This window comes from Hathewaya histolytica, from assembly GCF_901482605.1.
GTDB lineage: Bacteria > Bacillota > Clostridia > Clostridiales > Clostridiaceae > Hathewaya > Hathewaya histolytica.
The window spans coordinates 461372-519042 of sequence record NZ_LR590481.1 but is presented as its reverse complement, the minus strand read 5'-3'; the positions used below and the strand labels follow the sequence as shown (position 1 = coordinate 519042).

Here is a 57671-nt window from a genome sequence, read left to right as displayed (position 1 = left end):
TCTGTTACCTTTTCGTCATTTATCTTCACTCCACCTTGTGATGCAAGTCTTCTTACTTCACTTTTACTTTTTACTATATTATTTTGAACTAGGATATCTAGAAGGTTAAAGTTTTCTTTAGAAGCTTCTATGGTATTTATATCTTCTGGAATTTGGTTTTCGCTAAATACTTTTATAAATCTCTCTTCTGCCTTTTTAGCTTGCTCAATTCCATGGTATAAGCTAACTATTTCTCTAGCTAAGTTCATCTTAATATCTCTTGGATTTTTTCCACTTTCTAATTCACTGTTTATTTTCTTAACTTCATCTGGATGAACATCTGTCACAAGATTGTAGTATTTAATAATTAATTCGTCTGGAATAGTCATGGATTTTTCGTACATTACCTCTGGTGATTCATCTATACCAATGTAGTTTCCAAGGCTTTTACTCATTTTATCCACGCCATCAGTTCCTTCTAATAGTGGCATAAATATGATTGCTTGACTATCTTGACCGTATTCTTTTTGGAGCATTCTTCCCATAAGCACATTAAATCTTTGGTCTGTCCCTCCAAGTTCGATGTCTGCTTTAATTTCTATGGAATCATAGCCTTGCATTAATGGGTAGAAGAATTCGTGAATTGCTATTGGCTGATGATTTTCATATCTCTTTTTAAAATCTTCCCTCTCGAGCATTCTAGCAACAGTCATGGTAGATGCTAAACTAATTACATTCTGGAGATTAAGGGCAGATAGCCATTGGCTATTAAATTTAACTTCTGTTTTATCTCTATCTAAAACCTTAAAAATCTGTGTTTCATAAGTTTTGGCATTTTCTATAACCTGTTCTCTAGTAAGAGGCTTTCTAGCCTTTGATTTCCCTGTAGGGTCTCCAATCATTCCTGTGAAATCACCTATAATAATTACTGCCTTGTGTCCTAAGTCTTGTAGTTGTTTTATCTTTCTTAAGACTACTGTATGGCCTAGATGAATGTCTGGTGCACTTGGATCTAGTCCTAATTTTACTATTAGTTGTCTATTTTCTTTTTCAGCATTTATAAGCTTTTCTTTTAAATCCTCAAGACCTATAATTTCATCTGCACCTTTTTGAATAATTTTAATTTGTTCCTCCATGGTTTTCATTAGTATTCCTCCTTTAAATTTTAATATAATTTAAATATTTAACTTTAAAATTATAAAGTTCTATGACTTAATAAAACTTTTATATAAAATAAAAAACTCTCGTCCTAATAAAAGGACGAGAGTAATATTCTCGTGTTACCACCTTAATTCATTGATATTTCACAATAACAACCTTATCAAGTACTCTAGAAATATTCTAGGTATACTCTAGCACTATAACGTGTGCAGGAACCGACATCTGCCTACTGGTTGTTATCTTTCGGAGTGCTGCTCAGAGATGTATTCAAATTAACTTATCTTTGCCCCTCTCACCCACCGGGAACTCTCTGTAAAGTCTTTAGCTAATTCTACTTCTTCTCTTCAAAGCTTTATTTATCTCTTTTACGATATTTTAGAATATTAATTCTATTTTGTCAAGCTTCAATTAAAATTATTATGTTTTTTAAAATGAACTATTAATTTAGTATTTAATAAAAGAAAATCTCTCATCCTAATAAAAGGACGAGAGAAATATTCTCTATTACTAATTTATTTTATTTTGTAAAGTTTCAAATGTAAGTAATATCTATAATTTTTGCAATATATATTCTAATATTAAGTTCTTTTTTTGCTGAAAACTTAATTTAATTTAACTTTTACCCTTTTCCATTTTTCTTCAGGCATATCACTTTTATAAGGATATTGTATTTCAACTTCATTTTCATTTATCCAATTTACTTTATAGTGATTATCTTCAAATGGTTTCGAAACATCCTCTGTATTCAATTCTTCTGTAGCTATCCTCTTCTTAAAAATTAATAACTTTCTCTCATATACTTTTATAGAAGTAGGTATTGTTAATACCTGTCTTTCTGATATTATTAGTGTCTTACCACTTTTAGGTGATTTAACATATGTCCTAGCTGCCTCGCCAATGAACATATAAATATTAGCATTTATAACAAATATAAACGCTACTCCAACCCACAATATTCCACTAAATATCTTTGATTTAAATTCGAAAGATAATTTTAAAAATACTAAAATCACTAAATTTAGTATAGCTACATTCCAAATATCAATAAAGTAACAATTATGAAATCTAGCAAAATAAAACACCAAAGCTTTTATGATTGATAATACTATAAAAATAAAGAAACATTGTTTTTTAAACTTCATTTAAAATCCCCCTGAATTTCCCCTTTACATGTTGAAACTTTACTTATTTAATATTGCCTACTATTACTACGCCTCAACTAACTCTCTCTCACTTGTATACCATTTACTTTGTGCTTCGTACATCTCAGAATATTTTCCTTCTGCTTTTATTAGTTCTTCATGTGTTCCTATTTCCACCATTTTACCCTTGTCCATAACAACTATTCTATCTGCTATTTTGGCAGAGCCTAATCTATGAGTAACAATTATAGCTGTTTTTCCTTTTGACATTTCGCTAAACTTTTTATATATTTTGCTTTCTTCTACTGGATCTATGGCTGCTGTTGGCTCATCAAGAACTATCATATTATGAGCTCGATAGAATCCTCTTGCAATAGCCAAACGTTGCCATTGTCCACCTGATAAATCTATGCCATCAAATTCACGAGAAAGCATAGTTTCATACCCTTTAGGAAACTTTTCTTCATTTATTTCTAAGTCTGCTTTACAAATTGCCATTTGCAATTTTTCCTTAACATCTTCATGATTTTGTGATTCAATTTCTTCCGTAGAGCTTATAGATATATTTTCTTGAAGAGTCATTTTGTATCTTTGGTATTTTTGGAATACTCCTGATATACCTTTATATAGAGCCTTAGGAGAAATCTTCGCTGTATCAACTCTACCTATTAGCACATTTCCCTCTGTTGGCAAATATAATCCTGTCATAATTTTAACTAAGGAAGTTTTTCCTGCTCCATTTTCACCAACAATTGCAATGGTCTCTCCACTATTAACCTTTAAAGATAAATTTGAAATTGAACTTTTATCAGCTCCAGGGTAATTAAATGTAACGTCCTTTATAAGAATTTCTGGAACTCCTGTAATCTCATACTCTTCCCCTTCTCTTTCTGGAATATCAAGAAATCTTACAAAGTTTACTATAGCGCCAAGCTCTTTAGTAAGTTTCCCTATATGAACACATATTATTTCTTCCATTAAAGAAAACATCATGTCAATAGATGCAAACACTGCCTCGAAGGCTCCTACAGATATATCACCCTTCATTAGGGCATCAACCAATAAATAAAGAACTCCCATATATCCAAGCAAGGTTACTATTTTCATTCCTAGTTCCATAAGTCCTGACTTCTTTTCTGCACGCCATATTTTTTTATTAAGCAAACTTAAAGAAGATAGATATAAATCTCTAAAATATCCAAATGCCCCTAAAAGTCTTGTCTCTTTAAAATATTCTCTATCCACTATACATCTTTCGTAATACTCGTATTCCCTTCTTATAGGAGCTGATTCATCTGCAAGTTTTGCGAAAACCTTAACTCTAATAAATTGTGTTAGTGCTAATGGTATAAATATTAACACTAGTGATATAGCAAGCATTGGTTTTAACTTATAAAGGTAGGTTCCCATAAATATAAAATACGGAAGATAAAATGTAAATAATATTGAAAGTATAATTAATAATCTTACACTATTTTGCATTCCTTCATTTGCCTTATTAATATCATCTAAAAACTGAGGATTTTCAAAATTAATGGGATCTATTTTAGCAGATTTTTCGTTTATTACTTTTCCCAAATATCCAATTTGAATTTTAGAAATATTATTAGTCATAAAATTACTAACACCATTTAATATCTCTGATGCTATAAATGCTCCCCCTAAAACACATGCCTTTACTAATAATTCTTTTGTATGCTCACTTTTCCCTATTCCATTTGTAATAGTATCAAAGAATTTCTGAGTCATAAAAGTATTAAATCCAATAGATAATCCATGAAATATGGCTATTATAGTTAATGCTACGGTATATATAGGACAAGCTTTAATAACTATAGGAGCTATTTTTCTTACTACTTCAAAAAGAGAAATATCTTTCTTCTTATGATTATTTATCATACATACCAGCTCCTTTGACTTTCATACATTTTTTCATAACTTCCCTTAATATTCATAAGCTCTTCATGGGAACCTTTTTCTATAATGGTTCCATTGCCTATTACAAAGATCTCATCTGCTAACTTCGTTGAACCAAGACGATGACTTATAAAAATAGTTGTCCCACCCCTACTTATCTCTTTAAACTTTTCATATACGTTACTTTCACTTATAGGGTCTAATGCTGCTGTTGGCTCATCTAATATTCTAAGTGGAGCTTTACTTATAATAGATCTAGCCATGGCTATACGTTGCCACTCTCCTCCAGATATATCTACCCCATCGCTTTTAATCTTACCTAAGGAAGTTTCTACTCCTTTAGGTAATTCTCTTACCACATTATCTAGTTCTATGGTTTTTATAGCTTTATCTATATTCTCTTCATTAATTTCATTTCCCATATCTAAAATATTACCAAGAGCGATATTATCTTTAAATGAAATAAAATATTTTGCAAAATCCTGATATACGACGGAGCATAAAGCCTTAAAATCACTATGACTATATTCTTTTATATTTATTCCGTTTATTAAGATATCACCTTCGAAGTCCTCATATAGTCCTGTTATAAGCTTAGTTATGGTTGTCTTTCCAGCGCCATTAATACCTACAAAAGAATAATGTTTCCCCTCTTCTATAGTAAAGGAAAGATTTTTTAGTATATAATTATTTGTATTAGGATATTTAAATGAAACATTTTTAAACTCTAAAGATTTTAATTCTGAAATATTTTTAGAAGGCTTATCTATTGCCTCCTCTGTTTCCTCTAATATAATAAATTTACTTAAATCCTTTAAGTACTCCTTACTTTCAGCAAGTTTATATAGGTAATAAGTTATTTGCCAAGATGTAAGACTAATAAGGTTAAAGGTTCCATTAACAATGGAAATAAACATACCTATAGTAATCAATCCTGATTGTAATGGTTTTATAAGAACTAATACTGTTAATGTAGATATAATTGTAGTAATTATTCCACTTGCCTTCATCCTTATAAAATATTTTAAAAGAACTTTATATTCACTTTTTCTTGCTGTTTCATACTGCTCCCACCACTTTTTATTTACTTTACTTGTATATCCAAAAAGACTTCTTTCATCTACAGCTTCTCTTCCTAAAAGAACCTCCGATAAATATTGAGCCTTTCTCTGATGTTTTGATACTTGTCTCCCTGCTTCATATCCAGCTTTACCACCTTTTAATGATAAATAGAATAAGGGTATGGAAATCAATAAGATAACTATTGGTGTCCACCATACCTTAGTAGCTAGTACAAAAAGCAGTCCTATGATTCTAAGTATAATAGAAAGTATAGCTAAAACTTCTTTATACGCGTCTTTACATTTAGTTTCAGGATTCTCAGAAACTCTAGATATTAAATCCCATGAATCCTGATTTTCCACATAACTATACTTAAGTTTTGCTCTTTTTTCTGTAATAGCAACCCTCAATTTTCCCCTAAGTTTAAGTTCTAATCTTACTTCAGTAAACTTTACAACTTGCTTTGATATCCAGTTATATGCAATAAATATTATTATTATAGATAATGGCATAAATATATCTCTAAGATTGCCTTTACCACTAACTACTAAAATTGCAGTATCCAAAAACTTAGCCGTTACTAGTATCTGCAAGCTAGGAACTATACTTTCAATGATTACTTGAAGTGCCATAATCATTGCATTCAGTGGTGAATACTTAAATTGAATGAGTATTATATCTTTTATTGTGTAATCTTTCCCCTGTAACTCCATATGCATCCTCCCCATTTATTTTTCAAAGTTAAGTACATTTTAGTTTATATGCATTATAACTTACATTTCCAGTATCTAACTTCCCATAAATACATTCTATCCCACAATTTTCTACTTATCAATATAAAAGAGCATAGACATATGAAAATAATCCATATATCTATGCTCTTATTAATTAAGCTTTTATAATTTAAAATACATATCTTAAAATTAATATGCTCTTCCCCAATAAACCATTTTATCTGCACTCTTTCCGCAGCATACACAAGTATCTCCAAGTTTTTCTTGCTCAAATGGTATACATCTTGAAGTTATGCCTGTTTCTTCTTTAATCTTATCTTCGCAAGCTCTATCTCCACACCACATTGCTTTTATAAATCCTGGCTTATTATCTGCAATATCAACCATTTCTTCTATGGTATGTGCAATATTAGTGTTCTCATCTCTGTGTGCTCTTGCTTTTTCTAGCATACTATTTTGAACATCTTCTAATAATTCTAGAACTTTATTTTCTAATTCATCTAAAGATATTACTATCTTTTCTCTTGTATCTCTTCTAACTAGTACTGCTTGATTTGCTTCTATATCTTTTGGTCCTATTTCAACACGTACTGGAATACCCTTCATTTCACACTCTGCAAATTTCCAGCCTGGCATTTTATCACTACTATCTAATTTAACTCTAACACTCTTTGCAAGTCTTTCTTTTAACTCACTTGCTTTATCTAAAACGCCTTCTTTATGTTGCGCTATTGGCACTATCATAACTTGAGTTGGTGCAATTCTTGGTGGTAATACAAGCCCATCGTCATCACCATGAACCATTATGATTGCTCCAATTAATCTTGTTGTAACTCCCCAAGATGTTTCATGAACATATTGAAGTTTTCCTTCTTTATCTGAATATCTAATATTAAATGCTTTAGCAAAGTTATCACTAAAATTGTGTGAAGTACCAGCTTGGAGAGCTTTACCATCATGCATTAAACTCTCTATTGCATAAGTTGCTTCTGCTCCTGCAAACTTTTCTTTTTCAGTTTTTTGACCCTTAATTACTGGAATTGCAAGTACATTCTCACAGAAATCTGCATAAAGATTTAGCATATCTATAGTTTCTTTTCTAGATTCCTCTAATGTTGCGTGAACTGTATGACCTTCTTGCCATAAGAATTCAGTTGTTCTTAAGAATGGACGAGTTGTTTTTTCCCATCTTACAACAGAACACCATTGGTTATATAGCTTTGGAAGGTCTTTATGAGATTGAATAATCTTAGCATAATGCTCGCAGAATAAAGTTTCAGATGTTGGGCGAACGCATAATCTTTCTGCTAATTCTTCCTCTCCACCATGAGTTACCCATGCAACTTCTGGAGCGAACCCTTCTATATGATCCTTTTCCTTTTGAAGTAAACTCTCTGGTATAAACATTGGCATATACACGTTCTCATGACCTGTTGCTTTGAATCTCTCATCTAAATCCTTTTGGATTAATTCCCATATTCCATAGCCATAAGGACGTATAATCATACATCCTTTAACGCTTGAGTAGTCAACTAATTCAGCTTTTTTAACTATATCTGTATACCACTGAGCAAAATCAACATCTCTTGATGTAATATCTTTTACGAGTTTTTTATCCTTACCCATTACTATCTCTCCTTTGTTGTGATTTATTTTAAATACTAAATTTGCATATAAAAAAACCTCAGTCCCATAAAGGGACCGAGGTATAATCGGCGATGCCACCCTAGTTAATGTACTTTATATGTAAAATACATTCTCTCGTATAATTAACGGATTTACCGCTGTAGCCTACTATTATTTCGGTACAGAACTCCAAGGCTGGTTCAAAATCTTCTTTTAAGAATCTCACAGCATACGATTCTCTCTCTGAAAAAAGTTTGGATTTTTACTATTCCTCTTCATAGTCTTTAAAATTAGTATTTTTATATTATTAAATTATATGATGTAAATATAATTATGTCAATTAATTTTAATGTTTCTTTCTATATAGGTAAACTCCTACTAAGCCTAAAACTGATACTCCAAATCCCATAAGCATAACCATATATTTTTTATTTTCTTTATTTTTTAGTTGTGCATTTGTATTATTATTATTATTCTTTTTAGATTCATCTTCTTTTATACTATTTTCTTTTTTATCTTTAGTATCTTTATTTTCTTTTTCATCTTCGAGATTTTTATTTAAAGATGTAAACTTTAAATTTGAGCTTGTGGTTCCATTATTAGAAGCATAATTATGCCCACTTAAAGTAATATTATTATTTTTAGCATTAAATAGTTTTTCACTCTTATTATGTGCAGAACTATTTTTATTTACTTTATCTTTATTACTTTTATTATTATATTTACCCTCTTTACCACTTTTATTATCTTTGCTATTTTTATTATTTACCTTATTATTATTTTCTTTTTTATCCTTACTATCTTTGTCTTTTGTATTGTTAGTATTATCTCCATTATTATCTTTATTTTTCTCTTTTTTAATACTAAATCTAACTACTTCAACGGATTCATTACCAGCTAAATCTCTAGCTTTTATTAATAATTCATGTTTACCTACTGAAGTTATAATTTCTCCTTTATATGGGTTTGTGCTACCGTCTAAATAAGCTTCTATATATGCACTTTCCTTATTAGTGGTAATTGAAGGAACTATTTTACTTCCCTCTTTATAAACTTTTCCCTCTTCCAATCCTGTTACTTTAATTTGAGGCTTAGCCTTGTCCACTACTACTTCATAATACTGAGAAGTTTCATTCATACATATATCTTTTGCATGTAACTCTATTTTATCACCATTTTTAACCCTAATATCTTTTTTAAACTCTCTCCTAGTATTTTTTAAATCAAAGTTACCATATTGTTCTACATTTAATACTTGGTCTCTATTTATATAGAATCTATACCCTAGGGTATTATCTGCCACATCGCCTTTTAAGGTAATAGTATTTTTATTGGTATATATTTTACCCTTCACTATATTAGGAGATTTTAGTCTTATAACAGGACTTTCAGAATCATAGTAGATATTAGTGGCAAAGTTAGCTATGACACTTCCCTTTGTATCCTCAATATAAAGGCGTATCTTATTTAGTCCTTGTTTTAAATATACCTTTTTAGTATATTCCATTATATTTTCTTTTTTCATCTCTTCATCATTAATCTTAACTGATTTAGTATCCTTATTTGTACTAACTCTTAATTGTAACCATCCTTGTGAATCATCTTTTCCATCACTCTTTGATTCATCTTTTCCTTTTCCAAAGAAAGTATTAGGTTCTAAATTCTCATATTCATTTCTAATTATATCTAGATTCTCTACTTTAAATTTAAAATTCTCTTTTTTATAATCAGCTACAACTTTTAATATTTTTTTATTTATAACACCCATATTATTTTTAGCAACTACTGTTATTTCATTTATTCCCTGCTTTAGTTCTATCTCTTTTTCAAATCTGCCCTCTTTGTCTAAATCTATACTATCATAGTTTATCTCTACACTTTCTATATTGTCTTTTAAATTAACCTTTCCTTTTATTTTTATTTTATCTTTATTTGTATTTATCATTCCAAATACTTTTTTATGATAATATGGAAGTATGGTCTCTTCTGTTGAAATTTCTAGTTCTGGTGGAGTTATATGAGCAATTATATTAAAATTACTTGAGAATATTTCTTTATTGTCATTATCGTATGCTTTTATATCTATATTATTTTTTCCTTCTTTAAGATCTATTTTAGCTTCAAATCTTTTTTCTGCCTTAATTACTTCTCCCTCAACACCATTTACTATAACTTTGTTGACATTGGAAGTTAATTTTCCTGTAACAACGTATTTGTTATCTACCATATACTCATTAGTAACTTCCATTCCTTCATGTATATCCAATAAAACCGCTTCTAACTTTTTAGGTTTTTCACTTACACCTACTACTTTTTGTACAACTTGTGCATTTAAAATATTATCATTTACAATTAAGGTAATAATCCTTGAACCAGGTTCTTCCCCTAAATCTAAATTCACACTAAATACTCCATTGGCATCTTGCTTTAAATTTTCTTCAGTAATATCAAATTCCATATTATCAATGAAAATTTGAGGTTCCCCAGTTAGAGTTCCTTCTTCTGGTCTTCTAATTCCTACTCCTTTATCTTCAGCTTTCCACTTTAACGTGTACTCTCCATTATCTGTTCTATCTCCTGATAATATAGTTATATCTGGCTTTGTCTTGTCTACCTTTACAGGCATATCAAAACTTTGTGATTTAGCATTTTGACTCACTGCCTTACTAGTTATTCTCATATAATACTGACCATCTTCTGCTGTTACATTTTTTCCTGTGTTTTTATCATATATTTTCCCATCCCATGCTAAGTCTCTAAATTTACTACGACCATTTTTACCTAATTCAAGAGTTTTTGGTATGAATTTTTTATTTCCACAAGTCATTAGGAAATTTTTATCCTTATCTAATATATCAACCTTTAATTCGGAAAGATTTCTAAGAACACATAAAGCTGGCACAGCATAGTCATAAAACCCATCCTCATCTGGAGAAAAAGCTATATCTTCGGGAACTATAAACCTTTTATCTTCTGTGCTACGAGATTCATCTTCTCCAAGTTCTTTATCAAGAAAAAATAAATTACTAGTTACTGCAGAACCATTAAATCTATGATCCTCCCAAAGAGGTTTGTCTATATTTTCTGGTTCACCCCAATCACCATAGAACCCCATATATGGTACTGATAAAGAGGGATTACTATCCGTTTTAGACTTAAACTCTATGAAACCTTCTACAAAATTATTTCTTTTTAAGCTTTTAGGAATTTCTAAGCTTACCTTTACTTTTTCTCTTCCGTAAGGTTTAATCTTAACTTCTTTTTTAGAGTATTTTAATTTTGCACCTTCTACTCTTAGTGCAGATGGTATATTCTCATCCTCTGTATATACAATTCCTTCTTGTAACTGGTAAACAGCCTCTTTATCACCATAATTATTTAATGTTAGTTCAAATTCCTTTTTGTTCCCAATTTCTTTTAAGGAAACAGCACTTTTGCCTGTGTTATCCATTATTATAACCTTATTATTAATAGCTTTTTCTATTTGAATTAGCCCTCCCCCTTGCACTCTTGGGGAATAAGGTACTTTTCCATTATTTAAAACTTTAGCTGTGTTTATCATATTATTTTTTACAAAACTTGAAATTTCACTTTCATTTATTTTAACATTAGACTTCTCTATAGCTTGTTTTATAAGTGCCACACCTCCTGCAACATACGGTGTTGCCATGGAAGTTCCACTATAATTCGCATACTTATTATCATTTATAGTTGAAAAAATCTTTCCTCCTGGTGCTGTAATTTCAGGTTTAAATTCTAAATTTGGTGTGGGCCCCCAACAAGAGAAGTTAGACATTTTTCCCTTTTCAAGATTTTCTAATTGAAGTATATTACCTGTAAACTTTATTTTTAACTCGGAAGATAAATCTTTAAGTATTTGTTTGCCATAAGTATTTCCAGTAAATACACAAGGAATACTTATATATTCACTTGGTTCCATTGAAACAAAACTCTCATCTCCATCAGAATTATAAATTATGGCAGCTATAGCTCCTCGTCTTTGAGCATTTTTCTTTTTTACATCGAAATTAATTTTACCCCTTTTAATAAGAGCAACTTTTCCATTTAAATCTTTTTCCTTAAAGTCATCTGCTTCTTTATCACGTAAATCATCACCACGTCTTCTACCATATCCACAATCTACTACTTCTAATTCTTTATTAGGATTAAGTACGGTTACAGGATCTATTTCTGATACTATGTACGGAATACTAAGATCTTTTCCATCTTTCTTATATTGAAAAACCTTCATAACACTATTTTCATTTTCATAAGATGCTACTTGTATAGATTCTTTTCCTAAACCTGGGTTATCTAAAAGTCCTGTATCTACAGCACCTTGAGCCTTCTTATTCTCATCTATTTTAGAAGAAAATCCAGCATTACCTGCAGCTGCAACTACAATTACACCTTTTTCTGTAGCTTTTTTTATAGCTTTTTGCTCTGGATCATTTTCATCGATAAATCCACTATCGGCACCTAAGCTTAAATTTATAATATCTGCACCAAGTTCAACAGACTCCTCTATAGCAGCTACTATATCATCGCTAAATGCCCCTGCAGCTTCTTTATGAGGATTATTAGAAAAAACTTTCATTGCAAGGAGTTGTGATTCTGGTGCTACCCCCTTAATAGCTTCATTATTAGCTATTTTACTTTCATCCCCATTAGCCGAAGAAATTCCAGCAACATGAATACCATGCATACTTCCTGATTTATCTATAACATCTGTATTTTGATCTGCAAAATTATATCCATAGGGAACTTTATCCGTAAAATATTTTCCTTTATGTTTACCATTTATATGCTCTTTTTTTATCCTTCCTGTATTAGCATCTGTTAATTTCATATCTTTATGGGTATAGTCAATGCCTGTATCCACCACGGATACAACCATACCTTCCCCTTTATAATTTAAGTTTTTCCACACTTTAACTGCTTCACCTAATTCTCTTGCAGTATTCATAGTAGGCTTGTACATTCTAACCCTTTTAACTTCCTTAACTCCAGGAATTCTTTTTATTTTCTCTAAATCGCTTTTTTTAACCTCTATACTAAAACCTTTTATTAACTTTCCAAACTTATGCTGAACTTCTCCATTAGTATCCTTTTTAACTTTTCTCTCTACAGTATTACTATTATTTATTAATCCATCATAAGTTTCTACAGTTACTCTTACTTTACTTCCTTTATCTTCTTCCTCTTCTCCATTATAGTTAGCATTATTTTCTTCTAACTTATGTAATCTTTCTTTTTCCTTTTTTACTAATTTCTCTTTATTTTGTTTTAGTAAATTTTCTTTTTGTTTCTCATTTTTATCTTGCTTCAATCCATCTGCGTAAATTTGTGTAATATTTACTGTGTTTGTAAAACAAAATATACTAATTATTATCACTGCAATTTTACTTCTAAATGTTTTTTTCATTGTGTTCCTCCTTTGATTAGTTTTATTAATATTCTGTAAATAAACTAACATTTTCTAAATATTTAAACAATGATATTCGATTTTATCTATAGATAACTATTTATCTATGTATTTTTTCTATAATTTTTTATATTATATGAAACATAATTGTTAGTTTTATACAATCTATTAATTAAATAAAATAAAAAAACACTTGCAAAAACCATAAAGGTCCAACAAGTGTTTTTTTTATTATATCTTTAGTACCCCTGTAAAATATATAAATATCACTACAATAGCTATAGGAGCAAGATATTTTATTATCATACTATATGTTTTTATTATTAGAGAACTTTTACCTTGGAAAACTTCTTCCTTAACTTTATTGGTTCCCCATGCAAAGGCTACAAATATACAAACCATAAATCCACCTAATGGTAGAAAAACATTAGAAGCTATAAAATCAAATAAATCAAAGAATCCTTTTCCAAAGATTTTTATATGGCTCCAAGGTCCAAAGGATAAAATACTTGGTATAGCTAGTACGAATAATCCTAGGGATATTAAAATAGTTGCTTTTTTTCTTTCTAGATTAAATTCTTCCGTTACTACAGCAACTACAACTTCTAATAGTGCTATAGTAGATGTTATTGCTGCAATAGCTATAAGTATAAAAAATAAGGTCTCAAATAAGTTTCCTAAAGGCATAGACTTAAATACTGCTGGAAGGGTTATAAATATTAGCTTAGGACCTGCCTCTGGCTCAAAACCATATGCAAATACAGCTGGAAATATAACTACTCCTGCCATTAAGGCAACCAATGTATCTGTTATAGTAACACTTATTGAAAGATTAACTATGTCCTCTTTTTCAACTATATAACTGCCAAAGGTAACCAAAATCCCCATAGCTATACTTAGAGAATAAAAAGAGTGTCCGAGAGCTTCTAAAACTCCTTTTGTAGTTAGTTTAGAAAAATCAGGTTTAAATAAGAACTCTAATCCTTTAGATGCTCCTTCTAAACTTAAAGATCTAACCATAAGCACAATTAATAATACAAATAATATAGGCATTAAAATTTTACTATATTTTTCTATACCATTCTTAACTCCAGAAATAACTATAAATGCAGTTAAACATAAAACCAAAAGTGTACATAAAATTGGCACCATAGGTTCTGATATTAATGAATTAAAATAATTCGGCAATTGTTCTGTTGGAACACTAGATAACTTTCCTGTAGCAGATTTAAAAATATAGGCTAGTACCCAACCTGCTATCATGGAATAGAAAGATAAAATTATAAAGGTAGTTATAGTTGATAGTATTCCTGTTAAGCCCCAGAATTTTTTAGGAACTAAATTTCTAAAACTTCTTACTACATTTGCTTTCCCTGCTCTTCCTATACTAAATTCTGATATTGCAATAGGTAGTCCTATAAGTACAACACAAAGTAAATATACTAATAAAAATGCTGCTCCTCCATTAAGTCCTGTTACATAAGGGAACTTCCATATATTTCCCAGTCCTACTGCTGATCCTGCAGTCGCTGCGATTACACCTATTTTACTTCCAAATCCATCTCTTTTCATAAGCTTTCACCTTCCATTTTCTAATTTTGAATAATTTAATGTCATTTACGTTTTTGTATAATTTTATATAAGCTTATATACTTTAAGATTTACCATGGTTTAATTAATTCTTTACTTAAACGCGTTTTAAAGTTAATATTTTTAATTTTAGCTAAATAAGTTATTAAAAAAATAAAAAAACTTTCGTTCCTATAAATGTATAAAACACTTATAGGGACGAAAGTTGAATTCGCGTTACCACCCTACTTGCAATAACTAAATTATTGCCACCTTTAAATCAGATCGAAGAAAACATCTATAAAAGTCCTCTTGAATCCTAGCCATATATCGGTGGCTCCGTCTAAGTCTACTAAAAGTTCGACCTAGCAGCTCAGGAGTGATTATTATATACAAATTCTAACACTAACTTTCAGCATACGTTAGCTCTCTGTAGTTAAAATCTTTAGTATTTTTCTCTCCATCATAGCCTTTAATTTTTGCAATTTAAAATTAGTAAAATTTCATTTTTTTAATATTTAATGATTATTATATCAAATATTTAGATAAAGTCAATATATTTTTTTTAATTTAACTACTTACTATTTTTCCTCCATTTACATGGATTACTTGCCCTGTAATGTAAGACGCATGATTACTAGCTAAAAATACATAAGTTCCAGCAAGCTCCACTGGCTGACCTGCTCTTTGCATAGGAACATCACTGCCAAATTGTTGTACCTTCTTCTCATTAAAACTAGCTGGAATAAGCGGTGTCCAAATAGGTCCTGGTGCTACGGCATTTACTCTAACTTTTTGTTTTGAAAGAGATAACGCTAAAGATCTAGTAAATGTTACTATAGCTCCCTTAGATGCTGAATAATCTATTAGTGTTTCGTGACCTGCATAAGCTGTAACAGAGGTAGTATTTATTATAGAATCTCCTTCTTTTAAGTGAGGTAAAACTGCTTTTGTCATAAAAAACATAGAAAACATATTAGTTTTAAAAGTATGCTCTAGTTGCTCTTTAGATATATCTAGTATACTTTGCTGTTCATATTGTTCCCCAGCATTATTTACTAAAATATCTATCCTACCAAAATGTGATATAATTTTTTCAACTACAGTATAGCAAAAGCCTTCACTTCCTATATCACCACTTATTAATATACACTGTTTTCCTACAGCTTCAATTAAACTTTTAATCTCATTTGCATCATCATGCTCATTTAAATATATTATGACAATATCTGCACCCTCTTTGGCATAAGCTAGTGCAACTGCTCTTCCTATTCCACTATCTCCACCAGTTATTAAAGCAACTTTTCCTTCTAGATTATTACCACTTTTATAAGATGCTTCTTCAAAAACTGGTTTTGGATTCATTATATTTTCTTTTCCAGGTTGCTCATTTTGATGTTGTGGCGGAAATCTATCTGGAAAACTTATATTCTGATTACTAGTCACATTATCACTCCTTAAGTTTAAATATACTTTTAAACTTATTTTGCTTTAAAAACTTTCTTTCTATTCTTTAACCTAGGAGCAATTAAATATCATCTATATTATTAAAAATTTCTCTTTCTTTTTCTATTTCAGATTTGTTTCCTATAACAGTAATATTGCTTTCTTTTAAACCTTCTCTAAACAATTTTTCATAGGATTTTATATCTTTTAGTTTTGTATTTTTTATTTCTTTTAATTCTTTTTCTATATCTTCTCTTTTTAAATCAGAAAAATACATATAGTCTGCAAAGTAAACCTTCTCTTCAATGGTATTTGTATGGCAATAAGGTGCTAATGTGCTAATTTTATAACTCTCTAATTCTTTCTCTGTAAGATTTAAATTTTTTATATACTCTGGTATCCCCCTATAAACATTTAAAGTTTGCTTTAAATTAGGATCCCTATAAGAAACTATTCCTATATCTCCTTTAGAATTAATAAGAGTATTTATACCATATGCCCCACCTTTAACCCTAACTCTAGGCCATAAATAATCTAAATCTAAAATATTTTTTAAAACTAGCATATTTCCGTTATAGTCTTGATTTAGATTCTTAAAGTTAAATCCTTGAACATTATACAAAACTCCTATATTTTTACTAAATGCTTCTTTTCCACCTTTAGGTTTAAACTCACTCTCACGTTTAGCTAATTCTTCTTTATTTAAATCCTTGGTAAATGATTCAAACTCATTCTGAAAAATCTTATATCCATTGTTATTAGTTGTTATGCTCACAGTAAGGTTATTTCTATTAACTATTGTATCTCTAACTTCTTCTAAATTTTTGCATATGAAATCGTATTTTTTATCAAAATTTTTATTTAAATCTTTTATAAATTCTATATAAGTAATACCCTTTAACTTTTCTTTATAACATTCACCTTTAGAAATTTGAGCAAGATTTCTATTTAAAGCTAACATATGTGGTGATAGATATGTCTCTTGTTCAAGTGAATCTTCTATACTTTTTAAAGCTACTTTTAGGATATTCTTATTAGTTATCTTACTATTTTGTATCTCTTCTTTTATTAAATCTAAAGTTTTTCCTGTATCTTCAGAAATAGTGAGGGCATATATAGCAAATTGAGGTCTTATTTTATTTGAATCTTTAGCTGAAACAAACATATTAGTTCCGTATTTTATACCTGTAGTATATTTTCTTTCTTTGTTGTACAACTCTGATGCCTTATATTTATCTGTTGGTATGTTACCTACTAAGGTAGTTAAAAGCTGAATGTATGGTATTTGTTCCTCTTGTACTGCTTCAGTATTGAAATACAAATTTAAAAGACTAGTATCTTCTGTATTGAACGGATGATATAAAACAGGTACTCCATTTTCCCTTTTTCTATTTAAAGACATAAGATCAACTTTGGGTTCTACATCTTTTAATTTTAGCCTAGGTATTTTTTCTAAGTCTTTACTATCACTTGGCGTATTAATCCATGTTTTAAGTTCTTTAGTTTCCTTTATTAACTTCTGTAATTCCTCTTTACTTAGAGATCTTTTTAGTTCATTTAATTTTTCATTCTCAATAAGTTTTTCTCTTTCTATTAAACCTTTTTCAGGCTTTAATAGCATTGTACTACTATGCTTATTTTGTATTAAATGCTTATTGATAAGCTCCTCAAAATAACGTGTTTTAGGTGCAGTTAATATTTTCATGTAATCCTTCTCATCAGTAAATACATTCATAGGACTCTCATCATATATCCATTTACTTAATATCATATGATTGTAGTTTGCTCCAGAATTACTTCCATATGAACTATTAAATCTAGAATTTATATTAACTTGATTTAAAGTTGTTTTTATTAAATCCTTATTTAATCCCTTATTATAAATATCTTCTAAAGTATTATTTACTATATTCTTAAATTCTGTCATTCTATTTTCTTCCGTATTTGAAGCTATAATAGTAAAGAAGGGTTGTTTTTGCTGAGTTACATATGCACCACTTATATTGTTAAATCCGTATTTTTTAAGGTTCTTAATCAGAGGTGAGTTAGGATTATTTAAAAGCATGTCATTTAATATGGAAATCCCAAGGTCTACATCTTTTGCCTTATCATTAATAGCAAAATTATAAGTTAAAAAACTTTTTCCTCCTACCTTCTCTTCTTTGGATATAGGATAGTTAAAAATGTCATTTCTTCTTTCACAGAAAGGTTTTTCCTCTTCTATAGCTGATTTTACTTCAGTTTTATTATATTTATTAAAATAACTTTTATCTAAAAACTCTAGCTTTTCTAATATATCTATATCTCCATATAAGAAAGTGTAACTATTAGATGGATGATAATATCTTTTATGAAAATCTTTTAGTTCTTCAAAACTAAGTTCAGTTATTTTTTTAGGATCTCCACCTGAGTTATGGGAATATATAGTCTTAGGGTATAAGCTTTTGCAAATAGACCTATAAATATATTCCGTTGGCGATGATAGTGCCCCCTTCATTTCATTGTAGACTACTCCATTATATTTTAATTTGTCACTCTCTTTGTCTAAATCATAATACCAACCTTCCTCTTTAAATATATTATTATTATCATAAAAAGAAGGATTAAAAACCATGTCTAGATATATATCCATAATGTTATTAAATTCTTTTTCATTAGTACTGCTAAATGGATATAGGGTTGTATCTGGGGTTGTTAGACCATTTAAATCTTTACTAACTGAGCTCTCCATAACTTCTTTTAAAAGTTGTTTTACAGGGTACTTTTTAGATCCTCCCACTAAAACACAATGCTCTAAAATATGTGCTGCTCCTTTATCATTAAATGCTGGTGTTCTAAAACCTATGGAAAAATACTTATTTGGATCTTTATTATCTAAATTAAATAATTTAGCTCCACTTTTTTCATGCTGAAAAACTCTCGCAACCCCTTTAATATCTTTTAAGTTTTTTTCTTCCACTAACTTAAATCCATGATATGTATTACCTACTTTTAAATTACTTCCACTCTTTTGATCTATGGTGTACGCTTTCACTTCATGTAAATTTAGTGAAAACGTGTTTACCATAATAGAGAATACTAGGATAAGTAACATAGAAACACTCTTAAACTTTCTTTGTCTCATAGACTCCCTTCCTTTCTTATTACCTCTTCTTCTGTAACTAATTTATAAATTATCTTATTTTGTGTTTTTTTAGCTTAATATATTCAAAATTCTTCTATGAAAATTTATATAAACAAAAAATCCAGTAAGAAATGACTCCTTACTGGATTTTTATAAAATTATTCTATTTTAATTTACCTATTCTATTAAAAGGATATACAACAATTCTTGCCTTACCTTTTATATCCTTACTAGATATATATGGTTCTTTCCAATACCTACTATCATTTGAACTGGTCCTATTATCCCCTAAGAAAAAATATTTTCCTTCTGGAACTTCAAAACTTCCTAAATTCATACCCTCGTAGTTCTCTAAAGGGCTAATTTGATTTTGAATATAAGGTTCATTATAAACTTTTCCATTTATATATAAAGTCCCATCCTTTTCTATGTTTATCTTATCACCAGGAAGTCCTATAAGCCTTTTAACAAACTTCTTATCATATTCTAAAGAGTCAAACACTATTATATCTCCTCTTTTTAGATTATTCTTTTTATAGATCCTAGTAGTTATTATTTTATCTCCAGGGGTTATAGTAGGATACATAGATCCTGTAGGTACTGATATAACATATCCTATAAATCTTGATATAACACCAGCTATTAAGAATGCTACCACTATAGGTAGTATCCAATTTTTTAAAAAAGTACTATATTTATTATAAGACGCACTCATATCATATTCTCCAGTATTATTTTAGTATATTTTCTCTTAATACTATTTTAGCATATTTTCTTGTTAATATTATTTTAGTATTCTTTTTATTAATTTTATTTTATCTTTATAAGGTGCATACCTAACTTTAATATCAAACAAATTACTCTTTTTTAGTATAGACTTTTTATGGGTAAATAATTCAAAACTTTCTTTTCCATGGTAGGCACCCATACCACTATTTCCAACTCCTCCAAAAGGTACATAGGGAGATGATACATGGATTATAGTATCATTTATACATCCTCCACCAAAAGATAAATTCTCTAAAACCTTTTTTTCTACTACTTTATTATTTGTAAATAGATATAAAGCGAGTGGTTTAGGCCTTCCACTTAATAATTTTATTGTAGAATCTAAATCCTTATACTCTATAATAGGAAGTATTGGTCCAAAAATTTCTTCCTGCATTACTGGATACATCCAAGAAACTTTATGTATTAGAGTAGGGCTCAGATATCTTTCCTCTCTATCATAATCCCCACCTACTATAATTTGACCTCTATCTAAATATCCTAATAACCTATCAAATTGATTCTTATTTATTATTCTACCAAAATCATCACTTAATTTAGGTTCTTTCCCGAAAAACTCTTCAATATCTTTTTTAATAAAATTTATTAAGTCTTCTTTTACATCTTCATGTACAAGCACATAGTCTGGAGCTACACAAGTCTGACCTGCGTTAAGAAATTTTCCCCATACTAATCTTTTTGATGTCTTTTCTAGATCTGCATCCTTGCACACAATACAAGGACTCTTTCCACCAAGTTCTAATGTTACAGGTGTTAAATTACAAGACGCTTTCTCCATTATAACTTTCCCTACTTTAGGGCTTCCAGTAAAGAATATATAATCAAATTTATGTTCTAAAAGTTCGCTTAAATATTCCCGTCCACCATCTTTTCCTACTACTGCAACATGTTCTTCTTTAAATGTTTCACTAATTAACTCCTCTAAAACCATTGAAGTAGCCTTGGAATATTTGGAAGGTTTCAAAATAGCACAATTCCCTGCACTTATAGCCCCTATTATTGGAGCCAAAGATAATTGAAATGGATAATTCCATGGAGATATGTTTAAAATAACCCCATAAGGCTCTTTATATATATAACTTTTAGTACCAAAATGCATTAAAGGAGTTCTAACCTTCTCTTTTTTTGCCCATCTCTTTATATTTTTAATGGCAACATTTATCTCCTCTATAACCATACCAACTTCTGTTTCATAGGCTTCAAAAGCTGATTTATTTAAATCATCTTTAAGTGCTTTTAGTATATTATCCTCATATTTTTGTATATTCTTTTTTAAATCTTTTAACTTTTTTATCCTATAATTTATATCTTTAGTTTTCCCACTACCGAAAAAGTCCCTCTGACTTTTTAATAGTATATCGATTTCTTTCATAGTAAGTCCACCTACATTCTAAATTTATACTTATAGAAAAACAGAATTATTTCCACAGATCAGTAAAGGAGCTTACCAAGCCAGAATAAGGATTTACTGCAACCATAATAATCTCTTGCGTGCTTGAACCTCCCTCTGATTTCTTAGGTATAATAACTTTATATCCATCTTTAGAGTTCTTTATTACTTTAACATCTCCTATAAGGTCTAAATTTTTTCTATCAATCTTACTTATAAAATCTAGAGCTATAGTCTTTGCTTTTTTTTCGTCTACTTTTTCTTCAGTACCCACCTCAGAATAATTATAATTATCTATTTTCTTTATTCTTCCACTATCTTTATCTACTAATAAGTTTAAATATAGATTTTTTCCATCAAATAATCCCATCCATGTACAAAACCAAAGATTTTCTGAAGTTTCTTCTATCCTTCGTTCTTCTATATTAAATGTAACATTAGGATCATTTTCTATATCTAATGCAAAATATTTTTTAAACACAGTCTTAGCAAACTTATTAACTTCTTCTTTACTATTTAGAACTATATTCCTCTTATCTTTATTATCTGTTTCGTCCTTATGTTGTTCTTCATTTTGTTGTAATTGAGGTTTGTTTTTTTCTTTACCATCTTTTAGTTGACCTTTACTTCCCCCATTACTAGAAGCTGTATCTTTATCTCGATTTTTAACTTCCTTATTATTTATAACTTCCTTTGATTTATCGGCTTTAGATTCCTTTCCCTTAGTTCCCTTTATATTTTTATCTTCTTCAACTCCATGTTTACCTTTCACACTTTCATTATTACTTAAAGTATTTTTGCGTACATTTTTTATGCTATCTATGTTAACAAAGGCTATGCCACTTTTTTTATTTAAAATACTTGTTCCTATTATTGTAACAAAAAAAATAGAGGTAGCCACACTTAATGCCATTTTTGCTTTTCTTTTCAAAAAACTCACCTTCTATCCCCAAATTTACTCCCTATTTCATTTTATTCAAACTTTTCTAAATAATTAACTAATATCCTATAACTTTATTATACATCAATAAAAAGAAGGAATAGTTACAGATTTATTAATATCTAATTAAATACCGTTATAATTATATATTTTTAAAAAAATAAAAGCCATATAAATATAAAAAATTTACATGACTTTTGACTAGTAATATATCCCTTAATTTTTATCTTAATTTACCCGTTCTTTTAAATGGTGTTAAAACAAATTGAGCTTTTCCCATTATCTTATCTTTACTTATATAAGGATTCTTCCAATACCTGCTATCCAATGAATCCTTTCTATTATCACCCATAAATAAGAAGTTATCTTTAGGAACTACAAATTCCCCCTTAACGTCACCTTGATTCACTATATAAGGCTCTAGTATCTTTTCTCCATTTATATATAGAGAGCCATCGCCATTAACCTTAACTTTATCTCCAGGCAATCCTATTAATCTTTTTATTAAATCTTCTTTAAGCTCATCAGAATGAAAAACTATAATATCTCCTCTTTTTAATTTATCCTTATTATATACTCTAGTAACCAAAATCCTATCTCCTGGTACAATAGCTGGATACATAGATTCTGTAGGAACTTTAATATTAAAAAACCAAAACCTATTTATTAATGTAGCTATAACCACTGCAGCTATAATAGGAACAAACCATTCCTTAAAATAGTATCCAAATCCATTATATGTATTCTTTCTTTTATTATCTTCCATTTTATGCAGTACCTCCTTTTAAGTCATAATTTTATAATTTCCCTATCATCTTATATTATCTTAATAATAAAATTTTAATCCTTAATATATAAATTATATACAATAATAAAAATTCATGCAAAGTATTTACAAAATAATCATTTGATTTTTACTAAATTTAACTTATTTTATTATAAACAATCTTTTACTATATACATATTATATTCACATATTTATATAAAAATCACTTTAATTAAGCACTAATAAAATTTAATATGATTATAACATTATGCTGATAATACTACTGTAAATTCTACTATGAGATAATAAAAATTCAGATGGAGCTTAAAGCCCCATCTGAAAGTAAAAGTCCTATCTAATTCACTCTTTTAAAACTTTTTAATCTTAAAGCATTTAGAAGTACTGATACAGAACTAAAACTCATAGCAAGTGCTGCTATCATAGGATTTAAAAGTTTTCCACCAAATGCATACCATACCCCCATAGCTACAGGTATTCCTAAAGTATTGTATGCAAAAGCCCAAAATAAATTTTCTTTTATATTTCTTATGGTCTTTTTACTTAAATCTATAGAAGTTGCTACATCCATTAAATCACTTCTCATTAAAACAATATCTGCAGATTCTATGGCAACATCGGTACCTGATCCTATTGCCATTCCTATATCTGCCATTGCAAGCGCTGGTGCATCATTTATTCCATCTCCAACCATGGCAACTTTTCTTCCTTCTCTTTGAACTTTATTAACTTCTTCTGCTTTATTATCTGGTAATACTTCAGCAATAACTCTATCTATACCCACTTCTCTTGCAATAGCCTCTGCCGTATTTCTATTATCTCCTGTAAGCATAGCTACTTCAATACCCATTTTATGAAGAGTTTCTATTGCCTTTTTAGAATTTTCCTTTACTGTATCTGCGACAGCTATTATTCCTAATACCTTTTCATTACTTGCTATATACATAGGTGTCTTACCTTCCATAGAAAGCTTTTTAGAATCGTGTTCAAAGTTACCTAAATCTATGGAATACTCATTCATAAGCTTTAAATTGCCTAGGAAAAGCTTTCTATCTTCTATTAATGCTTCTATACCTTTGCCAGATATAGCTTTAAATTCCTCTACCTTTTTAAGAGTTAAATTTCTCTCCTCTGCAGCCTTAACTATAGCCTCTCCTAGTGGATGCTCTGAACCTTTTTCAGCACTAGCAGCTAGTATTAAGATTTCATCTTCATTTATCTCATTACATAATATGTCCGTAACTTTCGGATTTCCTTCTGTTATAGTTCCTGTTTTATCAAAAATTATAGTTTGAATTTTATGGGTTGTCTCTAGTGCTTCACCACTTTTTATTAAAACTCCATTTTCAGCACCCTTTCCTGTACCTACCATAATAGCTGTAGGCGTTGCAAGTCCTAGTGCACATGGGCATGCTATTACTAAAACAGATATAAATATAGTTAAAGCAAATATAGGTCCTTTTCCTACCATATACCATGTTAAACCTGAAATTATAGCAAGTCCTATGACTACAGGTACAAAATACCCAGAAATTATATCTGCCATTTTAGCAATTGGAGCCTTAGAACCTTGTGCATCTTCCACTAACTTAATTATTTGAGCTAAAGCTGTATCTCCACCAACTTTGGTAGCTTTATATTTTATATATCCATTTTTATTTATTGAAGCTCCGATAACCTTTGAACCTACAATTTTTTCAACTGGAATACTCTCACCTGTAAGCATAGACTCATCAACAGATGTTGAACCTTCAAGTATTTCTCCATCCACGGGGAACTTTTCTCCAGGTTTTACAATAACCACGTCTCCAACTAATACTTCATCTATAGGTATTAAAACTTCTTCCCCATCTTTTAATATAGTAGCATTTTTCGGCGCAAGTCCCATAAGTTTTTTTATAGCTTCTGATGTCTTCCCTTTAGTTACACTTTCCAAATACTTACCTAAAGTAATTAATGTAAGTATGGTAGCTGCAGACTCAAAATATAAATCCATAGTATAATGGTAATTTCCCTTAGAAATTTGGTATATAGCAAAAAAACCATAAATAATTGCCGCTAAACTTCCTATAGAAATTAATGAATCCATATTTGGGTGTCCTGTAAATAAGGATTTTAACCCAACTTTGTAAAATTTCTTTCCAGATATAATAACAGGTATTACAAGAATTAGTTGAGTTAGTGCAAAATTCATAGGACTTACTTCGGGATTTATTAAATTAGGTAAATGAAGTCCCATCATATGACCCATAGAAACAATTAAAAGTGGTACCGTAAACATAGAAGACACTATAAATCTCTTCCAGAGATTTTGTATTTCTTTTTTCTTTCCATCTTGATGAGTATCTTGGTTCTCTCCTTTTTCTTCAAAAGCCTTAAAACCAGCTTTTTCTACTGCATATATTATATCACTAGCTCTAATAATTCTATTATCATATTCTATAGTTAACTTCTCTGTGGCTAAATTAACCCTAGAACTTTCAACACCCTTTAATTTTCCTGTAACTCTCTCTACTGCCCTTGAACAAGAAGCACAAGTCATTCCTTCTATCTTAAAGGTTTTAATTACCCCTTTGCCTTTAACTTCTGTAACTTCTTCTATAGCTTTATATCCAGCCTTATCTACAGTTTTTATTATATCTTCCTTAGAAAGTTTTTCTTCGTTATAATATATACTTAATTTTTCTGTAGCTAAATTAACTGAAGATTTCTCAACCCCTTCTAACTTTCCAGTGACTCTCTCTACTGCCCTTGAACATGCAGCACAGGTCATTCCTTCTATCTTAAAAACATCAGTTTTCATCATAATCCCTCCTATTTCATAAGTTTTTCTATAATACCACCTATTTCTTTCATTTTTTCCTCAGCACTATTATTTTTTATTGCATCTTTAACACAGTGGTCAAGGTGAGCTTTAAGTACAATACTATTAGATTTTTTAAGCAATGCCATAGATGCCATAATTTGATTTGATATATCTATACAATATCTATCCTCTTCTATCATTTTTATAATTCCATCTATTTGACCTCTTGCAGTTTTTAATAACTGTAGTGTTTTTTTATTTTCACAATGCATACTCTTCCTCCTTAAATCATACACCCCTCCCCCCAGGGGTATCTCTTATTTATAATTTAACACTAAAATTAAATTTTGTCTAGTATATCTTTTAGATGCTGTAACTTTTTTATATTAGATTCTTCATTGTAGTATTTTAAATAAAATAAAAAGCATGGAAAATTCCATGCCTTTTATTTTATAAAAGTAATTTTAAAGTTCTTTATTTACCTAACCTAATACTATTTATTAGTTCTCTTAAATGCATTAATTATAGCAAGTAGTATTATAGCTCCCACTACAGCTACTATGGCACTCCAAATATTGAAGCCTGTAATTCCTTTGCCTCCAATAAATCTAAATATCCATCCACCAATAAATGCACCAATTATACCAACTATTATGTTTGCAAAAGCTCCCATTTCAGAATCATTTCCTGTGAACTTACTTGCAATCCATCCAGCTAAAGCTCCTAGGATAATCCATGCTAAAATATTCATAATAATTCCTCCTTATTATCTTTTATTCTTTGCTAGGCATAAATTATTATTTGTTAATAATATTCTTTCTAATCAAATTTTATGGTATTTCATAAATAAACTTAATAACTTATCTTTTTTACATCTTTAGAGTTATAAGGGTAACTTTAACATAATAAATTAGTGATGCTTTTAAGAGTAGGTTATAAGTCTAATTTACCCAAAAATAAATTGAATATACATAAATTAAATTTGTGATTATAGTAAATAACGTAAGTACTTATATTTTTGTTATAAATTTTACACCTATTTACATATTACTATTAGAATTTTTTTATAAAATTATTAATTTGAATTTTATGTTAAAATTAATATATAATATTAAGGAAATACTAAAGAAAAAGGAGATTAAATATGATAAAATCTGCTGATTATTTTATTAAAAATTTAAATATGATTTCTCATCCAGAAGGTGGATATTATAAAGAATCACTTATATCAGATGAAACTTTAAATTTAAATAGACATGATAAAAAAATAGAAAGAAATCTTTGGACTAGTATTTATTTTTTATTACAAAATGGAGAAGTATCTAATTTCCATAGATTACAGTCTGATGAACTTTGGTATTATCATAGTGGTTCTTCACTTACTATTTATATGATAAGTCCAGAAGGAAAACTTACTAAAAAATTTTTAGGTCTTAATTTAGAAAAGGGAGAAACTCCGCAAGTCTTAGTTCCTAAAGGTTATATTTTTGGCTCTGCCATGAACAATGAAGATTATGCCTTAGTAGGATGCATGGTATCACCGGGCTTTCATTTTGACGATTTTGAATTAATAAAAAGAGATGAATTATTAAATATGTATCCTGAACATAGATATATAATAAAAAAGTTAACTAGAGAATAAAACATAATGCCATAAGAAATAGTATTTCTTATGGCATTATGTTTTATTGTTAAATAAATTCTTCTGCTCTTTTTAAAATTTCCTCTTTATTTTGAAAATATATATGTTTGGATACCATATATATTTATTAATAAAGCTTCCCACATAGCACTTCAAAGAGCAACACCATTAATATATAATACTGTTTTTTTTGTTCTTTTATTTGTACCTACTTTATTTATGTGGATAGGAATGGAATTAAAAAACTTATATGATATAGAATAACTGACTTCATAAAAATAAGTTATTTTATTGTAAATATTAAATTAATGTGTGTAAATTAATTTATTAAAATTTTAAAGATACATAGCTATCGGTATAACCTGTATAGCAGGACATTCTATATCAATAACTAAGTTATTAGGCATTACTATATTATTTTCTTTTAATACAGCTAAATACGGTGATATTGAATCTAAAAATTTTCTATAATAATCACTCATTCCTGTTTTGGATAAAAGACATATTTCTTCACCCTTTTTAGGCATTTTTATTACCTTACCAAAAACTTTACAAGCAGTATCACAGGTATCATACATATAGGCATGTTTATCAGAAAAATAATCTAAATTTACATTTAGTACAGCTCTACATTCACCTATATTGGTTACCATATTAACTGTATCATTCTTACACAGATAAGAACTTAATAGCTTTAATTGTTTTAATATCACTGAATAATTTGTAAGATTGTTTTCATTTTCTTTTTTCTCAATTAATTTATCTAACTCTGTGCAATCATAACACTCTAAAATATCTATAATATTATTAACATCATTTAATAACGATAAGGAACTCATACCACAATTAAATTCAACATATTCACCACATTTTATATCTTCATTTATAATATCCTCTTTTGATATTTCTCTAAACATATGATCTCTAAACATAGTATTTTTTAAATTATTAAATATAGAAAAGTTGGTACTTATTTTTCTTAGAGTAACTTCATTTGTATTCGTATTGGAACCTTCTATATTCCCTGAAAAATCCTTACTATTGAACTTTGAACAATGTGTTGAAAAGTCATATTCATTATCATCATTGGGCACCTTATAACTACCAGAAGTTTTTTCAGCAAAATCCTTTCCAGTTTTATTGTAATTTTGAAGTTTCAAATGTTCAGTATCACCTCTAACAAACCGTACAGATGTGCTTTCTATAGAACCATCTATAAAAATAGAGTGAAGGTCTAAAACTAAACCTCTATTTAAATATATAGGCATAAAAAAGTTATCTTTCAAGAAACACACACCCCTAACTATATTTTAATAGTATATTTAGGATTATATGCTTATTAGTTAATATTAATTAATAAATTTCAATTAAACCTAATTTAGTCACTTAAATTTAATATATCTAATTATAAGTTTAATTTTCTTTCTTTTATGAATTAAATTTATATAAAAAAGTAGAGATCAAGCTAGTATTAACTTAATCTCTAATTTTATAATTATTATTTTAATAAAGATATATTTGTATCAATTATTTGTGGCTGTTTCTTAAATAAAAATTCACCTTTTCTAACGGAACAATTAATTCCTACTCTTTCTAATATTGCATCAAATTCATTCTTAGCGTTTAATGCTATAAAGTTAGCGTCTTTTCCAACTTCTATTCCGTATTTATCTTCTATATTAAGAGTTTTAGCACCGTTTATTGTAATTAAATCTAATGCATTATTAATTTCATCAAAAGACATCATATGACAGATATGAATTCCAGCATCTAAAATGGCCATTAAATTACCATTTCCTAATGGATACCATGAATCTGAAATTGAATCTTGTGCAAAACAAACATTAATTCCTGCATCATTTAGTTCTTTAACTCTTGTAAGTCCCCTTCTTTTTGGATATGTATCATATCTTCCTTGTAAGTGTATGTTCTCAGTTGGACAAGATATAAAGTTCATTTTTGATAATCCTAAAAGTTTAAATAATTTAAATGTATAAGCATTATTATATGAACCCATAGCACAAGCATGACTTGCTGTTGTTAGCTCACCGATTCCATTCATATAAGATTCTGCTGCTAATAATTCAACAAATCTTGATTGTTCATCATCAGTTTCATCACAATGAACATCTATTAATTTATTATACTTCATAGCAAGTTCTACAGTTTTCTTAATAGATTTTTCTCCCATTTCTCTTGTAAATTCAAAGTGAGGAATAGCCCCTACTACATCTGCACCCATTTTTAATGCTTCTTCCACTAATTTATCTCCATCTTTATATGAATACATACCCTCTTGTGGAAATGCGATAATTTGTATATCAACAAGATCTTTAACTTCTTCTCTTAATTCCATAATAGCTCTTAAGCAAGTAAGTTTAGGATCTGTTACATCAACATGAGTTCTAAGATATTGAGTTCCATGTAAAATCTCTTTCTTTAACGCAATTCTAGCACGTTCCTTAATTTCATCTATTGTCATATTTGCTTTTGTTTCAGACCATCTTTGAATTCCTTCAAAAAGAGTACCTGTCCCATTATTAGCACCTGGAGTACGGGCAGTATACACATAATCTAAATGTATATGCGGATCAATATAAGGTGGAACAACAAGGTCTCCTTGTAAGTCGTAAGTTTCTACATCTTTATATTTTATAGAAAGATTTTGTCCTATTTCTTTGTAAACTCCATTTTCAACAAGTAAATCAACTAATGTTTCATTTCCTTTTAATCTAGCATTTTTAAATAAAATCGCTTTCATTTAAACAATCTCCTCTCATTTTGTGTGTAGTAGTTTGCAATAGATTACTAGCAAATTGAAGTTTAACATTATTTTTATGTATAGTCATTGTGCTAAAAGCACAATAATACCTCAATATTAATGTGCATTAAAAAAACATATTTTTACTTATATATTTGTATCTTTTGTACATTGAATGTATTATCCATTAAGAGTAAACTTGGTTAAGTATTAAAGACTTGATAAAATTTGTCATGAAAAAGTAAAAGGAGATGTTATTATGTACGAAAATGTAAAAATGACACATATGACATGGAAAGAATTCGAAAAGAAAAAAGATGGTGTAATTATTCTACCAATAGGCTCTACAGAACAACATGGTCCTCATTTACCAACTTGTGTAGACACAGTATTAGCTGAAGGATTCGCTTACCGTATAGCCGAAAATTTAGATGCTGTGGTTGCCCCAACTCTTTCATATGGATATAAATCAAAACCTTTAAGTGGTGGTGGCCCTTTATTTCCAGGAACAATTGACTTAAATGGAGCTACATTACAAGTTTTAGTTATGGATATAATAGATGAATTTGTTCGTGATGGATTCACAAAAATCTTTCTTTTAAGTGCCCACTTTGAAAATGAAGCATTTATCGTAGAAGCTATGGACTTATGCTCTCAAAAATATGGTGATAGAGTACAAATTCTTTTAACCAACTGGTGGGATCCAATGTCACCTGATGTAATTGATAAAGTTTTTGATGAAGTTCCATTCCCAGGTTGGGCTTTAGAACATGCAGCTGTTACAGAAACTTCATTAATGATGTATTTTGCACCAGAACTTGTTAGAGAAGATAAGATATTAGATACTGAGAATGCTAGCCCAGCAACTTATTATAGATATCCAATTGAAAAGGATATAGTTCCGGAAACTGGAATACTTGCATCAGCTAAATCCTCTTCAGCTGAAAGAGGAAAAATAATAGTTGATGATGTTATTCCAAATATACTTAAAATTGTTGAAAAAGCTTTTAAATAAAATTACGCTGAGAAAAGTGGTTATATTATGAAAACAAAAGGAACAATTCTTACAATGTTGTCCTCTATTACCTTTGGATTTGCTTTCACACTTGGACCTATGACTTATGGAACCCAAGGTAGCAATCCTGTAACATTAACTTTTTTAAGAAACTTTTTAAGTTTACCATTTTTACTAGCTATTATTTTACTTTTAAAAATAGACTTAAGAATAACAAAAAAACAGTTAAGAGACTTAGTAATACTAGGATTCATTGGAAATGCAATTACAACATTGATGTTAAATATGGCTTTTGCCCATATAGATGTGGGAATAGTAACTCCAATACATTTTACTTACCCTATATTTGTAACTCTCGGTTGTGTAATATTCTTCCATGAAAAATTAAGTAAGCAAAAGATTCTAGCACTAATAATAGCTATGTGTGGTATAGGATGTTTCTTTATATCAGCATTGAATTCTGCATCACTTGGTTCTAGTACACTACTTGGATTAATCTTAGCAATATCTTCAGGTGTATTTTATGCATTCTATATTATATTCATGGATAAAAGTGGTTTAAAGGCTGAATCACCATTTAAGATAACCTTTTATGTAGCAACTGCTTCATCTATAGGCATGTTCTTCTATGGATTAATTACAAAAGAACTAGTTTTATCTTCTTTAACAACTAAGGCATGGTCTATATCTGCAATATTTGCATTTTTATGTACAGTAGTAGCTCTATCTCTATTACAAATTGGTATAAAGCACATTGGAGCAAGTGAAGCTGCTGTTATAAGTACCTTTGAACCGATAACAAGTGTAATCTTTGGATCACTATTACTAGGAGAGAAAATAACACTAATAAAAATTATTGCGTGTATATTAATTTTTGCAGGTGTTTTGATATTGTCTATTTCTAAAACTGAAATACCAAAAGAACAAAACATATAGCAAAAAATATAAAAACCTGTGACAATTATTGTCACAGATTTTTATATTTTATTTTTTAAACCAAGGAACTCATAAATCAATATACTATTAAAAAGTTCTAAGTCCGTCATAGCATCATCTAAATCTCTTTGTAGAAGATCTTTTATTGTTGATAACCTATAAATTAAAGTATTTCTATGAATAAAAAGTTCTTGAGAAGTTTTCATTAGATGTTTATTATTCTGAAAATAACATTTTAAAGTTCCTAGCAAATCTACTCCATGTTTTTTATCATACTCTAAAATGGGTCCTAAATTTTCATAACAATATTGATCAATATCCTTAATATCTGCCAATTCAACTAATAGCCTAACAATTCCTAATTCATTATATCTAATAACCTTTGAATTTTTGTTGTATATATTAATCATAGATAAAGCTTTAAATGCTTCTTTATAACTTATTTTTATTTCCGAATCTGTTTCCCTAATACGACTAAAACCTAAATTAAATTCAATAGAAGAATATCTTGAACTTACAAGATTAAATATAGCTTCAACTGCTCCGGATGATTTTTTTGCTTCTTCATAATCATTAGTAAATATTAAACAAGTTAAATGATTTCTATATTCCATGGAAACCAAATTACAGTGCTCATAATTTAAGATATCTTTCAAAGAACTAACTATATGTTTGTTAACTTCCTCCATACCATGATAAATATTAGATGTACTTTCCATTTTAAATATACAAATATAATAAAAAGGTCTTAACTTTATATTATAAAATTCTCCTAAAGCTTGAATATCTTGATGTATCTGCTTACGTGAAAAAAGAAGAGCTTCAAGAAAATGTTTTGCATTCTTTGATTCTTCCTTTTTCTGTTCCATTTTTAGAAAAATCTCTTGTATAATATCTATTAACTTAATATCCCAAGGCATTATAAATAGAGGTAAGTTTTCTTCATTTGCTCTATCTATAATCTTTTTTTCTATTCTATCTATGTACTTATCATCAATTAAAATTACAACACCAGAAAGTTTTTTATAAATACACTCTTCTAATAAAGATAGCATACTATTACTATCTTCCTCTAAACAGTTATATGTAACAAATAATAGTTCCCCCCCATAGAGCCATTCTGAAATAGATTCTGTCATCCTAGCATAAGGCCAAGAAATTTCACGATTCAATCCATCCTCACCTGCTAATAGTTTCGCCCTTGAAAAATGACTAAGTTCAAATAAGTCTCCACAACAAAGAGTCATAAACCCTCCCCTTCTTCCTAGTAAATAAAATTTTTTATACTCTACAACTTTATTTTGCTTCCTACATTTTAACATTTTCTTTAAAAATGTACTAGATTTTTATAAGTTATTTTTAAGCATAATTCTCTTTTTATAAGAAATCTTAAAAATTAAAATATCCTAGATAAATTAAGCACCTAACTTTAAAGTTAGGTGCTTAATTTATACGCTAATCACTTTTTATTTTAAAAATAACTTCTGCCCCTAAAGTTTCTTTGGAATTCCCCAGTATAACCTCTCCTCTATGTTCTTTAGCAACAACATTTACTAAATACAACCCTATTCCATAATGATTATTTCTCGATCTACTTTTATCACCTTGATAAAACATATTACTTGCATTTTTTATATCTTCCTTATAAAATCCTTTTCCTTCATCAGTTATTTTAAAATATAAGTATTCATCCGTAAAAAAAATATTTAAATATACTGTACCTTGCTTTGGAGAATAATCAAAGGCATTACTTAAAACATTCATTATTGCCCTATATATATATCGTTCATCACCATAAATAAAATCGGGAATATTTAAATACTCACTTTTTAATTTTATTTCTTTGGTCTGAAATAGTGAAAGTGTATCTTTTTCTATTTTCCTTAATAAATTATTTATATTAATTTTATTCTTTTGAATTCTAAGTTTTTTTCCATTATGTATGGCATTAGATAATATTGAAATATAATTTTCTATTTCATTAACTCCATTTAGGATAAATTCTCCATACTCTTTATCTTCTTCTAAAGACTCACTCTCCAAAAGTAATTGAGTATTTCCCTTAATAATAGTAAGAGGGGTTTTTATATCATGGGATAGTGCTGATAATTGTTCTGTTTTTATCTTTTCTTCTTCCCACTTCTTTTTTAATGTGTCTTTTAGTTCATCTCTCATATCTATCATGGAATCTAAAATTTCATTAAATTCCTTAATTTTAGCCCTTTTCGCAGTAAAATCTAAATTTTGAATATGAATTTGCTTTGTTGTATTTAAAAGTGGTATTAACTCTGTTTTTAACTTTTTTGAAAATATAATTATACTAATTACACATGAACTTAATAAATTTATTATTATAAATATATATAACATTTTTTCTGGAGATAAAAAAATATCATTTAATTTATTACTTGTATAACTGACTTTTAATTTATATTTTAAAATACATGAATTACTTTTTCCTTTTATATACACAAAGTAATTTACCTTCCAATCATTTTTATCATCTATAAAATTTAATGCATCTTGTACTTCCTCAGATTTAAAATTAGTACTTTCAATATTATTATTTTTATCAAAAATAATATATGATAGATTCTTAGGTATATCACCTTGTTTTATAACTGGTAATCTTTCTAATTTAGGTTTAATTTTTTTAGCTTGAAGCTCGTAATAATTTGCAGGTTTAACTACATTATTATTACTTAATATACCAATAATCATCCAGGGCGTAACAAAAGACAGTATAATACAACTAACAATTGTAACTAAATATTTTAAAAAAAATCTTTTTAAGGTTATTTCTTTACTTATTCCCATTTATATCCTACACCCCATATAGTTTCTATTGGTGCCATATTAACTTTCTCAAATTTCATTCTAATATTTTTAATATGCACTGCTATAGTTACACTGTCACTTTCTCCTTCATATCCAAATATAGCAACATATATTTGCTCCTTTGTAAAGACCTGGCCTCTATTTTTAGCTAAAAATTCGCAAACCCCATATTCCGTCTTTGTAAAATCAATCTTTCTATCTTCTACACATATCTCTTTACTACTTAAATTTATAAATACTCCTGATAGCAACATAGCATTCTTTTTTTCTCTTTTTTCTCTTCTAAGATGTGCTCCTATTCTTGCTCTAAGTTCATTTATATTAAAAGGTTTTAAAAGATAATCATCCCCGCCTATACTCAACCCTTGTAAAACATCCTCTTCTAGAGTTTTAGCTGTTAAAAATATAATCGGAGCATCTGTAATTTCTCTGATTTCCTCACATAAGGTAAAGCCATCAATTTTAGGCATCATTACATCTAGAAGTATAAGATCATATTTTTTTATCTCATTAAAATTTATTTCCTTTGGATTACTTACTCCTATAACTTCATGTCCATCTTTTTTTAATGCATTTCTAATTAAAATTAAAATGTTACGTTCGTCATCAATAGCCAATATCTTGCCCAAAATATCACCCTCTATTTTCATATTCTCTTAGCCATATAATAATTATTATTTATGTCGACCACAATAGAGATATCTTTAAAACTAGATATTTTAAGTTATTAATTTTTTCTTCCTTCCCATCTTTTTATCCAATTTATTGAACAAGTAATCAAAATAATATTTAATATTATTAACATAATATATGATGTAAAACAGCTTACATTTACATTGATTCCAAAACTTTTCCATAAAGAAATTTGAGATATTTTTACTGTAAAAGCGTGTGGAAGGTACTTCCAAGAACTCCATTTATCTAATTCATTCATGTTTCCAATTAATAACACAAAAACACTTTCAAAAACACTTAATATTAAAGATGCTCCCATTCCAAAACGCATTCCTACAACAATATGAAAAACATAAGTAAATATATTTCCTATAATAAAAAATATAGAAACCTTTAAAAATAAATTCATTAATCCTTCTATATAAATTCCTTGAGCTGTAAAACCTATGAAAGTAGCAATCCATAAAAGTAAACATGATATGCAGCCCCATATTAAAACATAAATTATAAAGGAGCAGAAACTAACTGTTCTTGATGTACCTATTCCTAAAATCCATCTATAATACCCTGACTTTTCTTCGATACCAAGAAAAAGGCTCGTTGTAATACCTATTAAAATTGGAAATATAATTGTAGCACACTCTATTATCAACTGTAACCTCTTTACATTCTCAACAGTAGGATAATTATAAAAATAGAAATTAAATATTAGAGCACCTAAAATTGGAACTATAATATGAATCCAAGGAATTGTAGTATGTCTTTGCTTTATAAAATTTCCTTTAACTCCTCTTAAAACACTATTCATATTATTTTACCTCCTGTCTTTCAAAAAATTTAGCAGTAATATATAAACCTATAACTGTAACTATTACTATGGCTAAGAATCCCTTACATACAGTAGGCATACAATTTTGTATATTAGATTGAGTATAAAGACCATTAATATCTAACCCTATTATTTCTTTTACTAGCCTTCCAGTATAACAATGAGGTATTAAAAACCAAAAAGATCTTTCAGCACATACCACTGGTAAAAAGAACCCTAAAATACAATTAACAAAAACTATAGCAGCAAACCCAAACTTTTTAGATATATATAATAAAATAGGTAATTGTGGTAAAGTACCAATCCATATTATTAAACAACCTAAAAGTATTTCTTCAATTGAAAATACTATTCCGTTTATACCTAATAACTTTGGTAACAATACTATAAAAAATATAATAACTTGTGTTAATAATAAATACATACCTAAAACTATATTCTTTCCTACCCACGCTTTTTTCAAATTTATAGGAAGTAAATATAATCCATTATAATTACCTGCTTTTTTCTCATTCTTATCCATAAGTGACGCCGAAATAGCTATAACTCCTGGTAAAAAGAAACTATACCACCAATAGAAAACCATATTTTGCATATTTAAAGGTCCACCAAAAAGTGTGGCCATAACCCCTGTTAATAATGGTGCAATAAAAATTATCTTCTTAGTAAAAGTACCTTTTAACTTTATATTTTCAGAAATAATATATTCTTTCACGATTATCCTCTCCTTGTTTCCTGTACTACTTTCATAAAGAGTTGTTCTAAATTTTCCTCTTTATTAATCTTTCCTTCATAACCTAAAACTCCATTGTTAATAATTCCTATGTGATCACAGATCAATTCAATTTCTGATAATATGTGGCTAGATACAATTACAGTAATCCCTTCTTTTGGGAAACTCTTAATTAAATCTCTAAGCTCCTTTACTCCTATAGGATCTAATCCATTAGTAGGTTCATCTAAAATTAATAATTTAGGTGAATTAATTAAAGCAATTGCAATTCCTAATCTTTGTTTCATCCCCATAGAAAATTGCCCTACTTTTTTCTTACCAGTATTAACAAGATTCACTATATTTAAAACTTCATCTATCCTTTTTTCTTCTAATCCTAGATAAGTAGTATATATCTTTAAATTTTCTCTAGCAGTTAAATTTTCATATAAAGCAGGATGTTCTATTAATGCTCCAATATCATTAAGATCATTTCTAGTCCACTCATGTCCATTAAATAAAATTTCTCCTGATGTCTTTTTTAACAGTCCTGTAAGCATTTTTAATGTTGTTGATTTACCTGCTCCATTAGGTCCAAGTAATCCATAAACAGATTCTTCTTGAATTTTTAAATTTACATTATTTACTGCATTAAATCCTTTGAACGTTTTAGTTAAATCTCTAGTTTCTAAAATTAATTTACTCATTTCCAAAGCCCCCTATCTGTTTCTGTTTATATAGTACTTTCTAATTTTAAAGATTCTTTAAAGATTTCTTATTATTTTTTTAATATTTATTTTTAATAACCTAAAAAGAATTTTAAACATAAAAAATACACCAGCTTCTTTTGCTAGTGTATCCTTTACGTGTAACTTTTTTATTTTCCTTTAAATATATATCAAAAAATTATTTAAATAAATTATACTAAGCTTTTCCATTATAAAAAACTACATTACCTAGATATTTAATAATATCATTTTCTTCATTGATATCCATATATGAAAAAGAAATATTTTTAATACTAATTACGGCTATACTTCTTACAAAAAAACTTAATTGATAAAAACTCAATATAATATGCTAAAATATTTAGCAAAACTATAATGAAATATTTAGATATAAAATTATTATTAAATTCAAATATATTAAATATGATCTTTATATTTAAAAATACTATTAATATAAAAAATGAAGCTTTAATAGAATTAATTCCAAAATTTCTACTATATACAGCTATTAAGCTACAATATCTAATCCATGATAATAAAAGAAGTGTAAGTATGAAATTCTGAAATAACCCTACAAAACTAATATCCAATAATATATTTACAACTATCATTATAATTGTAGATATTAATGATATTACAAATATAAAATTAGATTTTTCTATAAGTATTTTGAATTTATCCGCTTTTATATTAAATTTCTTTAAAAGATTGTAATCTTTCTCAATCAATATTTCTTTCATATTAGAGAAAATTGATACTTTAACTAATATAAAATTTAAAAATGAACATATTAGATATATTATAGCTATGGATTCTAATTTCTCAATTGTTCCGCTAGGTCTATCTTTTAAAATAGTAACACAATAAAAGCAAAATATACCTAATTGCATTATCAATACCATGTAAAAATCTAAACCTTTTTTTCTCATAAAGGAACATATATCTTTAATTAATATTTTAGTATATATATTTTTACTCTTTACCCCTAACATCTTATCCCATAAGTTGCTTTTAAAATATGAGTTATCCTCAATAGTTTCCATTATTAAATATAAGTTTTTTCTTATAAATTTTAATATATATTCATATACTATTAAGTTTACTAAACCCATTAATGTAAGTAGTATAATATTTCTATTGGAATATAAGTTAAATATAGTTTTTTGTTTTTGTATTAACTCTACCATAATTTTACTTACTATACTAATATGCATTTTAAATGTAATAAGAAAAAAAATTATTAGAGATAAGATATATATAATCTTTATAAATATATTTTTTCTAGATAATTTTTCTATGTATCGTATTAATTATACAATTATTAGATTAAGTAAATAAAATTGAATTATATTTTTTTTGATTTTTTAGTTATCCATTCAAAAGATAATATTTCTTTTATCATTGTATCCCCTCAACAGTAAATTTTTCTACTAATGACTTTATCAATTCCTATGTAAACATCCAAAATAAGAATATCCCCATAATACACGTTAAAGACATAAATAATTGCTGTAAAAAGGAAAATATATAGATATTCTTCGCTAATAGATTTAATGTACCATTTCCTTTTATAGTAATATACCTGTAAGCCTTTTCACTTGCAGAATACTCCTCTTTCATTCCTATAGTCAACTTAAATAAAGATATGATGCTAAATATAATTAATAAAGTAGGAAGATAATAATGTTGGATTTCTATCAAATTACCTTCTCCAATATTAGTAAGTTTTACAATTAACACCATTAAAATAAGTGGTATAATCAACAATCTATTTAAGGCTACAAGATTAACATATATCTTATATACTCTCTTATACCTCTTACTTCTATTAATAGATATATAATGACCTGCTTCATGCAAACTAGGTATTATATCAGATGCTGTTTTACTCTCAAGAGTTTTAATCCCAATAGAATTATCTCGCATTCTATATTGAAAAATCTTTCGTTCTTCAATAAGAATACTATTCTTATTGTGATTTTTATTATACTGGCTAAAAAACGAAAATAATTCATGATACGCTGTTGAATCACAAGAAACTTCTTTTGCATCCTTAAGAACATTTTCTATTTTTACTGTTGAAATATACATTCCCAAAGTCACTAAAATAAATAAGACAAAAATCATAGTTATCCGCAAAATGTCCTCCAGTTTTTCATTTATTTAATAAATAATAAAATAAATATCTTAATTTTTATTACGTAATACTGCAAAAATTATAAATAACTGTCCAATAATCAAACAACTGGTGAATATGTAGTTACCCCTTGTATTTAAAAATGCAGGCTTAGAGCTAAACTATACAGTATTACAGTTATACAATTCAAAACCAAAACTATCTTTAACTCATTTTCTTTCATACTTTTCCCCCTGATTTAAAAGTAACTATTCAATTAGAGCCCAATAAAAAATGTTATGCTCTAAAAAAGTCTGTATTAATTTGTACACACTTCTTTACTAAAAGCATAACATATCAAAAATATCCTGTGTTTATATTTAACTGAATAGCATGTTTTTTCTACTGAATGGTAATATATCTTTAATTCTTTAAATCATGATTTACCATATATCTCTATAAACTATTTTTGTGAAAATAATTATAGACTTTATTAGAAATATATTTATTAAGAAAAATAATACAAAGCCCAAATATTAAAAATAAGTATTTAGAAACAATATCTACTTTAAAATTATATCCTCCACCTATGTAATGAAAAGTTCTTGTGCAAGGAATAATAATTAATATAGTACCCCCAATAACATTCAAAATAAAAAATATAAAATCTATTTCCGAAATTTCTTTATACGAGTCTTTTGACGAAATTTTAGATATAAATCCATAGAACCATGGTGACATTAATAAACTTAAAAATCATATTCCACAAAAATATTCTCCATAATGTAATTTATAAAATATTAAAGTAGCTATTATTGCAAAAATAACGTCTATTATTTTAAAAATCTTTTCTACTTTCTTGCTATGAAATACCTTAATATAACCTATAATTCTATTAATAATAAGCTGCAATGGTATTATTATTGTTAAAAGATGTCCTGTTTGAAGAGTTAAATATTCCACATGACTTCCCCATTCTTCGTAAATATATTTATACCTAATTCTTTAATTTTTTCATTCTATTATATTAAAATATATTTTTATTGACTTACTATCTAAATTAGTTCTTTTTATTTTTAATAATATCCTTATTTATTTTATGGAACTTAATAGATATCTTTTTGTTAGTAAGGATAGGAACTGCAAAAAATACACAAGATATAATATATATGAAAATATTGTATCCACCAGTATTTATATTAATAATACCATCATATATAAATAATATTAAAATACCTATAATTACCGAAACATTGTCTCTAATATATATCTTTTTACACATCTTTTCATCAATATAATATAAGGTTAACTTTATATAATTTAAATAGAGATTTATAAAGAAAATAATAACTACTATAAATAAAACTGCTAACCTATACCTTTCCCCTAATATTCTAAGACCTAATGAAATTATAATGGGAAATGAATAAACCATAACAGTTGAATACCCTACAAGTTTTATCAGTCTGAAAAGCTTATCTATTTCTTTTCTATCCTCTATATTTGAATTACTGTAATCAAAATTATCATCAATATAATATTTTTGAATAATGTCTTTTGATTCTTCATTAGAAAGTGGCGTATACTCTTCCTCTTCATTCTTACTACTATATTTAACATGTCTATATATTTTAAATTCTAAAAATATATTTATAAGCATTATGATTATTTCTACTAATATTAAACTAATAAAATTTATATTTTTAAATTTAAAAGATGTAGAATAATAATTTATAAACACTGATACTACTCTTAAAACTAAATCTATTACTACTATTTTTCTTACTTTTTTTAATGTTTTTAAATGAAGGTTTTCAAGTAATAGACCTGATAATATAATTAAAATATATGGTGAAAACGCCCAAAAAACAAGAAAACCATCTATTCCAAACTGTTTATCAATAAATACATATAAAAAATTATTTAAATAGTAAACTATATTTAGAAAAATCAACCTTAGTACAATTTTTTCCATCCTCATCCCTCTCAACTTATTATATTCTTATGAATTCAAAATATATGTTTAATTATATAAATACATAATCTTTATTGTAATGATAAAAATTACTACAAATATTCACCAATTATAATTTCTATTAATATATTTTAGGTTTTATTAATTATCTGATGAAATTATAGTTTATACAGAAATACTACGCCATCAACTAATGTAAGATGGCGTAAGTTATATCTTATAAAATTATTGTATACTTATATCTACCCAATAAGGCACACCACTTTTTGTTCTCATAAGTCCAACATTTATACCCTTACCTTGAATCACAGCATTAGCAATTGTAAGCGCTGCACCACCACCTATTGCTGCTGAAACTAAAGATCCTATTGCTGCTGTAAATGGTCCTCCAAAAGCTCCTAATTTTGCACCTACAGCAGCTGATTTAGCAGTTATTAGTCCTGCTAACTTCCAAGCACCTAAGCCTATTAAAGTAGCTCCAACAGGATTTACTCCAGCTGATATTAATACTCCCTTTAAAGTTTGATTAGAAATATAAAATCCTCCATCAACATACTCCATTTCATCCCTGTCAACATCTACAAAACTACTTGGCATTTGTAATTCATAACTTCTGTTTAATGCTAGTGTACTCATATTTTATTCCCCTTCCATTTTAAATTATATATATATTAAAAGTGTCTGCAGCCACTTCTAATTACTTATTAATCAAATTTAATTCCTATTTGTTCTATAAAATATTTCATATATGTTATCTTTTCATACTTTACTCTTGTTTCTGTTACCATTCCTAGTGTTAATTTTATTTTTTCTCCCTTTTTATCCTTTAGATAGTTTCTTTCAGGTTTTACTTTAACTTTGAAGAATATATTTCCTTTTTCAGTATCTATAGTTGCATCTTCATCTATAGATATAACTTTGCCTTTTAAAGTTCCATATTCTGCTTGGTTTAATCCCCCTACTGCAAGTGATACATCATCATTTTTATGTATTCTAGGTCGATCTGTACTTGGTATAAGTGTTTCTACTATAATATCCTTGTCAGTAGTTGCTATGGTTCCAATTAAGGCTCCACCGTGAAGTACTATTCCTTTTTTAATAGGTGTATTTAAATGAACCTTGCCACTGCTAGATGCACATAACTTATACTCTTCAGTAGACTTTGTAATAGATACTTTTTGTGTTTCTAACCTGCTTTTTTCCATTTCTAATTGTTTTCTATCATTAGTGAAAGAAATTATAGTATCATAATATAATTGATCTTTTTTATTTTTTGCCTGCTCCTTATACTTCTGTATTTGCTCATCTGTATATTCCTGTTTTTTTAGTGCTTCTTCGTCTACCTTGTATTCTTCTAATCTCACATAACTATTTACAAGTTTATTGTAAAACTCCACTTCATCTGAGTCCTTTTTATTAAAAGTGTTCTTTCCTTTTGTTGCTTCTTTTTCTGCTCTTTTTAAAAGCTTAATTTTTTTATCTAAAATTTTAATCTGTCCATCTATTTGCTGCAGTTGATATTTAGGTTCTGGAGAATTAAATACTAAAAGTAAATCTCCTTCTTTAACCTCCTTACCTTCCTCTATGTAGGATTCTTTAATCTCCCCAGATACCTTAGCCATTATGTTACTTTTTTTCTCAGTACTTATAACACCTTGTCCTTTAACTACAAAAGTCTTCACTGACTTTGCACTCCATACAATAAAACAAATAATTAGTATTAGTACAACTAGTATTATATAATTCATAAACCTGGGAGGTTTTTTATCATATAGTAGTTTACTATCAGTTATTTCATTTAAACTATAGACCTTCACTCTCTAAGCCTCCCTGATCAACTTGCATAAACACATCAGCTGTCATCCTATTATCTTTATTATCAACAAATACTGTATAACTATCTCCTTTCAACTTTATATCTTTTTCAAAAGCATATAATTGAAGTTTTGAATATGCAAACTGAAGATTTTCTTCCTTTTCACAAAATCTTGCAAATAGACAGTTAGTAACTCTAATTTCATTTTTTAATTTATAAGGCCTTTCAACATTATATATAGGACCTTTAAGTTGAATCATAAGTTTTAATATTATTTTAACTTGTCCATTTTCATCTACAGATGTTGAAGAATAATTTATCATTGGTCCTACTGTTGAGTTTCCTTTAGACTTAACATAACTATCCATCATATAGGCTACCTTATCTATAGTATTAAATTCCTCTTCCTCAATTTCTCTAATAAGAACATTTTTTAATTTTAAAACCTTATTTTCTCTTACAGTTATTTTTTCAATTGTATTCATATTCTTCACCCTCCTGTAACTTTCCCACCATGGAATTTTCATTTTCAATATTCATTTTATAACTATCTTCATTTCCATCTGATTCTTCAATATTCTTATGTTCTAATTCTCCTACTTGGCTTACATATAACTTATAATAGTAACCTTTTTCCTTTAAAAGTGTTTCATGATCCCCTACCTCTACTACCTTTCCGCTATCCATTACATATATAAGGTCACAATTTCTTATAGTAGATAACCTATGTGCTATTATAAGCATTGTTAGGTCCTTTCCTTTAACAAACAAAGTATCATAAATTCTTGCCTCACTAATAAAATCTAAGTTACTAGTAGCTTCATCAAGAATTAAAAATTTTGATTTTTTTATAAGCGCTCTTGCAAGAGCAAGCCTTTGCCTCTCTCCTCCTGATAACCCACCCCCAGCCTCATCTAAGAAAGTATCATATTTTCCTGGAAGTTTTTCTATAAAGGAGTGGCAGTTTGCATTTTCACAAGCATTTTTTATATCTTCATAGCTAGCCCTTTCCTTACCTAGAAGTATGTTTTCTCTAATTGAACCAGAAAAAAGTTCAATATTTTGAGGTACATAAGCTATAGATTTTCTCAATGAATAAATATCTAATTCTTCTATATCATAACTAGAAATTTTTATTTTTCCCTCCTCTGGGTTGTAATATTTCAATAATAACTTAGATATAGTTGTTTTCCCGCTACCAGATTCCCCAACTAAAGCTACCTTTTTGCCTTTAGGGATTTTTATACTTACATCTTTCAAGACTGGTGCTCTACTACCATACCTAAAAGTAACATTTTCAAGTTCTATATCTCCATCTACGCTTTCTAATTTTATTTTGTCCTCTTCTATTTGTTCCTTTTCAACTTCATATATCTCAGAAATTCTCTTTAACGATATACTAGCTTCCTGTATGCTAAGCTGTAGACTAATTAATCTTCCTATTGGCTCCATAAAATAGTCAGATAGTGATGTGAAAGCCATGAGGCTACCTAATGTAATTTTTCCATCTATAACCAAGGTTGCACCAATATACATCATAATAAGATTTCCTATTGCAGATACTCCCGATGAAATAGATCCTTGAATATTTGATAATACCCCTTCTTTAAAAGCTATTTTTAGATTTTTTATGTATTGAACCTCAAGCTTCTCTATGCTTTTATCTTCTGCTGCTAAAACTTTTATAGTTTCTACACCCTTTAAGCTTTCTATAATATGACTATTTAACCTTGCACCAGCTTCCATTTGTTTTAAATTAATCTTTTTATAAGGTTCTTTAAATATGTATATTAAGGCAGCACTTATAACTGTAATTATTAAAATAACTATAAATAACGTACTGTTCATTATGTACAAGATAACTGCAGAAACTGTAGCTAATATAACATCTATTATTAATGATAAAGATATAGATGTTAGAACATTTTTAATAGTAAAAGCATCATTAAACCTTGTTAATATATCCCCAACTTTCCTAGTAGTAAAAAACTGCATAGGTAACTTATAAACATGTTTAAAATATCCAAGTAACAATGGTATATCTATCTTTTGAGATAAATATAAAAGCATATATTGCCTTATTGCTGATAATATAATTTGAGTAATACCTAAAATTAAAAAACCTATAACAAATATCTTAAGTTGGTTTTTTAACCCATAGGGTAGTATTTCATCCATGAGTATTTTATTGAAAAAAGATGATGCTATTCCTAAAGTAGTCAGTATTACAGATGCAATAATACTATAAATAAATAATGCTTTTTGAGGTAGAAGTAAACTTATGAATTTATACAACATACCTCCATTTTTATTTTTACCTGGTGAAAATTCATTATTGGGAATCATTAAAAGGAGTATTCCATCGAAATTTTCAAAAAACTCATCTATCTCTTTTTTTTCTACTCCTTTTGCAGGATCCAATATAATAACCTTGTCTTTTTTTATCTTATGTATAACTACAAAATGGCTAAGTCCCTCTTCAGTAATTACATGAGCTATAGCTGGAAGTGTATATTTACTTTTGAAACCTTTTTTATCAACCCTAATAGCTCTAGTATCAAATCCTAATCTATTAGCTCCATCCTCTAATCCTTTTAAAGTTGTTCCTTTAATATCTGTCCCCAATACATCTCTTAATTTCGTTATACTTATTTCTTTTTTATAGTACATGCAGACTGTTGCTAAGCATGCTGCTGCACAATCAGTCATATCATGTTGTTTAACTAAATACTTTTTATATCCCACCTTTTATTCTCCCTCTTATAAACTTTTATATATTTTTATGTTATTTTCTATAACTTTTAAGCAAAAATTTATGCCCTTATAAGGTTAATATGTAATAATCTGTTCATTTTACCTTAATAAGAGCATATCATATTAAAATATATTTTTGTTGATTTTCTACCCAATGGTATGTTTTTTGTACCCAATAGTAATTTATTCTTTTAACAGTACCAATATTTTTACTGTAAATATTGTATTTTCACATTTATATTCAATAAATCCATTATATATTTCCACTATGTTTTGAATTATCTTAGTCCCTAAACCATGATTTTCACTATCCTTTTTAGTACTTCTAAACTTTTTTATATGGATTAATGGATCGGTGCATACTTGATTAGAAACTGATATATGCAAATAATTTTTATACGGATTAATTTTAACATTTATTTTTCTTTTAACTTCATCATAAATGTTCATAGAAGCTTCTATAGCATTATCTATGGTATTGCTAAGTATTGCACATAAGTCTATAGATTCAATTCTAATTTCTTTAGGTACAACTGCACTGACTTCCATGTCAATATTATGATGTTTAGCTTCTCCTAGTTTTTGATTTAAAACTGCATCTGCAATATTGTTACCACTTTTTATTACACTGCTACAGGGTGAAATAGATTTATTTATACTTTTTATATACTTTTGTGCTTCATCCACATTATTATTTTCTAATAAAGAAGATATACATAAAATATGATTTTTAAAATCATGCCTTAACTTACGAGTTTCCTGATAATTTTTCTCTTTTTCCTTATAGTATTTTTCCATTGTTTCATTTTTAATTTGAATAGTATTGTATAGTATTTCCTTTTCATGATACTTTATTAACTTTAAAAATATATAGTGTGCAAAGGCATTAATAATTAAAATTCCAATAGATAATACAACAAAATAAATAGGTTCATAATAAGATGATAATGTACTTATTTTATCAATTACCATTAGAATTGCTAGAGATGTGCTAAGTATACTCATACTTATATAACAATACTTAGGTGGAATATCTAGATTGTTTTTATTAATAAACCTAGATATTATTTTTAATATAATAAATAACTTGAATTTAGAAATGCAAAATAAAGATACCTTAAATAAAACATTCTTAAAAATCATTTTTCTTGCATTAACACCCATGACTGAACATAATGCATTAGCTAAAACCACATCACACAAAACTAAAATTACAAAGAACATTATTGTAAATAATATCTTATTTTTCAAACTTCCCTTATATAACAATATAGTAAAGCATAGTGAAGTTAATGCAATAATAATCAGTTTAATATTAAATAAAAAAACAATTTTGCTCAGGCATAACATAATCACAGAAAATAATACAATAGAGCCTATATAAATAAATGAATTAACTCTTTCTCTTTTCTTTAATGTACTGGTTAGAAAATTAAAAAATAAGGCACTTTCAAATGAGCTAAATAAATATTCAATAACGTATGGGGAAAGACTAGTAATCATATTGTTTCTCCTGCATACATCATAAATGCCTTCTTAACATCATTTACTTTATACCTACTCATTTGTAGCTTTTCTCCATTATCTAAGGTTATATCCTCTTTATCTATAGAAAAAAAATATTTAATATTAACTACACAACTTCTATGTACCATAACAAAATCCTTGTCCAAAAAATATTTAACTACTACGTCCTTAAACTTAACACCTATTAACGCAAACTGTCTCGCCTTAGTCTTTATATATACTTTTCTATTTATGCATTTAACATATAAAATATCATCAAGAGAAAACTTTACATATCCCCCTTCAGTCTTAAAAATATATTGATGTAATGTTCTACTCTCAATTACTTTAATCGCTGAACGTAATACTTCTGTAAGTTCGTCATCTAAGTTCTGCTTTCTTATAAATCTAAAAGGATTATATTTAAAAGATCCATAAACTAACTCCTCCATTGAAGTTAAAAATATTATAATTAAATTATCATTAAACTTTCTTATACCTTCAGCTATTTCAAAACCATTAAGCCCTGGCATATCTATATCTAAAAACAAAATATCAAAATCATTAGCTTCATTGATACCTTCACATATAATATCATTCCCATGATGAAACTTTTTGATATATACATCCTTTCTCAGTTTATCTGTAATATGTTTTACTTTACCATACTCATAATTTAGTATAACTTTATCATCATCACAAATTCCTATCTTAATCATAATTCCCCCATATAAGTTATTACCTAAAATGTATAACATACTATAAATTATATATTTTTTTCCTAATAATCTCAACTATATATATTAATATTAAATTTCTATATAAGTAAGTATTTATAAAAATTTAAGTTGATACCCACTTGCTTTTTAATTAGTTTACCATGCTCCACATTTACAATTAATAATATAAATGGTAACATTGATAAATAAGTTCAAAATAATATAATAAGTTACAATTTAATACCATCACTAAAAAAGTTAAAAATCAACTATTTTTAACCTCAATTATTAAAAGTATTTATACATAAAGGAGATAACTATGATTCAATTAAAAAATATAACAGTAAAATTTAATGATAAACTTATATTAAATTATATTTCGTTTAATATATTCAAAGGTGACTTAATCCATATCATTGGAGGAAATGGTTCGGGGAAGTCTACTTTATTCAAATGTTTACTTGGTAAGATTAAATATGATGGCTCTATAAATATTAATAGAAATGATGTAGGTATAGTATCTGATTATGCTAGAGTTCCAGATGATATTTTAGTGAAGGATATTTTAAATTTTTTAATTAGTATTAATAAAGATATAGACAACCATTATATTAACGAATTAAAAAGTTTATGCGGAATAGAAGAAATTAAAAATAAACATGTATCTAAATTAAGTAGCGGTCAAAAGCGAAAATTAGAAATTTTTTCAGCAATGATAAAGAAGAAAAAAATATTAATTTTTGATGAGCTTACAAACGCCTTAGATGATAAGTCAAAAAATGAAGTGTTACTATTTATTAAAAATTTTAGAAAGCAATATAAAGATGTTGTTATATTTTATACTACTCATAATTTTACAGAAATTCTTGAATTGAAAGGAAGGTATATGTTTATTGATAGAACATCTAAAAAGTTTATAGAAAGAGATATTAATACAATAGATAACTTAAAAGAAGAATTTTTAAATGTTATGTAAAGGAGATTGTTATGATTAAATTTGAATTTTTAAGATTTTTTAAGGGAAGAAAGCTTATTTTTTCTTTCATATCAATAATATTAATTTTGCTTACAAATACTGTATTAGAAATTTCATTAACAGGTATAAATAATTCTAACAATATAAGATTAATGCATTTATACTCATCATTTTCTCAATTTTTTTGTTTTGCTTTTGCACCAATTATAGGTTATTCAATAGCAAGTAATTTTGAAAAAAATACTATAGTATTCTATAGTCAAAATGGTATAAGTCTATTAAAAGTTTTTATTTCAAAATTTTTCGTTTATTCTATTAGTATTATTATTCTTCTTATAGCTACTATATCTATATATAATATTATTTTTAAATTTGAAATATATAGTTTAATCATAGTATCAATACACATCATATTAAATATGATATATTGCATTTGTGTTGGATTTTTATTATCACTACTTTTTAAGAAATCTTCTACTACAACTATAGCAATGATATTGTTTTATTTTTTAGCGGCAATTATCAATGTAATACCAATACCATTTGTAAAAGGTTTTTTAACTATAATTGATAACAATAGTTTTACAGAACATTTTATTAGTTCTTTTCTTAAAATAGGTTCTAAATCTTTAAATTTTAAAGAAACTATTACCATAACAAATTCTAATACATTTATGTCAATAGGGTTATGTATACTATGGATTCTAATTATATTTGTCACAAGTATTTTTATTGTAGTTAAAGAAGATCATAAAAAAAATAATTTAAAATTTGTATAAATTAAAGCTTATTCCCCTTGCATCTGACATCAGTATTCAACTGGTGTCAGATTTTTAAGCATATTCATCATCAATATTTATCTTTTTCCCTCTCTAATTCCTTTAATAACATAATTTATTCCAAACCCCCAAAAACTAACAAAGGATCCAATGGTAGAATTAGTAATGAATCCTATAGCCATACCGGCTATACGGATATGATTGCCCTGATTCCCATTTTGATATAGCTTGTCTAGATATACCAAGTTTTTCTGCTAACTTCTCTTGTGAAAGTTCTTTTTCTTTTCTCAGCATTCTTAATCTTTCAGGAAAATCCATTTCATTCACCTCCATGATTATAATATAAGATTATTGATTTCAATACAACCAACCACCACTTTCTTGTTGTCAACTAAAGTTTGCATATACTTATAAAATATCAAATCTTTCATTAATACAATGACCTTCTAAATATTCTTTAACTTCTTATCAGATTTTAGTCTCAGAAATTAAAAAAGGACTAAGAAATTTCTTTCTTAATCCTATTATAAATTCTACACTGTTTCAATTTTATTTAATTAGTATTAGTCTTTTGTTAGATTAACTTCTCTCTACTAAAGCAACACTCTCAATATGAGCTGTTTGTGGGAACATATCTACTGGTTGTATTTCAATCGTTTTATAGCCCATTTTTTGCAGTTCTCCTAGGTCCCTTGCTAGGGTAGCTGGATCACAAGATACGTATACTATTCTCTTTGGAGATGCTTTTACTATTGCCTTAAGCAAGTCTATGTGACATCCCTTTCTTGGAGGGTCTACTAATACCACATCAGGTTTTATACCTTTTTCTATAAGTGCTGGTATCTCTTTTTCTGATTCCCCAACTAGGAATTCTACATTTTCTACTTTGTTTTGCTTAGCATTTTTTATAGCATCTTTTATAGCGTCTTCTACTATTTCTACACCATAGACTTTTTTAGCTTTTTTAGAAAGGAATAATGATATAGTTCCTGTTCCACAATACGCATCAAATACTGTTTCTTCACCTGTAAGAGCTGCATATTCTAGGGCCTTATCATATAACTTCTCTGTTTGCACAGGGTTTATTTGGAAGAATGATAGTGGTGATATATTAAATTTAAATTCTCCTATATAATCAGTTATATATGAACTACCCCATAGGGTTTTGTTTTTCCTACCTAAAATTACATTGGTCTTTTTAGGGTTTATGTTTTGAACTACACTTTTTACCCCTTCAATGTTTTGTAATATAGTTTTTGTAAATTCCTCGCTATTTGGAAGTTCTGTTTCTTTAGTTACTAGAACTACCATTACTTCTCCTGTTGTGAAACCCTTTCTTACCATTATGTGTTTTACAAGTCCTGTATCTTCCTCTTCATTATAAGGTTCTATATTATATTTTTTCATCCATCTTCTTGTAAGTTTAATAACCATGTCAGCTACTTCATCTTGTATATGACATATGTTCATATCTATGATATTATGGCTTCTTTGTGCATAAAACCCTATAGATACTGGGTTGTTTGGATTACTACTTTTCCCTACTGGTAACTGAACTTTATTTCTATATGAATAAGGTTCTTCCATACCTATTGTATGATGAATTATTACTCCATTTACTTTTCCTATGCGAGTTATTGTATCCATAACTCTATTTTTCTTATATTCAAGTTGTCCTTCATAAGACATATGTTGAATATTACACCCTCCACAACGTTCATAAATTCCACACTTAGGAACTTTTCTTGAAGGAGAACTTTTTATTATTTGTAACAATTTACCAAATGCAAACTTCTTTTCTACCTTTAATATTTTTATTCTTACCTTTTCTCCCAATATAGCATCTGGAACAAAAACAGTAAAATTATCTATTTTTGCTACCCCTTCACCTTGAAAACCCATGCTTTCTATGTCTAATTCATACTCCTTATTTTTAACTACTGGCGTTATATCCTTCATTCAAAAATTCCTTCCTATACTTTTTAATATTTATAATCTTTCTTATTCAAGGTTTGTACCCTTAATTAAATGTATATCTATTAAATATAATCTCTATAATACTATTATCTATAAAAATTCTAAGAACTATATACCATAATAACATATATTAATTAATTTTATTAAAAACGGTCTTTTACTTAGTAGCTAATTATTAACTTCTTTATGGATAAAAACTTAATAATTAACCACTAAGTTCTAAACATGCACATAAAAAGATTATATTAATTCAATTATAACAATTTCAACAGTTTTTACAACTAAAATAGCCTTTTGAAGCACTTATTTACCTATAAGGCACAAAAGGCATATAAATTCTATCTAATAAAAGTGTCACATTTAGTTTCTTCAATATCTCCATGCTCATTTCCATTTACTATTATAGCTGGGGCAGTACACATATTATTTATATTATATTTGCAAGTCTCTACTTCACATTTCACGTTTGGTGTCATTTCTATTTCCGAGTTATTCATAGCTTGTTTTATAGTACCAGGAATATTTATATTTCCCATAGAATTAATAGCATTTTTAATATCTCCCCTACTAAAAGTTCCGCAACTAGTCTCATCTGTTTTATTTGCTTTTTCTCCCACTATTATAATATCGTTTGCAGAGCATAAACCCATTTCATTATGAACACAATTTGTTGCACTACAACTTAAATTCACTCTCATTTTTTACACACTTCCTTTTTAAGCTCTTTTATAATAGTGTGCCTAAGCAGTTTTATTCCTATACAAAAAAAGAGCACCCGAAGGTGCAAATAAAATCAGTTGCCATTATTTTTCTTTTTTATCCTATAATATCTATATTATATCCATTACTATATTATTTTATATTATATAGGTTAAAATACATAACGTTTTTTGTTAATTTTATGTTAAATTTTAGTTGTATTTTTGTTAATTCTTTATTTTATGTTTGCTTTTCCTGAATAAGCTACTCCACGACATGGATCAATAGTTATAAAAGTTCCAGTTTTTATTATATTTATAGCATCTTCTGCATTATAAATTATAGGAATATCTTCTGAGACACATTTTGTAATTATACTTATATCTGCATCCCCTTCTACTATAATTCCGTTAACTTTAGAAATAATATCTCTATATTCTTTATCTATCTCTTTTACTATTAGAATATCTCCATGCTCTATATTATCTAATGCTTCTGAATAGCTATTTGTAACTTTTGCTGTTCCGTAACCTATTTTTCTACCTTTACCTTTTCCTTTAACTAATGTATCTCCAATAATATGAACTTTAAGCATATTAGTACTTCCTACATAGTTAACTGGAACACCTGCTGCTATAACTACTAAGTCACCCTTTTTAACAAACCCTTCTTCAAAGGATTTTTCCGCAGATTTTTCTATTAATTCGTCTGTAGTTTCCACTTTTTCTGAGCATAGTACATATACTCCCCAGTTTAAAGCTAGTTTTCTTGCTACACTTTCATAAGGTGTTACTGCGATTATTGTACAATCTGGTCTATATTTAGAAACTATTCTCGCTGAATGTCCACTTTGAGTTGCAGTTATAATAGCTGCTGCACTTAAAGCCTTTGCTGTGGTACAAGTTGCAAGTCCTATAGCATCAGGTACTGTTATAGTTTTGTTACTTGCATCTTTATTTAATGATTTTTCATAGCACAGACTACTTTCTGCTTTTTCTGCTATTCTCGCCATGGTTTTAACTGCTTCTAGAGGATATTTTCCACCTGCTGTTTCTCCACTTAACATAATAGCATCTGTTCCATCAAAGATAGCATTAGCTACATCAGATGATTCTGCTCTTGTAGGTCTTGGATTTCTCATCATAGAATCTAGCATTTGTGTTGCAGTAATTACAGGTTTACCTGCTAAGTTACATTTTTCTATAATCATTTTTTGTACTAAAGGTACTTCTTCTGTTGGTATCTCTACTCCAAGGTCACCTCTTGCAACCATTATACCGTCAGAGAATTTAATTATTTTATCTATATTTTCTACGCCTTCTCTATTTTCTATTTTTGAAAATATAAGAATATCTTCTCCTCCAAATCTAGTAAGAGTTTCCCTTATATTTAATACATCTTCTGCTGTTCTTATAAATGAGGCTGCCACTATATCTATATCTTGTTCTACTCCGAACTTTAAGTCACTAATATCTTTTTCAGTTAGAGATGGTAGTTTTACAGAAACTCCAGGTACATTTATACCTTTATGATTGCTTACAAATCCACTGTTAGTAACCACACAATGAATTTTATTATCATCTATATTTTCTACTTTAAGCCCTACTAATCCATCATCTATTAATATAGAATCTCCTATATTAACATCTTCACATAAATTATCATAAGTTATATAACACTTTGTATCGTCACCTATGATTTCTTCTCTACAATATATTGTAAACTTATTACCTTCTTTTAACTCTACTTTGTCTTTATTGAAGTCCCCTGTTCTAATTTCTGGACCCTTAGTATCTAGCATAATTGCTATGGATCTATTCAGTTCTTTTCTAACTTCTTTCACTTTATCCATATCAGCTTTATGAGTTTCATGAGTTCCATGAGAAAAATTATGTCTTGATGCATTCATACCTGCTTCAATTAGACTTTTTATAGAATCCTTATTATTACTAGCAGGACCTATAGTACAAATTATTTTTGTTTTTTTCATATTCAGGCACTCCTTAAATATAAATTTATTGTGAGTTAATATATTCTTTATCTAATGTTCAAATTTAATAGGATAGTATATCTGATAACTCATATAGTTTTTCATCGAATTTGCTCTCTATAGAAAGGGCTTCATCTATATCCATATCTACAATTTTTCCGTCCCTAACTCCAACTACCCTAGAAGACTTTCCTTCTAATAATAGTTCTACAGACTTAGCCCCCATAGTTGATGCAAGTATTCTATCAAATGCTGAAGGGCTTCCACCTCTTTGTATATGTCCAAGTGTTGTAGAGCGTGTTTCTATTCCTGTTATACCTTCTACCTGTTTTGCAAGAATTTCAGCTCCTCCTACACCTTCTGCAAGTATTATTAAGTTGTGTATTTTACCGTTTAATTTTCCTTGTAATATTTTTTTACATAATTCGTTTATATCATAACCTTTTTCTGGAATAATAACTTTTTCAGCTCCACCACCTATACCTGCATAAAGGGCTATATCTCCACAATTTCTTCCCATAACTTCAAGAATACTTACTCTTTGATGAGATGAAGATGTATCTCTTAATTTATTTATAGCATCTAAAACTGTATTTAATGCTGTATCAAAACCTATGGTATAGTTTGTGTATGCAAGGTCATTATCTATAGTTCCTGGTATGCCTATAGTAGATGCACCAAGTTTAGATAAAAGTTGAGCTCCACGGAAAGAACCATCACCGCCTATAACTACCAACCCATCTATACCAAAAACCTCTAAGACCTTAGCTGCTTTTCTTCTTCCTTCATCTGTTCTAAACTCTTCGCATCTTGCAGTTTTTAATATAGTTCCGCCCTTATGGACAATATCAGATACCGTATGTCTTTTCATCTCAAAAATCTCACCATTTATAAGTCCACTGTATCCTCTATTTATTCCCATAACTCTTATACCTTTTGATAAAGCTGTTCTAACTACAGCCCTAATTGCAGCATTCATGCCTGGGGCATCACCACCACTTGTTAATATACCAATTGTCTTCATGCTTTCTCCCCCTCACTGTGTAAAATAATTTTAGCTTAGGACTTTAACATTACTTTCTCCGAATTTATTTTTTAAATAATTCAGTACTTCTATCTCTCCATTAACCCAAAGGTTCTTGTCAATTATAAATTTCTTTCTATCATTTTTTGTGCAAAGATATATGGGTGTATTCCCTAAATATATATTTAATTCTTGTCTAAATTGTCTTATGGTATCTTTAACTTCTTCCTGATTTTCTACAAGTATATATATCTTATCGTTATTTACCTTTAATAGAGGCTGGATGTCCTCACATATAACCTTAGGTTCTTCCTCTTCCTTTATACTAATTCTTCCCTTTATAATCACCAAATTATCTTCTTCGATTAAATCTCTATATCTATTAAAACTTTTAGGGAAAACTATACATTCTACACTAGATTCCATATCCTCTACATTTATAAACGCCATAAAATCATTGTTCCTAGTAACCTTTTTGTTTGCACTGGATATAATTCCACCTATGATTACTCTATCCCCATCCTTAACTCTTAGTATGCTTTCTATTTCACTAAAATCTTCTTCTAAACTCTTAGCTTCCACTGAAATATCTGAAATCTTAGTGTTAGTATATAAATTTAAACTTTCTTCATACTCCTCAAGAGGATGTCCTGATAGATATATACCTGTCATTTCTTTTTCCATCATTAATAAATGTTTTTTTTCAAATTCTCTAATATTAGGATACTCAATTTTAATATTATTATAAGTTTCAGATGATGATTCAAATAAGCTTATCTGTCCGTCTATATTTCTCTTTTTTTCATTAGATACACCATCTAACACCTTCTCATATATAGATAATAATTGAGATCTAAATACTCCAAATTTACCAAAAGCTCCAGCCTTAATAAGACTTTCAACTGCTCTTTTATTTATAGCTGATGGATCCATCTTATTACAAAAATCCATAAGATCTAAGAATTCACCTTTTTCATTTCTAGCTCTTACTATATTTTCTACTACATTTATCCCTATATTTTTAATAGCTGACATACCAAAACGTATACAACCATTATCCACAGTAAATTTTGAATAACTTTTATTTATATCTGGTGGTAATACCTGTATTCCTAGCTTCTCTGCAAATTTTATATAAAAAGAAGCTTTATCGTTATTCCCCATAAAACTATTTAGCATAGCTGCTATATATTCTGTTGGGTAGTATCTCATTAAATAAGCTGTCTGATATCCTACCACAGCATAAGCTGCAGCATGGGATTTATTAAAAGCATATGATGCAAAATCCATCATGGAATCATATATTTTAT

The 57671-nt window shown here is 28.0% G+C and carries 44 protein-coding genes, 1 pseudogene and 3 other annotated features (2 of these 48 running past the window's edge); of the genes and pseudogenes, 5 read left to right on the top strand and 40 right to left on the bottom strand.

From position 1 onward, the window contains the following. From tyrS to FGL08_RS02295, 16 genes are all read right to left on the bottom strand, one after another. Positions 1-1124 carry the 5' portion of a tyrosine--tRNA ligase gene (gene tyrS, locus FGL08_RS02370; RefSeq protein WP_138209287.1) on the bottom strand. 79 nt of this gene lie to the left of the window's left edge, so 1124 of the gene's 1203 nt are visible here — the first part of the coding sequence; it begins with the start codon at positions 1122-1124; its stop codon lies beyond the left edge, outside the window. Between the two features lie 108 nt (positions 1125-1232). Continuing rightward, positions 1233-1497 (bottom strand) — a binding site (T-box leader). 245 nt (positions 1498-1742) lie between these two features. Then, on the bottom strand, positions 1743-2282 hold the full coding sequence (locus tag FGL08_RS02365) for a hypothetical protein (protein WP_138209286.1): 540 nt from the start codon (positions 2280-2282) through the stop codon (positions 1743-1745). 66 nt (positions 2283-2348) lie between these two features. After that, positions 2349-4181, bottom strand: a complete 1833-nt coding sequence (locus FGL08_RS02360) for an ABC transporter ATP-binding protein (RefSeq protein WP_138209285.1) — start codon at positions 4179-4181, stop codon at positions 2349-2351. Then, entirely contained in the window at positions 4178-5974 is a 1797-nt protein-coding gene (locus FGL08_RS02355; protein WP_138209284.1) for an ABC transporter ATP-binding protein, read from the bottom strand. The genes FGL08_RS02360 and FGL08_RS02355 overlap by 4 nt, the downstream gene beginning before the upstream one ends. A gap of 210 nt (positions 5975-6184) precedes the next feature. Beyond that, positions 6185-7621 carry a proline--tRNA ligase gene (gene proS / locus FGL08_RS02350; RefSeq protein ID WP_138209283.1) on the bottom strand — a complete coding sequence of 479 codons (1437 nt, stop codon included), beginning with the start codon at positions 7619-7621 and terminating at the stop codon, positions 6185-6187. A gap of 67 nt (positions 7622-7688) precedes the next feature. After that, positions 7689-7909, bottom strand: a binding site (T-box leader). Positions 7910-7967: 58 nt separating this feature from the next. Beyond that, on the bottom strand, positions 7968-13046 hold the full coding sequence (locus FGL08_RS02345) for a S8 family serine peptidase (protein ID WP_171011956.1): 5079 nt from the start codon (positions 13044-13046) through the stop codon (positions 7968-7970). A 231-nt stretch (positions 13047-13277) separates the two neighbouring features. Then, entirely contained in the window at positions 13278-14618 is a 1341-nt protein-coding gene (locus tag FGL08_RS02340; protein WP_138209281.1) for a sodium-dependent transporter, read from the bottom strand. 209 nt (positions 14619-14827) lie between these two features. Beyond that, positions 14828-15091: a binding site (T-box leader), on the bottom strand. Positions 15092-15185: 94 nt separating this feature from the next. Beyond that, on the bottom strand, positions 15186-16061 hold the full coding sequence (locus tag FGL08_RS02335; protein WP_138209280.1) for an SDR family oxidoreductase: 876 nt from the start codon (positions 16059-16061) through the stop codon (positions 15186-15188). 82 nt (positions 16062-16143) lie between these two features. After that, positions 16144-19185: an insulinase family protein gene (locus tag FGL08_RS02330; RefSeq protein ID WP_138209279.1), complete on the bottom strand. Its 3042-nt coding sequence runs from the start codon at positions 19183-19185 to the stop codon at positions 16144-16146. 163 nt (positions 19186-19348) lie between these two features. Next, positions 19349-19900 (bottom strand): signal peptidase I, encoded by a 552-nt coding sequence (lepB, locus tag FGL08_RS02325; protein ID WP_138209278.1) that lies wholly within the window; start codon positions 19898-19900, stop codon positions 19349-19351. Positions 19901-19969: 69 nt separating this feature from the next. Next, positions 19970-21346 (bottom strand): aldehyde dehydrogenase, encoded by a 1377-nt coding sequence (locus tag FGL08_RS02320; protein ID WP_138209277.1) that lies wholly within the window; start codon positions 21344-21346, stop codon positions 19970-19972. 46 nt (positions 21347-21392) lie between these two features. Further along, positions 21393-22295, bottom strand: coding sequence for a hypothetical protein (locus FGL08_RS02315; protein WP_138209276.1), 903 nt, complete (start codon positions 22293-22295; stop codon positions 21393-21395). Positions 22296-22527: 232 nt separating this feature from the next. Further along, on the bottom strand, positions 22528-23070 hold the full coding sequence (gene lepB / locus FGL08_RS02310) for a signal peptidase I (RefSeq protein ID WP_138209275.1): 543 nt from the start codon (positions 23068-23070) through the stop codon (positions 22528-22530). Between the two features lie 355 nt (positions 23071-23425). Continuing rightward, on the bottom strand, positions 23426-25891 hold the full coding sequence (locus FGL08_RS02305) for a heavy metal translocating P-type ATPase (RefSeq protein WP_138209274.1): 2466 nt from the start codon (positions 25889-25891) through the stop codon (positions 23426-23428). 11 nt (positions 25892-25902) lie between these two features. Continuing rightward, a complete protein-coding gene (locus FGL08_RS02300) occupies positions 25903-26166 on the bottom strand; it encodes a metal-sensing transcriptional repressor (protein WP_138209273.1) in 264 nt (87 codons plus the stop codon). A 221-nt stretch (positions 26167-26387) separates the two neighbouring features. Continuing rightward, complete coding sequence (locus FGL08_RS02295) at positions 26388-26645, bottom strand: GlsB/YeaQ/YmgE family stress response membrane protein (protein ID WP_138209272.1); 258 nt, start codon at positions 26643-26645, stop codon at positions 26388-26390. A 393-nt stretch (positions 26646-27038) separates the two neighbouring features. Between FGL08_RS02295 and FGL08_RS02290 the strand changes: the two genes are divergently transcribed. Next, positions 27039-27536 (top strand): cupin domain-containing protein, encoded by a 498-nt coding sequence (locus FGL08_RS02290; RefSeq protein ID WP_138209271.1) that lies wholly within the window; start codon positions 27039-27041, stop codon positions 27534-27536. 335 nt (positions 27537-27871) lie between these two features. On the opposite strand, the gene FGL08_RS02285 is transcribed toward FGL08_RS02290, so the two are convergent. Further along, entirely contained in the window at positions 27872-28822 is a 951-nt protein-coding gene (locus FGL08_RS02285; protein ID WP_138209270.1) for a DUF6414 family protein, read from the bottom strand. Positions 28823-29034: 212 nt separating this feature from the next. Next, positions 29035-30297: a cytosine deaminase gene (gene codA, locus FGL08_RS02280; RefSeq protein WP_138209269.1), complete on the bottom strand. Its 1263-nt coding sequence runs from the start codon at positions 30295-30297 to the stop codon at positions 29035-29037. A gap of 259 nt (positions 30298-30556) precedes the next feature. On the opposite strand from codA, the gene FGL08_RS02275 reads away from it, so the two are divergent. Then, a complete protein-coding gene (locus FGL08_RS02275) occupies positions 30557-31312 on the top strand; it encodes a creatininase (protein WP_138209268.1) in 756 nt (251 codons plus the stop codon). Positions 31313-31339: 27 nt separating this feature from the next. Then, complete coding sequence (locus FGL08_RS02270; protein ID WP_138209267.1) at positions 31340-32248, top strand: DMT family transporter; 909 nt, start codon at positions 31340-31342, stop codon at positions 32246-32248. A gap of 41 nt (positions 32249-32289) precedes the next feature. Here FGL08_RS02270 and FGL08_RS02265 read toward each other — a convergent pair whose 3' ends face one another. From FGL08_RS02265 to FGL08_RS02185, 16 genes are all read right to left on the bottom strand, one after another. Next, on the bottom strand, positions 32290-33495 hold the full coding sequence (locus FGL08_RS02265) for a PucR family transcriptional regulator (RefSeq protein WP_138211242.1): 1206 nt from the start codon (positions 33493-33495) through the stop codon (positions 32290-32292). Positions 33496-33703: 208 nt separating this feature from the next. Next, the gene (locus tag FGL08_RS02260; RefSeq protein ID WP_138209266.1) at positions 33704-35065 is read right to left on the bottom strand and encodes a sensor histidine kinase; all 1362 of its coding nucleotides are present in this window, start codon (positions 35063-35065) and stop codon (positions 33704-33706) included. Beyond that, positions 35056-35715 carry a response regulator transcription factor gene (locus tag FGL08_RS02255; protein ID WP_138211241.1) on the bottom strand — a complete coding sequence of 220 codons (660 nt, stop codon included), beginning with the start codon at positions 35713-35715 and terminating at the stop codon, positions 35056-35058. The genes FGL08_RS02260 and FGL08_RS02255 overlap by 10 nt, the downstream gene beginning before the upstream one ends. A gap of 98 nt (positions 35716-35813) precedes the next feature. After that, a complete protein-coding gene (locus FGL08_RS02250) occupies positions 35814-36569 on the bottom strand; it encodes a lantibiotic immunity ABC transporter MutG family permease subunit (protein ID WP_138209265.1) in 756 nt (251 codons plus the stop codon). 1 nt (position 36570) lies between these two features. After that, positions 36571-37305, bottom strand: coding sequence for a lantibiotic immunity ABC transporter MutE/EpiE family permease subunit (locus FGL08_RS02245; RefSeq protein ID WP_171011955.1), 735 nt, complete (start codon positions 37303-37305; stop codon positions 36571-36573). 2 nt (positions 37306-37307) lie between these two features. Then, positions 37308-38009, bottom strand: coding sequence for a lantibiotic protection ABC transporter ATP-binding protein (locus FGL08_RS02240; protein ID WP_138209263.1), 702 nt, complete (start codon positions 38007-38009; stop codon positions 37308-37310). A gap of 314 nt (positions 38010-38323) precedes the next feature. Beyond that, a complete protein-coding gene (locus FGL08_RS02235; RefSeq protein WP_171011954.1) occupies positions 38324-39217 on the bottom strand; it encodes a hypothetical protein in 894 nt (297 codons plus the stop codon). Between the two features lie 262 nt (positions 39218-39479). Continuing rightward, a complete protein-coding gene (locus FGL08_RS02230) occupies positions 39480-40169 on the bottom strand; it encodes a zinc metallopeptidase (protein WP_138209261.1) in 690 nt (229 codons plus the stop codon). 733 nt (positions 40170-40902) lie between these two features. Then, positions 40903-41109: a hypothetical protein gene (locus FGL08_RS02225; RefSeq protein WP_138209260.1), complete on the bottom strand. Its 207-nt coding sequence runs from the start codon at positions 41107-41109 to the stop codon at positions 40903-40905. 97 nt (positions 41110-41206) lie between these two features. Then, positions 41207-42121 carry a hypothetical protein gene (locus FGL08_RS02220; RefSeq protein WP_138209259.1) on the bottom strand — a complete coding sequence of 305 codons (915 nt, stop codon included), beginning with the start codon at positions 42119-42121 and terminating at the stop codon, positions 41207-41209. A 225-nt stretch (positions 42122-42346) separates the two neighbouring features. Further along, the gene (locus tag FGL08_RS02215; protein WP_138209258.1) at positions 42347-42757 is read right to left on the bottom strand and encodes a hypothetical protein; all 411 of its coding nucleotides are present in this window, start codon (positions 42755-42757) and stop codon (positions 42347-42349) included. Positions 42758-42825: 68 nt separating this feature from the next. Further along, positions 42826-43938, bottom strand: a complete 1113-nt coding sequence (locus tag FGL08_RS02210) for an HlyD family secretion protein (protein WP_138209257.1) — start codon at positions 43936-43938, stop codon at positions 42826-42828. After that, on the bottom strand, positions 43925-44422 hold the full coding sequence (locus FGL08_RS02205) for a hypothetical protein (protein WP_138209256.1): 498 nt from the start codon (positions 44420-44422) through the stop codon (positions 43925-43927). The genes FGL08_RS02210 and FGL08_RS02205 overlap by 14 nt, the downstream gene beginning before the upstream one ends. After that, positions 44409-46682, bottom strand: a complete 2274-nt coding sequence (locus tag FGL08_RS02200; protein WP_138209255.1) for a peptidase domain-containing ABC transporter — start codon at positions 46680-46682, stop codon at positions 44409-44411. Before FGL08_RS02200 ends, FGL08_RS02205 begins: the two co-directional genes overlap by 14 nt. 192 nt (positions 46683-46874) lie before the next feature. Further along, positions 46875-47942: a sensor histidine kinase gene (locus tag FGL08_RS02190; RefSeq protein WP_171011953.1), complete on the bottom strand. Its 1068-nt coding sequence runs from the start codon at positions 47940-47942 to the stop codon at positions 46875-46877. 248 nt (positions 47943-48190) lie between these two features. Further along, the gene (locus tag FGL08_RS02185) at positions 48191-48916 is read right to left on the bottom strand and encodes a LytR/AlgR family response regulator transcription factor (RefSeq protein WP_171011952.1); all 726 of its coding nucleotides are present in this window, start codon (positions 48914-48916) and stop codon (positions 48191-48193) included. Positions 48917-49235: 319 nt separating this feature from the next. Between FGL08_RS02185 and FGL08_RS02180 the strand changes: the two genes are divergently transcribed. Both FGL08_RS02180 and FGL08_RS02175 read left to right on the top strand, forming a co-directional pair. Next, on the top strand, positions 49236-49892 hold the full coding sequence (locus FGL08_RS02180; protein WP_138209252.1) for an ATP-binding cassette domain-containing protein: 657 nt from the start codon (positions 49236-49238) through the stop codon (positions 49890-49892). An 11-nt stretch (positions 49893-49903) separates the two neighbouring features. After that, positions 49904-50671, top strand: a complete 768-nt coding sequence (locus FGL08_RS02175; protein ID WP_138209251.1) for a hypothetical protein — start codon at positions 49904-49906, stop codon at positions 50669-50671. A gap of 192 nt (positions 50672-50863) precedes the next feature. Here the strand turns inward: FGL08_RS02175 and FGL08_RS02170 are convergent. The 6 genes and pseudogenes from FGL08_RS02170 to FGL08_RS02145 all read right to left on the bottom strand — a co-directional run. Further along, positions 50864-50989 (bottom strand): annotated as a pseudogene (locus FGL08_RS02170) (helix-turn-helix domain-containing protein); the annotation flags it as partial. Positions 50990-51250: 261 nt separating this feature from the next. Beyond that, a complete protein-coding gene (gene rlmD, locus FGL08_RS02165; protein ID WP_138209249.1) occupies positions 51251-52630 on the bottom strand; it encodes a 23S rRNA (uracil(1939)-C(5))-methyltransferase RlmD in 1380 nt (459 codons plus the stop codon). Positions 52631-52986: 356 nt separating this feature from the next. Next, positions 52987-53346 carry a DUF1540 domain-containing protein gene (locus FGL08_RS02160; protein ID WP_138209248.1) on the bottom strand — a complete coding sequence of 120 codons (360 nt, stop codon included), beginning with the start codon at positions 53344-53346 and terminating at the stop codon, positions 52987-52989. A 236-nt stretch (positions 53347-53582) separates the two neighbouring features. Then, positions 53583-55337 (bottom strand): pyruvate kinase, encoded by a 1755-nt coding sequence (pyk, locus tag FGL08_RS02155; protein WP_138209247.1) that lies wholly within the window; start codon positions 55335-55337, stop codon positions 53583-53585. A 64-nt stretch (positions 55338-55401) separates the two neighbouring features. Continuing rightward, on the bottom strand, positions 55402-56361 hold the full coding sequence (gene pfkA, locus FGL08_RS02150; protein WP_138209246.1) for a 6-phosphofructokinase: 960 nt from the start codon (positions 56359-56361) through the stop codon (positions 55402-55404). A gap of 30 nt (positions 56362-56391) precedes the next feature. Continuing rightward, positions 56392-57671, bottom strand: the final stretch of a protein-coding gene (locus FGL08_RS02145; RefSeq protein ID WP_138209245.1) for a DNA polymerase III subunit alpha. Its footprint extends 2251 nt past the window's final position; the window shows 1280 of its 3531 coding nt (coding positions 2252-3531); its start codon lies off the right edge, out of view — the gene reads right to left on this strand; the stop codon is at positions 56392-56394.

Coding starts and splice junctions, on each gene's coding strand:
- FGL08_RS02275 (WP_138209268.1), top strand. CDS start 30,557: ATGTACGAAAATGTAAAAATGACACATATGACATGGAAAGAATTCGAA.
- FGL08_RS02240 (WP_138209263.1), bottom strand. CDS start 38,009: ATGAGTAAATTAATTTTAGAAACTAGAGATTTAACTAAAACGTTCAAA.
- FGL08_RS02360 (WP_138209285.1), bottom strand. CDS start 4,181: ATGATAAATAATCATAAGAAGAAAGATATTTCTCTTTTTGAAGTAGTA.
- FGL08_RS02330 (WP_138209279.1), bottom strand. CDS start 19,185: ATGAGACAAAGAAAGTTTAAGAGTGTTTCTATGTTACTTATCCTAGTA.
- FGL08_RS02260 (WP_138209266.1), bottom strand. CDS start 35,065: ATGGGAATAAGTAAAGAAATAACCTTAAAAAGATTTTTTTTAAAATAT.
- FGL08_RS02175 (WP_138209251.1), top strand. CDS start 49,904: ATGATTAAATTTGAATTTTTAAGATTTTTTAAGGGAAGAAAGCTTATT.
- FGL08_RS02320 (WP_138209277.1), bottom strand. CDS start 21,346: ATGAAAGAAATCGATATACTATTAAAAAGTCAGAGGGACTTTTTCGGT.
- FGL08_RS02290 (WP_138209271.1), top strand. CDS start 27,039: ATGATAAAATCTGCTGATTATTTTATTAAAAATTTAAATATGATTTCT.
- FGL08_RS02270 (WP_138209267.1), top strand. CDS start 31,340: ATGAAAACAAAAGGAACAATTCTTACAATGTTGTCCTCTATTACCTTT.
- FGL08_RS02340 (WP_138209281.1), bottom strand. CDS start 14,618: ATGAAAAGAGATGGATTTGGAAGTAAAATAGGTGTAATCGCAGCGACT.
- FGL08_RS02300 (WP_138209273.1), bottom strand. CDS start 26,166: ATGCATTGTGAAAATAAAAAAACACTACAGTTATTAAAAACTGCAAGA.
- rlmD (WP_138209249.1), bottom strand. CDS start 52,630: ATGAAGGATATAACGCCAGTAGTTAAAAATAAGGAGTATGAATTAGAC.
- FGL08_RS02365 (WP_138209286.1), bottom strand. CDS start 2,282: ATGAAGTTTAAAAAACAATGTTTCTTTATTTTTATAGTATTATCAATC.
- lepB (WP_138209275.1), bottom strand. CDS start 23,070: ATGGAAGATAATAAAAGAAAGAATACATATAATGGATTTGGATACTAT.
- FGL08_RS02295 (WP_138209272.1), bottom strand. CDS start 26,645: ATGAATATTTTAGCATGGATTATCCTAGGAGCTTTAGCTGGATGGATT.
- pyk (WP_138209247.1), bottom strand. CDS start 55,337: ATGAAAAAAACAAAAATAATTTGTACTATAGGTCCTGCTAGTAATAAT.
- proS (WP_138209283.1), bottom strand. CDS start 7,621: ATGGGTAAGGATAAAAAACTCGTAAAAGATATTACATCAAGAGATGTT.
- codA (WP_138209269.1), bottom strand. CDS start 30,297: ATGAAAGCGATTTTATTTAAAAATGCTAGATTAAAAGGAAATGAAACA.
- FGL08_RS02160 (WP_138209248.1), bottom strand. CDS start 53,346: ATGAGAGTGAATTTAAGTTGTAGTGCAACAAATTGTGTTCATAATGAA.
- FGL08_RS02305 (WP_138209274.1), bottom strand. CDS start 25,891: ATGAAAACTGATGTTTTTAAGATAGAAGGAATGACCTGTGCTGCATGT.
- pfkA (WP_138209246.1), bottom strand. CDS start 56,361: ATGAAGACAATTGGTATATTAACAAGTGGTGGTGATGCCCCAGGCATG.
- FGL08_RS02235 (WP_171011954.1), bottom strand. CDS start 39,217: ATGGTAGAGTTAATACAAAAACAAAAAACTATATTTAACTTATATTCC.
- FGL08_RS02215 (WP_138209258.1), bottom strand. CDS start 42,757: ATGAGTACACTAGCATTAAACAGAAGTTATGAATTACAAATGCCAAGT.
- FGL08_RS02265 (WP_138211242.1), bottom strand. CDS start 33,495: ATGACTCTTTGTTGTGGAGACTTATTTGAACTTAGTCATTTTTCAAGG.
- FGL08_RS02355 (WP_138209284.1), bottom strand. CDS start 5,974: ATGGAGTTACAGGGGAAAGATTACACAATAAAAGATATAATACTCATT.
- lepB (WP_138209278.1), bottom strand. CDS start 19,900: ATGAGTGCGTCTTATAATAAATATAGTACTTTTTTAAAAAATTGGATA.
- FGL08_RS02180 (WP_138209252.1), top strand. CDS start 49,236: ATGATTCAATTAAAAAATATAACAGTAAAATTTAATGATAAACTTATA.
- FGL08_RS02250 (WP_138209265.1), bottom strand. CDS start 36,569: ATGAATAGTGTTTTAAGAGGAGTTAAAGGAAATTTTATAAAGCAAAGA.
- FGL08_RS02185 (WP_171011952.1), bottom strand. CDS start 48,916: ATGATTAAGATAGGAATTTGTGATGATGATAAAGTTATACTAAATTAT.
- FGL08_RS02205 (WP_138209256.1), bottom strand. CDS start 44,422: ATGAATACAATTGAAAAAATAACTGTAAGAGAAAATAAGGTTTTAAAA.
- FGL08_RS02220 (WP_138209259.1), bottom strand. CDS start 42,121: ATGGAAAAAATTGTACTAAGGTTGATTTTTCTAAATATAGTTTACTAT.
- FGL08_RS02345 (WP_171011956.1), bottom strand. CDS start 13,046: ATGAAAAAAACATTTAGAAGTAAAATTGCAGTGATAATAATTAGTATA.